Origin of the sequence: Paracoccus sp. C2R09, assembly GCF_018860625.1 — a bacterium.
In the GTDB taxonomy this organism is placed as follows: domain Bacteria; phylum Pseudomonadota; class Alphaproteobacteria; order Rhodobacterales; family Rhodobacteraceae; genus Paracoccus.
Map to the genome: position 1 here is coordinate 225,246 of NZ_JAHKQB010000010.1, position 55,993 is coordinate 281,238.

Below are 55,993 nucleotides of genomic sequence, written 5' to 3' on the forward strand. Positions count from 1 at the left end.
GCCCCCGTGGCCGAAGCCCCCGAGCCGGGCGACGCCCCCATGACCGAAGAGGAATCGGTGCTGGCCGCCGAGACCCGCGCGAAATGGGATGCCGAGCAGGCCGAGAAGCGCGCGGCCGAAGGCGAGCAAGCCCCCGCCGAGGTCGAGAACGAAACGTTCTACACCTTCCGTTGGGCCCCCAAGCCGCGCGGCAACCGTCGTCCCCAGGGCGATCGTCCGCAGGGTCAGGGCCAGGGTCGTCGCGGCCAGAAGGACGGCGCACCGCGCGGTGAACGCCGTGAAGGGCAGGGCGGCAAGCCCGCACGCAAGGGCAAGGGCGGCAAACCTGCATCGCAGGGTCCGAAGACCTATTCCTCGCGCCCCGAGAAGAAGGCCGATCCCGACAGCCCCTTCGCGATCCTCGCGCAGCTGAAGGACCAGAAGTAAGTTGGATGCGCAGCCCGGCCTTCGGCTGGACAAGTGGCTTTTCCACGCCCGCCTGTTCAAGACGCGCGGCCTTGCCGCCGGACGGATCGAGGGGGGCGGGCTGCGCATCAACGGACAACCCTGCCGCAAGCCCGGCAGGGCGGTGCGCCCGGGCGACGTGCTGACCCTGTCCGCATATGGCCGGGTCCGCACCCTGACCGTGCTGGCACTGGGCGATCGCCGCGGCCCCGCATCCGAGGCGCAGGGCCTCTATGCCGAACAGGACGACGCGTCTTTTGCCGCCAGCGGTCTTGCAAGCGGTCAGGCACAGGCGTAATCAGCGGCCCGGACCCAACGGAGCGTGACATGACCTACGTCGTGACTGACAACTGCATCATGTGCAAATACACCGACTGCGTGGAGGTGTGTCCCGTCGACTGCTTCTACGAGGGTGAGAACACGCTGGTGATCCATCCCGACGAATGTATCGATTGCGGCGTCTGCGAGCCCGAATGCCCCGCCGACGCGATCCGCCCGGATACCGAGCCGGACATGGAGAAATGGGTCGAGTTCAACCGCAAGTATTCCGAGCAATGGCCGGTCCTGACCCAGAAGAAGGACCCGATGCCGCAAGCCGCCGAGATGGATGGCGTCGAGGGCAAGCTCGAGAAATACTTCTCGGAAGCGCCAGGCGAGGGCGACTGATCCCCCGCCGCCTGTGACGGTCTTCGCCCTGCCGATCGCGGCAAGGGTGCGTTTGCGTTGTCGAGACCGCTTTTTTCGCCGTCATTTTTGTGTTATACATCTCCAATCGCGCATGTCCCACGGGGCCTTCTTTCCGGTGTCGACATGCCCAAGCTGCCATGCCCCCCGCCCTCTGCCGGGCCCGGGGCCAGAGACATGTAACAGGATGGACCGAAGGTGGCGGCAGCCCCCTTTGGTTTCTTGTGCCCTGCAGAAGGGTGCACTCAGAGGAAGCCATATGTCGAAATCGAAGAAGAACGAATTCCGCCCCGATGATTTTGTCGTTTATCCGGCGCATGGGGTCGGTCGGATCGTGTCGATCGAAGAACAGGAAGTTGCCGGCCTGCGGCTGGAGATGTTCGTCATCTCCTTCGACAAGGACAAGATGACCCTGCGCGTGCCGACCTCGCGCGCCACCGAGATCGGGATGCGCGGCCTTGCATCGCCGGACCTGATCGACCGCGCGCTGGAAACGCTGAAGGGCAAGGCCCGCGTCAAGCGTGCGATGTGGTCGCGCCGGGCGCAGGAATACGAACAGAAGATCAACTCGGGCGATCTGCTGTCCATCGCCGAGGTCGTGCGCGACCTGCATCGCAGCGACGATCAGCGCGAGCAGTCCTATTCCGAGCGTCAGCTGTACGAAGCCGCGCTGGATCGCCTGACCCGCGAAGTGGCGGCTGTCGGTGGCCTGGACGAAGGCGGCGCGCAGAAGCGGGTCGAGGAAGTGCTGCTGACCCGCGCGGCCTGATCACTGATCGGACGGCATGAAACGGGCGCCTTCGGGCGCCCTTTTTCATGGCCCGTGGGCGTTGTTCCGGTCGTGGACAACGCTTGCGCTGCGGCCTATAACCCGACGCGAAAACCCAATGCCAACAATCGAGGCGCACATGATCAAGGTATTCGGCCACACGGCCCCCGACACCGACTCGACCGGCTCGCCCATCATCTGGGCCTGGTACCTGAACGAGGTCCGCAAGACCCCCGCCGAGGCCGTCCTGCAGGGTGAGCCGAACACCGAAGCCGCTTGGATGCTGACCCGTTGGGACCTGCCCAAGCCCGGCATGATCACCGATGTGGCCGCCGGCGACAAATGCGTCATCGTGGACACCAACAACCCGGCCGAGCTGCCGGATTCGATCAACGATGCCGACATCCTGGAGATCATCGACCACCACATGCTGGTCGGCGGCATCAAGACCCGCAGCCCGATCAACATTACCATCCGTCCGCTGGCCTGCACCGCGACCATCATGCACGACCTGATGGGCGATGCCGTCGCCGGCGCCCCCGATTGGGTCAAGGGTGCGATGCTGACCTGCATCCTGTCCGACACGCTGGAGTTCCGCAGCCCGACCACCACCGATCACGACCGTGCCGTGGCCGAGAAGCTGGCAGCCGAGCTGGGCATCGACATTCCCGAATACGCGGCCGAGATGTTCGCCGCGAAATCCGATGTCAGCGCCTTCCCGGATGCCGCGCTGCTGAAGATGGACAGCAAGGAATACGAACTGGGCGGCAAGCAGCTGCGCGTCTCGGTCCTTGAAACCACCGCGCCGCAGGTTCTGCTGGACCGCAAGGACAGCCTGATCGCCTCGATGCCCGCGGTCGCGGCCGAGGATGGCGCGGACGAGGTCCTGCTGTTCATCATCGACATCCTGCGCGAGGAAGCGACGCTGCTGGTCCCGAACGAGTTCGTCAAGTCGGTGGCCGAGCGCAGCTTCGGCGTGACCGTCACGGGCGATACGGTCGTCCTGCCGGGCGTCATGAGCCGCAAGAAGCAGATCATCCCGGTCCTGGCCGTCTGATGACCCGCATCATCGCTTCGCTGGCCGAGATCTCGGCCGGCTACGATGCCCTGTTCTGCGATCTCTGGGGCTGCCTGCACAATGGCCAGCAGCCCTACGAGGCTGCGGTCGCGGCATTGCGTGAATATCGGCAGGCGGGCGGCAAGGTCTGCCTGATGACCAACGCGCCCCGTCCGAACCAGTATGTCATCGCGCAGCTGGACCGGATGGGCGTTCCGCGCGATGCGTGGGACATCGTCGTCAGTTCGGGCGATGCCGCGCAAGAGGCCATGTTCCGGGGCGAGGTCGGTCGCAAGCTTTGGCATATCGGCCTGCCCAAGGATGACGGCTTCTTCACCGATATCCCGGCAGGGTTCGAGGATGCGCCCGCGGTCACCCGCGTCGATCTGGCCGATGCCGAGGGCATCGTCGCCTCGGGCCCCTTCGACGAGGAGAACGAGACCCCCGAGCATTACGCCGACCGTTTCCGCGATGCGCTGGAACGCGGGCTGCCGATGCTTTGCGCGAACCCGGACATCATCGTGGACATGGGCGACAAGCGCATCTACTGCGCGGGTGCGCTGGCCCAGTATTACGAGGAACTGGGCGGCAAGGTCCTCTATTTCGGCAAGCCCCATGCGCCGATCTACGACCGCGCCCGCAGGCTGCTTGCGCTTGGCGACCAGGCACGTTTCCTGGCCGTGGGCGACGGCATCAACACCGATGTCGAGGGTGCCGAGGATCAGGGCATCGACAGCATCTTCGTGACGGGTGGCCTTGCCGCCGAAGAGTTCGGCGACGATGTCGAGAACCCGCGCGGCGACATGCTGGAAGATTGGCTGAAGCGAAAGGGCCGCGCGCCCAGCTTTGCTATCGGCCGCCTGCGCTGAACCGATATCCGGATGCCAAGTTCAGGCCCCGCAGCCATCCCGGCTGCGGGGCTTTTCCTTGCGCAACAATCTGGCGTCCGCTTTGCGCATCTTGATATAATATTGTTTCGCTGCTATGCAGAAAGACGATGCAATATTTCGGAAGGGTGGCAGAGATGCTGGACAACTTTCCCCGCGGCACCATCGTCATCGAGGACCTGGAGATCGGGATGACGCGGCATCTGCAAAAGCAGGTGACCGACGCGGATATCGAGATGTTCGCCACCATCTCGACCGACCGCAACCCGGTGCATCTGGACGAGGATTACGCCCGCGACACGATCTTCGAGGGGCGGATCGCGCATGGCATGCTGACCGCGGGGCTGATCTCGGCGGTGATCGGGGAACAGCTGCCGGGGCATGGGACGGTCTATCTGGGGCAGACGCTGAAATTCATGGCACCCGTGCGTCCCGGCGATCTTGTCCGCGCCGAGGTCAGCGTCAGCGCGATCGAGCATGCCAAACGGCGGGTGACGCTTGCAACCCGCTGTTTGGTGGGCGATACGGTCGTGCTGAAGGGTGAGGCGGTCGTCCTGGCCCCAAGCCGCAAGTTCGACTGACGGGGCGCGGCCCCGAAGGGGGCCCATTTGCATATCCACCGCGACTGGCACGCGATTGCAGCCGACGCGAAGGGCGCCTCGGTTGCGATGGGCAATTTCGATGGCGTCCATCTGGGGCATCGCGCCGTGATCGACACGGCCCGCGCGGCCACTGACGGCCCGCTTGGCGTCGTCACCTTCGAACCCCACCCGCGCGAGGTCTTCAAGCCCGACGGTCCGTCCTTCCGCCTGATGAATGCCGAAAGCCGCGCGAACCGTCTGGCCCGGCTGGCGGTCGATCACCTCTACGAACTGCCCTTCGGCCCGGAACTGGCAGGCCTGTCGCCCGAGGCATTTGCCCAGCAGGTTCTGGTGGATGGGCTGGGCGTGTCGCATGTCACGGTGGGGGCGGATTTCAAGTTCGGGGCCAAGCGCGCGGGCGATGCGGTCATGCTGATGCAGCTGGGTCAGCAGCTGGGCTTCGGCGTCACCGTGCAACCGCTGATCCAGTCGGGCGACGCGGTCTACAGCTCGACCGCGATCCGTCAGGCGCTGACCGAGGGTCGCACCCGAGAGGCCGAGCGGATGCTGGGCCACTGGCACCGCATCGACGGAGAAGTGATCCACGGCGAGAAGCGGGGCCGCCAGCTGGGCTGGCGCACGGCCAACATGGCCATGGAGGGGCTGCATCTGCCGCGGCTGGGCGTCTATGCCGTGCTGGTCGATATCCTGACCGGCCCGAACAAGGGCCCCGCGACCGGCGTCGCATCCATCGGGGTGCGTCCGATGTTCGGCAAGAACGCCCCCAATCTCGAGGTGCATCTGTTCGATTTCGACGGCGATCTCTATGGTCAGCACCTGTCCGTGGCGCTGGTCGAGTTCCTGCGCGACGAGATGGCCTTCGACGGCGTGGACATGCTGGTCCAGCAGATCGAGGCCGATGCGACCTGCGCGCGCGACATTCTGGCGGGGCGGTGATGCGACCGAATTTCTGGGAATTGCCGCTGAAGGACCTGACGCGCCCCGAATGGGAGGCGCTGTGCGATGGATGCGGCAAGTGCTGCCTGAACAAGATCGAGTTCGAGGATACGGACGAACTGGCCTTCACCCGCGTGGCGTGCAAGCTTCTGGACGGGCAGACTTGTCAGTGTTCCTCCTATCCCAACCGGCATGATTTCGTGCCGGATTGCGTGGTGCTGACCCCGGCCAAGCTTGACGAGATCTCGTGGTGGCTGCCCGGCACCTGCGCCTATCGCCTGCGGGCCGAGGGCAAGCCGCTGCACGATTGGCACCACCTGATCTCGGGCGATCGCGAGGCCGTCCACCGCGCGGGCGAGAGCGTGCGCGGCTGGACCGTGAACGAGCTTTCCGTGGACGAGGACGATTGGGAGGATCACATCATCGAGGATCTGACATGAATTTCGCCTCCGACAACGTCCGTTCGGCCCATCCTGCCGTCTTTCGCGCGATGGAGCGGGCGAATGCAGGCGCGGCAAGCCCCTATGGCGGCGATGACGTGACCGCCGAGGCGGTCGAGGCGATCCGCGACCTGTTCGAGGCCCCGGAGGCCGTGGTGCGCTTCGCAGCGACCGGCACGGCGGCGAACGCGCTGGTCTGCGCGCAGCTGTCGCCGTCCTTCGGGCGCATCTACTGTCATGCCGATGCGCATATCGAGACGAGCGAATGCGCTGCGCCCGAATTCTTCTCTCATGGTGCGAAGCTGGTCACGCTGCCCGGACCCGACGGCAAGCTGGACCCCGAGATCCTGCAGATCGCGTTGCAGCAGGGCGCGGCGGGTGGCCTGAACGAAGGTCGCAGCGCGATGGTGTCGATCACCAATGCGACGGAATGGGGCACGGTCTATGACCTGTCCGAGGTGCGGGCGCTGGCCGATGCGACCCATGCGATGGGGCTGCCCTTCCACATGGACGGGGCGCGTTTTGCCAATGCCGCGGCGCATCTGGGCGCCTCGCCTGCCGACCTGACCTGGCGCGCAGGTGTCGATGCGCTGTGCTTCGGGGGGACCAAGAACGGCGCGATGGCGGCCGAGGCGATGATCTTCTTCCAACCTTCGCTGGCTGGCGGGTTCGATTATCGCCGCAAGCAGTCGGGGCATGTCTTTTCCAAGAACCGTTTCCTGGCCGCGCAGATGCTGGCGCTTGCCACGGACGGGCTCTGGCGCGATCTGGCGGGGGCCGCCAACGCGAAGGCCCGGATCCTGGCGGATGCGGTGATCGCGGGTGGGGGGCGGCTGCTGACGCCCGTCCAGTCGAACGCCGTCTTTGCCGAGATTTCGGCGGCCACGCATGAACATGCAACGCGGGCAGGGGCCGAATATTACCCCTGGCCGGACAAGACCGCGGCGGGGGTCGATCCGATTTCCATCAGGCTGGTCTGCGCCTGGGACACGCCCGACGAGGATGTCGCGGCGCTGGCCGCGATCCTGCGCGGTTAGGCCCGCAACGCTTCGATCAGCATCTGCAGCGCATGTTCGACCGTGGCTGCGCGAACGCGGTGACGCCCTGTCGCGCCGAACTCGACCGTCTGGGTCCGGGTCCCGAAGGCCTGGGCGATGCCGAAGCAGACGCGCCCCTCGGGCTTGTGCTCGGACCCGCCGGGGCCTGCGATGCCGGTCACCGATACGGCGATCCCGGCTGCCGAATTGCGCAGCGCACCCTGTGCCATCTGGGCCGCGACCTCTTCGCTGACCGCGCCGAAATCGGCCAGCGTTTCCGCGCGGACGCCCAGCATCTGCATCTTGGCATCGTTGGAATAGGTGACGAAGCCCCGGTCGAAGGCGTCCGAACTGCCCGGCACCTCGGTCAGCGACCCGGAAATCAGACCGCCGGTGCAGCTTTCGGCGGTGGCGATCATCACCCCGCGATCACGGGCGGCCTGCAGCGCGTCCGAGGCAAGGCTCACATCAGCACCCCATGCGCGATCGCGGCGACGGCCATGGTGGCGATGGCGGCGAAGATCCCCGCCCAAAGATCGTCGATCATCACCCCCGCCGCGTCATGCCTGCGGTCCGCGCGTCCGACAAGCCATGGCTTCCAGATGTCGAACAGGCGGAAGAAGAAGAACGCCGCGACCCATCCCGGATAGGGGAAGCTGTCGGCGGGCAGGCCCGCATGCCAGAACCCGAACGAGGGCGCCATGAGCGCCAGCCACTGGCCGGCGACCTCGTCGATGACGATCTCGGATCGGTCGGGGTCGGTCATCCCAGCCGTGTGAACGCGAACGGCCCAGAACCCGGTGACGATCACCAGGCCCGTGGCCAGCGCCAGCAACGGGAAATGCCCGATCCGGTGCAGGATCAGGCCCAATGCGACGGCTACCGCCGATCCCCATGTGCCGGGGGCGGGTCGCAGAAGGCCCGCGCCGAACCAGATGCAGAGAAGCCGTGCCATGCGCTATTCCTTGATCAATGCGACGGTGGCGATGGATGCGATCCCCTCGCGCCGGCCGGTAAAGCCCAGGCGTTCCGAGGTGGTCGCCTTGACGCTGATGCGCGATGCATCGAGGTCCATGATCTGCGCAAGGCGGTCCTGCATCGCCTGCGCACGGGGGCCGACCTTCGGAGCCTCGCAGATCAGCGTGACATCGGCATTTCCGAAACGAAAGCCCATGCTGCGGGCCAGGTCGGCGGCATGGCGCAGGAAGATCGCGCTGTCGGCACCCTTCCATTGCGGGTCCGACGGCGGAAAATGCCGCCCGATATCGCCCTGCGACAGGGCACCATAGATCGCATCCGTCAGCGCGTGCATCCCGACATCGGCATCGGAATGCCCGACCAGTCCCGCATCATGGGGCAGCTGCACACCGCAAAGCGTGACGTGATCGCCCGGTCCGAATGCATGCACGTCATAGCCATTGCCGAGCCGGATATCCATTTCGCCCTCCATCAGGCGTTCGGCCCGCGCCAGATCGGCGAGCCATGTGATCTTCAGATTGTCTTCCGAGCCTTGGGTGATCGCAACCCCGTGCCCGGCCTTCAGCGCAAGTTCGACATCGTCGGCGGCGCCGTCCGGATGGGCGCGATGCGCCTGCAGGATCGCCTCCAGCGCGAAGCCCTGCGGGGTCTGCGCGCGGAACAGCCCGTCGCGGGGCGCGGTCGCGGTGACCATGCCGTCACGGCCCTGCCACAGTGCGTCCGATACCGGCAGCGCAGGGGCCGCGGCGACAGCGCCTGCCTGCAGCGCCTCGATCACGCCGGTGATGACCGTATCCGACACAAGCGGCCTTGCGCCGTCATGGATCAGCACATGGCTTGCCTGACCCTGCAACGCCTGAAGCCCCGCATGCACGCTGGCCGAGCGCGTCGCGCCGCCCGTGACGATCGTGACCGCACCGGCATAGCGTTCCATCGCATCGGCCATGTCGTCGGGATGGACAACCAGCACCACGCGATCGAAGCCCGCGAAGGCCGCGATCGCATGGTCGAGGACCGGACGTCCCGCCAGATCGCGCCACTGCTTGGGCGCACCGGCACCCATGCGGGTGCCGCGCCCGGCAGCGGTGATCAGCGCGGCAAAGCCCGCAGGGGCCCGCAGGCTCATGCGTGGTCCGGCACGTCGCCTGCGATGGCCGCGGCGAAAGCCCCGCGATAGGTGGCCGACAGATCCGCCAAGTCTGCCGCGTCCTCGCCCAGCTGCACGGCCTGGCCGCCGAAGCTGCCGACCTGCGCGACGGGCACGCCCGCATCCTTGGCCGCCGCCATCAGCGCCTGGGCCCCGGCCGCGTCGCAGGCCACCAGATAGCGCGCCTGATCTTCGCCAAACAGCTGGCCGATATCGCCATCCGTCAGGCGCAGGCCGATACCGGCAGCCTCGGCCATCTCGAACGCCGCCAGCGCAAGGCCGCCCTCGGACAGGTCGGTCGCGGCGCGCAGATGCCCGCGATTTGCGCGCAGGAATTCGCCATGCTTGCGCTCGGCCGCCAGATCGACATGCGGGGCATCCCCATCCTCGCGGCCGAAGGCCTCCCATGCCAGTGCGGATTGCGCCAGATGGCCGTCGGTGGTGCCGATGACCAGTGCCACGTCGCCATCCTCGGGCAGGCCCGCGATGATCTGGGACAGGTCCGCGATCAGGCCGACCGCGCCGATGGTGGGCGTGGGCAGAATGCCCTTGCCGTCGGTCTCGTTATAGAGCGAGACGTTGCCCGACACGATGGGGAAGTCCAGCGCGCGGCAGGCCTCGCCGATGCCCTTGATGGCGCCGACCAGCTGGCCCATGATCTCGGGCTTTTCGGGGTTGCCGAAGTTCAGGTTGTCGGTCGTGGCCAGCGGCAGGGCACCCACGGCGGAGAGGTTGCGATAGGCCTCGGCCACCGCCTGCTTGCCGCCCTCGTAGGGGTTCGCGCGGACATAGCGGGGCGTCACGTCGCTGGTGAAGGCGATGGCCTTCTGGGTGCCATGGACGCGGACGACCCCCGCACCCAGACCGGGCCGGCGGACGGTGTCGGCGCCGACCTGCGTGTCGTATTGTTCCCAGACCCATGCCTTGTGCGCATGGTTGGGGTTGCCGATCAGGGCGCGCAGCGCCTCGATGGGGGTAATGGCGGGCAGGGGCCCGGCAGGTGCCGCCGGGGGCGTTTCCACCCAGGGGCGGTCGTATTCCGGCGCGCTGGAAGACAGCTTGGACAGCGGCAGGTCCGCCATCACCTGATCGCGGTGGACGATCAGGAAGCGGTCCTCGGCGATGGTTTCTCCGACGATCGCGAAGTCCAGATCCCATTTCTCGAAGACGGCGCGGGCCTCGGCCTCCTTCTCGGGCTTGAGGACCATGAGCATGCGCTCCTGGCTCTCGGACAGCATCATCTCGTAGGCCGTCATCGCGGTTTCGCGCTGCGGCACGTTGTCGAGGATCAGCTTGATGCCCAGACCGCCCTTGTCACCCATTTCCACAGCCGAGCAGGTCAGCCCCGCCGCGCCCATGTCCTGGATCGAGATCACGCTGCCGGTCTGCATCAGTTCGAGGCAGGCCTCGAGCAGCTTCTTTTCGGTGAAGGGGTCGCCGACCTGGACGGTGGGGCGCTTCTCTTCGATGGTGTCATCGAATTCGGCGCTGGCCATCGTCGCGCCGCCGACGCCGTCGCGACCGGTCTTGGCGCCCAGATAGACGACGGGCATGCCGACGCCCGATGCTGCAGAATAAAAGATGCTGTCGGTATCCGCGAGGCCCGCCGCGAAGGCGTTGACCAGGCAGTTGCCGTTATAGCTGGGATGGAAGCGGACCTCGCCGCCCACGTTCGGCACGCCGAAGGCATTGCCATAGGCGCCGATCCCCTCGACCACGCCCTTGACCAGATGCGGGGTCTTCGGATGATCGGGCATCCCGAAGGACAGCGCGTCCATCGCGGCGATGGGGCGGGCGCCCATGGTGAAGACGTCGCGCAGGATGCCGCCCACGCCGGTCGCGGCGCCCTGGTGCGGCTCGATATAGCTGGGGTGGTTGTGGCTCTCCATCTTGAAGACCACGGCCTGACCGTCGCCGATATCGACGATGCCCGCGTTCTCGCCCGGGCCGCAGATGACCTGCGGGCCCTCGGTATGCAGCGTGCGCAGCCATTTCTTCGAGGACTTGTACGAGCAATGCTCGTTCCACATCGCGCTGAAGATCCCCAGCTCGGTAAAGCTGGGTTCGCGCCCGATGATCTGCAGGATGCTGTCATACTCCTCGGGCTTGAGCCCGTGCGCGGCGATCAGTTCGGGGGTGATCGTCGGTTCCTGCATGCCAAAAGCCCTTCCTGCGCATGAAATCACGCGCCTTTTAGGGCCTGTCGCGCCCCATGGGAAGGCACCGCCGTCCGCTGGACAAAAAAAAGCCGGGCACGAAGCCCGGCCTAAGTCCAACAGGGAGGTAGAAGGTGATGAGCCGTTAGGCCCGGTATCTCCTTCTAAGCCCGATCTATGTGCAGTGTGTGAACTTCGCAAGGCGGGATTTGCTGCATCTGCAACATATCACCCATGCAGTTGCCGAATAGCTGCAACCATAGGAAGAAACCCGCCGAAGATCAGGGGCTTTCGCGCATGGACTGCCGATATTTCGGGCAAGTGCATCAGGAATGCCCAGACTCGGATTGGTGCCGGCGATAGGCCTGGATCTCCTCGAGGACGAAATCGCGGAAGACGGCGACGCGCCGCGTCTGACGCAGTTCCTCGGGATAGGCGAGGAAGACCGGAACCTCGCCGGATTCGAGATCCGAGAAGATGCGCACCAGTTCGGGATGGTCGGCGGTCAGGTAATCGGGAAGGACGCCGATCCCCAGATTGGCCAGAACCGCCTGAAGCACGCCGAAATAGTTGTTCACGGTCAGGGTCGATCCGACATTCTGCGCCATCAGCGTCTCGACCAGTCGCGCCCCCGATGCGACCTGCGGCTGATCCGGCTTCTGGCAGATCAGCCGGTGCTTGGACAGCTCGTCCAGCGTTTCGGGCTTGCCATGCGCGGCGATATAGTCCGGCGTCGCATAGAGCCGCATGCTGATATTGAGAAGCCTGCGACGGATCAGGTCGGACTGGCTGGGCTCCTTCATGCGGATCGCCACGTCGGCCTCTCGCATCGGCAGGTCCAGCACGCGTTCCTCGAGCAGCAGGTCGATCCGCAGATCGGGGTATTTCTCGTACAGTTTCACCAGGCGCGGGGCCAGCCACAGCGTGCCGAAGCCCACCGGGGTCGTCACCTTCAATTCACCGAAGACGTTTTCCTCGCTGTCGCGAATGCGCGCGGATGCGCTTTCCAGCTTGCGCGCCATCGAGGATGTGGCCTGGAACAGCAATTCGCCCTGCTCGGTCAGGATCAGGCCGCGCGCATGTCGGTGGAACAGGGTCGTGCCCAATGCCTCCTCCAACGCCCGGATCTGACGGCTGACCGCGGATTGCGACAGATGCAGCGTATCGCCGGCATGGGTCAGGCTGCCGGCATCGGCCACAGCGTGAAAGATTCTGAGCTTGTCCCAGTCCATGGTTCCTGCCTTGTCATGTCAGCCATGCGTTCAGCGCAAAGCTAATGTCCAGCTGCGCGACGCACAACCCGGGGTCAAGCGAAGTTTTTTCTTCTTTGGTCAGTAAAACTGACCTATGATTACCACGGTGCAAGCCATCATGCGAGGGAGGAGAGCAGGATGAGCCAGCAGGAATTCAAACTTTCGGACCGTTTCGACCTGACGAAACGTCACGTGCTGCTGAACGGCACGCAGGCACTCGTGCGGCTGATGCTTATGCAATCGGCACGCGACGAAGCTGCGGGCCTGAAGACCGCGGGACTTGTGTCCGGCTATCGCGGATCGCCCCTGGGGGGTGTCGATCTGGCCATGATGCGAGAGGAGAAGCGTCTGGCCGAGGCGCGCATCAGGTTCCAGCCGGGCCTGAACGAGGATCTTGCCGCAACGGCGATCTGGGGCGCGCAACAGGCGGAGCTGCGGGGCGAGGGGCTCTATGACGGGGTCTTCGGCCTGTGGTACGGCAAGGGCCCCGGCGTGGACCGCACGGGCGACGTCATGAAGCACGCGAACATGGCCGGATCGTCGCGCCATGGCGGTGTCGTCATGGCGATGGGCGACGACCATACGGGCGAAAGCTCGACCGTGCTGCACCAGTCGGACTGGGCGATGATCGACGCCTACATGCCCGTGCTGTCGCCCGCGGGCGTGCAGGAGATCCTGGATTACGGGCTCTATGGCTTCGCGCTGTCGCGGTATGCGGGCGTGTGGACGGGCCTCAAGACGATGAAGGACACGGTCGAGGCCACGGCGGTGGTGGACGGCGATCCGCATCGGCTGAGCTTCGTGACGCCCGACCGCGCAATGCCCGAAGGCGGGTTGAACATCCGGTTGGGCGATACGCCCGTGCTGCAGGAAGCGCGGATGATCGACCACAAGCGTTGGGCGGCCGAGGCGTTCAGCCGTGCGAACCGCCTCGATCACCGTGTCTGGGGCAAGCCGGGCGCCAAGATCGGCTTCGTCGCGGCGGGCAAGAACTGGCTGGACCTTGTCCATGCACTGTCGCTGCTGGGCATCGACGAGGCCGAGGCCGAACGGCTGGGTCTGACCACCTACAAGGTCGGACAGACATGGCCGATGGACATGAAGTCGATCCAGGAATGGTCCGAGAACCTCGAACTGATCATCTGTGTCGAGGAGAAGCGCAAGCTGATCGAGGTGCAGCTGAAGGAGGCCATCTTCGACAATCGCCGCGGGCGCCGCGTCCACGGCTGGAAGCACGACCGCACGGGCGAGGAGCTGTTCCCGACCCGCTATGCCCTGGACCCGGTGATGATCGCCGAGAAGATCGGGAATATCCTGATCGAGGAGGGGCGCGGCACCGAGCATGTCCGCGCGGGCCTTGCGCGCCTGATCGAGGTGCGACGCGCCGACAACGCCCCCGAGGTCGCGACCCGCACGCCCTGGTTCTGTTCGGGTTGCCCTCATAACAGTTCGACCAAGCTGCCCGAGGGCAGCCGCGCCTATGCGGGCATCGGCTGTCATTACATGGTCCAGTGGATGGGCCGCGAGACCGAGGGCTTCACCCACATGGGCGGAGAGGGCGCGAACTGGATCGGCGAGGCGCCTTTCAGCAAGACAGCCCATGTATTTCAGAACCTTGGGGACGGAACCTATAACCATTCAGGGATCTTGGCGATCCGCGCGGCGCAGGCCGCGGGGACGAACATCACCTACAAGATCCTCTATAACGACGCGGTGGCCATGACGGGCGGGCAACCGAACGAAGGCGGGTTGTCGGCGCATCAGATCGCGGCCGAGCTGCAGGCGATGGGCGTGCATCCGGTCGTCGCCGTCCATGACGAGAAGGAGGAGATCGACCGAAGCCTCTTTCCGTCCGGCATGCGCTTCGAGGAACGCGCGGAACTGATGAACGTCCAGCGGGAACTGGAAAAGGTGAAGGGCGTCAGTGCCATCCTCTATATCCAGACCTGCGCGGCCGAAAAACGGCGCCGCCGCAAGAAGGGCGCCTTTCCCGATCCAGACCGCCGCGTCTGGATCAACCCGGAAGTCTGCGAAGGTTGCGGCGACTGCTCGGTGCAGTCGAACTGCGTTTCCGTGGTGCCGCTCGAAACCGAACTTGGCCGCAAGCGCCAGATCGACCAGTCCAGCTGCAACAAGGATTACAGCTGCGTCAACGGTTTCTGCCCCAGCTTCGTGACGGTCAGCGGCGGCAAGCTGCGCCGCCCCAAGGCCGAGGCGCTGGACCTGCCGGACCTGCCGGAACCGACGCTGCCCGCGATCAGCGGAACGCATAACATCGTCATCACGGGCGTTGGCGGCACCGGCGTCGTGACCATCGGCGCGGTGCTGGCTCAGGCGGCCCATATCGACGGCAAGGGTGCCGGCATGATGGAGATGGCGGGATTGGCCCAGAAGGGCGGCGCGGTGCATATCCATCTGCGGCTGGCTGACCGGCCCGGTGATATCAGCGCGATCCGCGTGGCCACGGGCGAGGCCGATTGCGTCATCGGCGGCGATCTGGTGGTGTCTGCCGGGTCCAAGACGCTCGGGCTGATGACGCAGGGGCGCACGGGGGCGGTGGTCAACGATCACGAGATCATCACGGGCGACTTCACGCGCTTCCGCGACTTCCAGATCCCCTCGGGCCGTCTGCGGGTCTCGCTTCAGGCGCGGCTGGGGGATCGGGTCGCCTTCTTCGATGCGAACGAGCTGGCCCTGCGCAAGCTGGGGGATTCGATCTACAGCAACATGCTGGTGCTGGGGGGCGCATGGCAGCAGGGTCTGATCCCGTTGACGCATGACGCGATCATGCAGGCGATCACGCTGAACGGCGCCAAGGTCGATGAGAACCGACGGGCCTTCGAGATCGGGCGTTGGGCCGTGGCCTTTCCCGACCAGATCCGCCCGCCCGCCACGGTGACCGAACTGCCGCCCGATCCGGTCGAATACCGCGCCGAACGTCTGGTCGGATACCAGGGCAGGCGGCTGGCAAAACGGTATCGCGCCATGCTGGCCAAGACCCCGGACGCATTGCAAGAAAGCGTCGCAAGAAGCTACTACAAGCTGTTGGCCTATAAGGATGAATACGAGGTTGCTCGTCTTCATCTGCAGACGGCCGACCGTGTCGCGGAGCAGTGGGAGGATGCGCCGCGCCTGACCTTCCACCTGGCGCCGCCGATGCTGCCCGGAACCGATGCCATCGGTCGCCCGAAAAAGCGCGAATTCGGTCCCTGGATCCTGCGCGCCTTCCGCGTGCTGGCTTCGCTCAGGGGGCTGCGGGGGACGCCGCTCGATCCCTTCGGCTATCAGGCCGAACGGCGCGAGGAACGCCGCGCGATCCGCGAATACGAGGCCGACATGGCCGAGATCTTCGCGGGCCTGACTGATACGACCCTGCCCATCGCCATCGAGCTGGCCGATCTGCCGCTGACGGTTCGCGGATACGGGCCGGTCAAGGCGCAGGCCGCAGCCGAGGCCGCGCAGAGGCGGCAGGAGCTGCTGGCGCAGTTCCGCGCGGGCGGCGCACCGATGCGTGATGCCGCCGAATAGGGCGAACCGTTTGCAAGTGCCGCGTGGCGTCCTATGAAGGGCGCCACGCGTAACGGGAGACATGCGATGGCGGTAGGGGTTTTCGATTCGGGGCTTGGTGGGCTGACGGTGCATCAGGCCATTGCCGCACGGCTGCCCGATCTGCCGCTGGTCTATCTGGGCGACAATGCGCATGCGCCCTATGGCGTCCGGACGGCCGACGACATCTTCGATCTGACATGCCGTGGCGTCGAGAGGTTGTGGGCCGAGGGCTGCGACCTGGTCATCCTTGCCTGCAACACCGCCAGCGCGGCCGCCTTGAAGCGGATGCAGGAAACCTGGCTGCCCGAGAACAAGCGCGTTCTGGGCGTCTTCGTCCCGATGATCGAGGCGCTGACCGAACGCCGGTGGGGCGACAATTCCCCGCCACGGGAGGTCGCCGTCAAGCATGTCGCGCTGTTCGCGACCCCGGCCACGGTCGCAAGCCGCGCCTTCCAGCGCGAACTGGCCTTCCGCGCGGTGGGTGTCGATGTCGAGGCGCAGCCCTGCGGCGGTGTCGTCGATGCGATCGAGATGGGCGACGAGATCCTGGCCGAGGCGATGGTCACCAGCCATGTCGAGGCCCTGATGCGCCGGATGCCGCACCCGCAGGCCGCGATCCTTGGATGCACGCATTATCCGCTGATGCAGGATGCGTTCCAGAATGCGCTCGGGCCCGACGTCCAGGTCTACAGCCAGGCGGGACTGGTCGCCGACAGCCTGGCCGACTATCTCGCGCGCAGGCCCGAATTCGTGGGCGAGGGGGTCCGGTCGCGGTACCTGACGACGGGCGATCCGGTTCGTGTGTCGGGCAAGGCCACGCAGTTCCTGCGCCGCCGTATCCAGTTCGAGGCCGCTTGAAGGGGGGCGGGATGAAGACGCTTCGCAAACAGCGCCGCATCCAGATCGTGGCGGCGGCTGCGGTGTCGCTGACCTTGGCTGCGGTCCTGATCGGATATGGCTTCAGCGACGGGATCAACCTCTATCGCTCGCCCAGCCAGGTGGTGGAAGCCGCACCCGATGCGGACGAGTTCTTCCAGCTTGGCGGGCTGGTCAAGGACGGCTCGATCCGCGACGGGGCGGGCGTGGCCTTCGATTTCGTGATCACCGATGGCGCGGCCGAAATCCCCGTGACCTATGTGGGCCGCGAGCCGCGCCCCGATCTGTTCAGCGAGGGGCAGGGAACCATCGCCAAGGGCTGGTTCCGCGATGGCCGTTTCGAGGCGCGAGAGATCCTGGCCAAGCATGACGAGACCTACATGCCGCGCGAGGTGATCGACACGTTGAAGCAGACGGGCGTCTATCAGGAGCCCGGCGCCTGATCCGCAACGAATGCATTGTTAAGGAACGGTTAACCGACATTTCGCAGCATTCCCGCCTTGTCGGAACAAGCGGGGAAGCATCATGCAGACTGTCGAACAGATCGCGCAGGCCATCGTCATGCGCGAGGGCGGATACGTGAACGACCCGGACGATCCGGGCGGCGCGACAAATCACGGCGTGACCATCGGGACGATGCGCAGCCTGGGGATGGACCTGACGAATGACGGCAAGGTCGATGCCGCCGATGTGCGTGCGCTGACCCGCGCCCAGGCCGAGCAGGTCTTCGTCGAACACTACTTCCGCAAGCCTCGGCTGGCCGAACTGCCCGAGGCGATCCAGCCGAGCGTCTTCGACATGTATGTCAACGCGGGCAGCAACGCGGTGAAGATCCTGCAGACGCTGATCACGCGGATGGGCTTTGCGGCGACCGCGGACGGTGTGATCGGGCCGAAGACCGTCGCGGCGGCCCAAGCTGCCGCGCAGGCGGCGCCCCAGCATATCGCGGATGCCTATGGGATCGCACGGCGGAATTACTATTACACGCTTGCGGATCAGCGCGCGGCCAGCCGCAAATATGCCCGGACCAATGCAGGCGGCAAGGGTGGCTGGATCACCCGCGCCGAAGAGTTCATATCCGCCCGCTATCACCTGAGCGACGCGGAACATCGTGCGAGGACTGCGGCATGGGCGTGATCGACCGCTTCATCGGGGTCGCCCCGACCGTCACCGCGCTTGGCAGTGCCGCCACGGGCATGGCCGAGGTCTTCACCCGCAACGCCACCCGCCGGATGGAGCTGGACGAACAGGCGTTCGCCCAGGCGATCCAGCAGCACGGGGCCGAATTCGCCGTTCCCCGTCAGGGATGGTTCGACGGCTTTGTGAACGGGCTGAACCGGATGCCGCGGCCGCTTCTGGCGCTTGGGACGATGGGGCTGTTCATCTATGCCATGGTCGAACCGGTGGGCTTCGGGCTGCGCATGCAGGGGCTGCAGATGGTCCCCGAGCCGCTCTGGTGGCTGATGGGCGCGATCGTCGGTTTCTATTTCGGCGCGCGAGAGGCCCATCATTTCCGCAACCGCAACTGGGCGGTGCCCGCAGCCGAGACGTCCGAACCGGCGACGCCCGTTCCCGTGACGCCCGTCCCCGTGACGCTGGCGGCCCCCGCCGATCAGTTCGCCGACAACGCCGCACTGCGCGACTGGGCGCGCAGTTTGGGCAAGTAACGATAAGGGGCGCGTCGCCGCAGGGTCTTTCGCCGGCGACGCGCCCCAATTATGGTCCCCGGGCGCATAAGGGGACGCTTGGATGACTGCAGAGCTTGGCCACCTGTCGCTGATCATGGCTTTCGTGGTCGCGATCTATCAGTGCAGCATGCCGATGCTGGGCGCGGCCAGGGGATGGACCGGGGTCGCAGACAGCGCCAGACCCGCAGCCATCGCGCAGCTTCTGTTGCTGGCCGTCAGCTTCGCCATGCTGACCATCGCCTTCGTCACCTCGGATTTCTCGCTCAAGCTCGTCTACGAGAACTCTCACAGCTCGAAGCCCATGCTCTACAAGATCAGCGGCGTCTGGGGCAATCACGAGGGGTCGATGCTGCTGTGGGTGCTGATCCTTGCGCTGTTCGGGGCAGCGGCTGCGATCTTCGGGCCGAACCTGCCACCGCGCCTGCGGGCCCGCGTGCTGTCGGTCCAGGGCGCGATCAGCGTGGCGTTCCTTGCATTCATCATCTTCACCTCGAACCCGTTCTGGCGATTGGCAAACCCGCCATTCGACGGTCGCGACCTGAACCCGCTGCTGCAGGACCCGGGTTTGGCGTTTCATCCTCCGTTCCTCTATCTCGGCTATGTCGGGCTTTCGATGGCGTTCAGCTTCGCGGTCGCCGCCCTGATCGAGGGGCGCGTCGATGCGGCATGGGCGCGATGGGTCAGGCCCTGGACGCTGGCCGCCTGGGTGTTCCTGACCATCGGCATCGCGCTCGGGTCCTGGTGGGCCTATTACGAGCTTGGCTGGGGCGGCTTCTGGTTCTGGGATCCGGTCGAGAATGCCAGCTTCATGCCCTGGCTGCTGGCCGCGGCGCTTCTGCATTCCGCCATCGTCGTCGAGAAGCGCGAGGCGCTGAAAAGCTGGACGATCCTGCTGGCGATCATGGCCTTCGGTTTCTCGCTGATCGGCACCTTCATCGTCCGCTCGGGTGTCATCACCTCGGTCCACAGCTTTGCCAGCGATCCGCAGCGGGGGGTGTTCATCCTCGGCATCCTGGTCCTGTTCATCGGGGGGGCGCTGACGCTGTTCGCGGCCCGCGCCTCGCAGATGAGCGCGAAGGGCATCTTCTCGCCCCTGTCGCGCGAAGGGGCGCTGGTCCTGAACAACGTGCTGCTGGCGGTGTCGGCCTTCGTGGTCTTCATCGGCACGGTATGGCCGCTGATCGCCGAACTGGTCTGGGGCAGGGTCCTGTCGGTCGGGCCGCCCTTCTTCGATCAGGCATTCACGCCCTTCATGATCCTGCTGGCCCTGGCGCTGCCCATCGGGGCGATCATGCCCTGGAAGCGTGCCAAGCTGCACCGTGCCCTGCGTCCCCTGCGCGGGGCCCTGCTGCTGACCGGGGCCATCGGGCTGCTGGTCTTCGCACTGTCCTCGGGGCATTCGGCGCTGGCGGTGATCGGGGCGGGCCTGGGGTCCTGGCTGGTGTTCGGGTCGGCCGCCGATCTGTGGCAGCGGACCGGCAGCTCGGGCGTCTCGCGCCTGTTTCGGCTGCCGCGCGCGGATTGGGGCAAGGCCATCGCGCATGCGGGTCTGGGCGTCACCTTCATCGCCGTGGCCTTGATCCAGGCATGGGAGGTCGAGGATATCCGAGTCGCGCAGATCGACGAGCCCTTCGCGCTTGGGCCGTACCAACTGACGCTGCGCGGGGTCGAGCAGCTGCGCGGGCCGAACTATCTCAGCCAGATGGCGCGGATCGACGTGGCGCGCGGCGGATCGACCGTGGCCGTGCTGCGCCCCGAAAAGCGCGTCTATCCGGTCCAAGGCATGCCCACGACCGAGGCCGCGATCGATTACGGTTTCTTCCGCGACCTCTATGTCGTGATCGGAAACGAACAACCCGAAGGGGGATGGGCGGTCAGGTCCTATATCAAGCCGTTTGCGAGCTGGATCTGGGGCGGGGCGATCCTGATGGCACTGGGCGGATTGATCAGCCTGTCCGACCGGCGCTACCGCGTCGCGGCCGCTGGCCGGAAGGCCGCGGCATGAGGCGGCTCGTCCTTGCGCTTGCGCTGATCGCGACGCCGGTCCTTGCGGTCCAGCCCGATGAGATGCTGAGCGATCCGGATCTCGAGGCGCGTGCGCGCGCGATCTCTCGCGATCTGCGTTGCCCGGTCTGCCAGGGCGAGAATATCGACGATTCGAATGCCGCGATCAGCCGCGACCTGCGGCTCTATGTCCGCGAAAGGCTGGTGGCGGGCGACAGCGACCGCGCGGTGGTCGACAACGTAATCGAACGTTTCGGCGAATTCGTCCTGTTCCAGCCCCGCGCGACGGGGGCGAACCTGATCCTGTGGCTTGCGGGACCGCTGATGGCGCTGATCGGGGCGTTCGCAGGGTGGCGGTTCCTGCGCGGACGCGACCAGGCCACCCCGATGCCCGACGATCTGAGCGCCGAGGAGAAGACCCGCCTGCGCGACATCATGGGGGACGACTGACGCGGGGTCGCGCTTTCGCATGCCTGCGATTGCCCACAATATCCAGGCAGCAGAAGGGGGATCACATGGAACTTCAGACAATCCTGGTCGAACAGCAGGACGCCGTGCTGCGCGTCTCGATGAACCGTCCGGACATGATGAACGCGCTGAACCGGCGCATGCGGCAAGAGCTGACCTATACCTTGACCAATCTGTCGGACGGCGTGCGCTGCGTCGTTCTGACGGGCGAGGGGCGCGGCTTCTGTTCGGGCCAGGATCTGACCGACGCATCCGCCGCGATCGATCTGGAACGCACCCTGCGCGACGAATACGAACCCATGCTGCGCGCCATCACCGATTGCGAGGTTCCCGTGATCGCGGCGGTGAACGGCGTGGCCGCAGGGGCGGGCGCGAATATCGCGCTGGTCTGCGATGTCGTGATCGCCACGCAATCGGCAAGCTTCATCCAGGCATTCACGAGGATCGGCCTGATCCCAGATGCGGGCGGCACCTGGTACATCCCGCGCGCCATCGGGGCCGCGCGTGCCATGGGCGCGATGCTGTTTGCGGAACCGGTGACGGCAAGCGAGGCCGCAGATTGGGGAATGATCTGGCAGGCCGTCGCGGACGAGGATTTCGCGGCTGTCGTCATGGCACGGGCCACGCAGCTTTCGCAGGGACCGACCAGCGCCTATCGTTCGATCCGCAAGGCGGTGGCGGCATCATTCGGCAACGACCTGCACCACCAGCTGCAACTGGAGGCCGAATTGCAGGGCAAGGCAGGTCAGAGCAGCGACTTCACCGAGGGCGTCGGCGCATTCCTGCAAAAGCGCAAGCCGAACTTCACCGGGCACTAGGCGATCTGGCGAAAGACCGGCGACGGGCCCCTGTTGTCGAAGAAGGGCACCGTTGCCGGGCTGGGGATCGGCGCATCGGCGGGCAGGTCGCGCACCAGCGCCGCCAGCTGCGCCAGCACGACCTCGGTGATGAAGGGCAGATCCAGGCGGCGGGCATCCGCCAGTGCCACCCAATGCAGATGAGAAAGCTCGTCGCAGGCGGTCCCGAAATCGTCGGGATCGCCATTCAGCCTGTCTGCATCGGCAAGGAAGAAATGCGCATCGAAACGGCGCGGGCGACCGGGCGGCGTGATCGCGCGGAAGAAATAGGTCAGGGCCGAAGCGTCGGGTGCAAGGCCCAGATCCCGAAACCCGGGAAGCGAGGCAGGGCAGGCGGACGGACGACCGATGATCTGCCCGGTCTCCTCGACCAGTTCGCGCAGGGCGGCGGCGGCGATGGCCGCGGGCTCCAGCCCCTCGGCGCGCAGCCGTCCCGCGCAGATGTCGGGCAGGGGCCCGCCAAGCGGCACATCGGCATCATCGGCATCGACCGCACCGCCGGGAAAGACGTATTTCGAAGGCATGAAGGCGGCCTTTGCGCCGCGCATCCCCATCAGCACCCGAGGCCCGTCCGCATCGCGCCGCAGCAGCAGCACCGTGGCTGCGGGGCGGATCGCGTCCATCACGTTCATTCGCCGAAGCCGTGCATGCGCCGCGCCCATTGCAGGCCCACGAAGCCACCCTTGAAGATCGGCAGCAGGATCAGCGACAGGACGATCGTGCCCAGCCCGAAGATCACCAGCATGGTGATCGCGTCCGGCCTCCACGCGACATATGACGCAAGCAGGATCGGCGCTGCCAGGTGAGAGACCAGCAGGATCGTCAGGTAGGCCGGCCCGTCATCGGCGCGCTGGTGGTGCAGTTCCTCGCCGCAGTTCGGGCAGGCATCCGCGACCTTGAGATAGCTGGTGAACAACCGTCCCTCGCCACATGCGGGGCAGCGAAGAAGGGCACCGCGCATCATCGCCTGTTTGGTGGGGCGTTCCTCGGATATGACGGCGCTGTCGGTCATGGGCTCACCTCGCTTGATCCAGCCCCCAAGCTAGGGGCAGAAGGTCCGCTTTACCAGCCCGTGCCTTTTCAGGCGGCGCGTTCGGGATGCGACGCGATGACACGGTTGCGCCCGGCCTTCTTGGCCGCAAGCAACGCTCGATCGGCGCGTTCCGCCGCCATTCCGACGATATCGCATGGCAGGTCGTCGGGGCCCGGTTGCGTATGGCTGACCCCGATCGAGGCACTGATGCTGACCCTGCGCGCGCCTGCGATCTCGACCGGGTGGGCATCGACCGCACGACGGATGCGTTCGGCGATACGACAGGCTTGGAACTGCGCGATGCCGGGCAGAACGACCAGGAACTCTTCGCCGCCGGTGCGGGCGACGAAACCCTGGCCGACCTCGATCTGGCCCAGGCGGCGGGCGACCTCGGCCAGAACGGCGTCGCCCGCTGCATGCCCAAGCTGGTCGTTGACCGACTTGAAGTAATCCAGATCGATGGCCAGCACGGCAAAGCCGACATCCTTGTCGGCCGCTTGGCTTGCGATCTCGTGCAGACGGGGAATCGCATAGCGCCGATTGTAGAGCCCGGTGAGCGGATCGCGGATCGACAGTTCCAGTTGCCGCTGCGTGTCAGCGCGCTTCTGGTCCTTGCGCGACTTGCGGGCCAGCAGGCCTTTCAGGGCGATGGCCGTGGCATCTGCATTGGCCCCGTCCGCGAAGGGATCGTTCAGGACCTCGCCCGCGCCCAGATCCAATGCGATGGCGTGAATGTCGCGCGACTGGTGGTCCGTGACGATGGCATAGGCCGCATCGCAGGAATGTGCCCGCGCGCGCAATTCGGACATCAGGCGCAAGCCCTCGTTCGGATGGCCCAGATTCGTATCGATCACATAGAGATCCGCCCCGCCCGTTCCAGTGCCCAGCAATGCCTCCTCGGGGGTGCTGACATCGAAGCGGCAGTCCATCCGCCTGCTCAGCTGACTGCGCCAGGCCATCGCGACGACCGGGCTGCCCGCGATCAGCGTGACCTTGCGCTGAGGCGCGCGCGCGAAGGGCTGCGGAGCTTCGGCCATGCCGTATGCCGCATGGGCGTCGGCCTGCGTATCGGCCAGCAGGCTGCGGATCTGCGCCAGAAGGACCCCGTCTTCGACCGACGGGTCCAGCGTCGCGATCGCACCGGCACGACGTGCGGCAAGGCGTTGGGTATCGCCGACCATCATCACGATATTGACCCCGGATGTAGGCGCGCGGGTCTTCAGCAGACGGCAGGCATCTTCGGCGGACATGTCGGTCAAGGGGCCGTTCAGGATCACCAGGCCGATCCGCCCGGATGCAAGCTCGGCCAGGATTTCGGTGGCGCTGCCCGCCATCGCGACGTCGTGGCATGCCGCAGCCAGCCGCACCTTCAACGTGATGCGCGCCGTGGGTGATCCGTCCGCCACAAGGATGCGTGCGCTCATCTCTCGATCCTGAAAATCTTAATCATCTTGCTTTTGTTCTGGCGCAAATTGTTTAAGAAACCCTTTCCGTTTCTGTCGTCATGGGCAACGGATTTGCAAGGGAGACCTCACAGATGGCCGTTTCACGAAATAGTGCGCAGGATCTTGCCACCGATCTGCTGCTTGCCTTGGCCGAGAGACCCGAGCAGCTGGCCGGTTTTCTGGGCACCAGCGGTCTTGAGCCTGCAGCCCTTCGCCAGATTGCAAGCCGCCCCGAAATCGCCGTCTTCCTGCTGGACTACATCGTCGAACAGGACGACCGCCTGTTGGAATTCGCATCCGCCATCGACCGCGATCCGCGCGACGTGATGACCGCCCGAACGCTTCTGTCGGGGCCGGGAAGCTATGGCTGGGAGGCCGACTGACTTTTCACTTTCTTAAACTTCATGCGCTAGGCCCGTTCTGCAAGCGAGGTGCGCATGGACATACTGATAAATCGAACGGTCGAGGAATTCATCCGCGCGACCTATGGCGAAGGGCTGATCGGAACGATCGTCGAGGAACTGGGCAGCGCCGACGACCAGCATCTCGAGGGCCGTGTCCACGGCATGCGGATGCTGGATCGCGCCGCCCGCAGGCTGTCCAAGCCCACGGTCGAGATGCTGGAAGATCTGGGCGCATGGATGACCCGGATCGAAGCCATTCGCCGCCTGCTGCGCTTTTCGGGGCGTGATTTCACCGATTTCCTCGATCGTCTGGATGAAATGCCGGGCCGGACGCATCTGGTGCTGCCGGGGCTGAACCTGCCCGCGATCCAGATTGAGCAGGCGGGGCAATCGCGTTTCCTGACGATGACGCCGCCCGATCCCGCCTGGCGCCATCTGATGATCGGGATGGTTCGCGGAATGGCCGACGATTACGGGGCGCTGTGCCTGATTGCGACCGAATGCGGCGTGATCCGCGTGGATATCTGGGACACCAGCTTCGCGGAAGGGCGCGACTTCACCCTCGGCGGTCCGGATGCGGGGGTGGTCCAATGAACAGCCCCGCCATCCTGCCCCCACGTTCGCTGAACGATCTGTTGCCGATGCACCTTGTGGTCGCCGCCGATGGTGCGGTGATCTCGATCGGGCCGACCTTGCGGAAGATCGCGCCCGATCTCGGGCATGGGCTCCATGCCTTCCACCCCGCGAGGGGGGATCGCGCACGCCCGGTCCTCGACCTTATCCGTGCGGCCATGACCACCCGTGAAAGGCTGTTCCTGCGCGTCGAGGGTGCGGACGATCTGGTCCTGCGCGGGCACGCGGTGCAGCTGGGGGATGGGGCGATCCTTCTGAACCTGGGGGTCGGCAGCGATCTGCAGGCCGCCATCCGGCACGGCAGCTTGACCGATGACGATTTCGCCCCGCCCGAACTGGCGATGGAATTCCTGTTCCTGCAGGAGGCCAATCGCGGCGTGCTGCGCGAACTTGCGCGCTTCAATTCGCAGCTTGCCCGTTCCCGCGAGGTGGCGATCCAGCAGGCGCAGACGGATCCGTTGACGGGCCTGAGCAATCGTCGAGGGTTGGAGCTGGCATTGCAGGGCGCCCTGAGACGCCCGCAAGAGGTTGGCATGACCCCCGAGGAATGCGCCTTCGCGCTGGTTCATCTGGATCTGGACCATTTCAAGCAGGTGAACGACCGGCTCGGCCACAAGACCGGGGACGAGCTGTTGCGCCATGTCGGCGTGGTGCTGCGCGGGATCGTGCGCAAGGTCGATATCGCCGCGCGGATCGGCGGGGACGAATTCGTGCTGATCCTGCGGCGCATGACGAACCGCGGCGATATCGATCGCATCGCGAACAGGCTGATCGGATCGATCCGCGCGCTGTCGCCGCCCGAACTGGGGGATCTGCGGGTCTCGGCCAGCCTGGGCGTGGTGATCTGGCGGCCCGGCGATACCGAGGACATGGTCGATCTGCTGCACCAGACCGACAAGGCACTTTATGCCTCGAAGAGAGAGGGGCGGGGGCGGGCCACGATCCGCTGAGGGTCGCGGCCCCGATGCTCAGCGGGTGCGCAAAAGCCCCATGATGTCCTTGGTCCGATTGAGGATCGGGCGTGCGATGGCCTCGGCCCGGTCGGCCCCGTCGGCCAGAACGCGGTCGATCTCGGCCGGGTCGGCCATGTAATCCGACATCGCCTTGGTGATCGGCGCCATGGACGCGACGGCCACCTCGGCCAGCGCGGGCTTGAAGGTGCCGAAGCCCTGGCCCTCGTACCGGGCAAGCACCTGATCCACGCTTTCGTCCGACAGGGCGGCATAGATGTTCACCAGATTACGGGCCTCGGGGCGGTCCTTCAGCCCCTCGGCCGAACCGGGCAGCGGGTCCGCATCGGTCCGGGCCTTGCGGATCTTCTGGGCGATCGTGTCCGCGTCGTCGGTCAGGTTGATGCGGCTGGCATCCGAGGGGTCGGATTTCGACATCTTCTTCGATCCGTCGCGCAGGGACATGACGCGGGTCGCGACCCCTTCGATCAACGGCTGCGTGATGGGGAAATGTTCGACCCCGTAATCATGGTTGAACTTGGCCGCGATGTCGCGGGTCAGTTCCAGGTGCTGCTTCTGATCCTCGCCCACGGGCACGGCGGTCGCCTGATAGGTCAGGATGTCGGCGGCCATCAGCGCCGGATAGGCCAGAAGCCCAAGCGAGGCGTTCTCGCTGTTCTTGCCGGCCTTGTCCTTGAACTGCGTCATCCGGTACATCCAGCCGACGCGCGCCACCGTGTTGAACAGCCACGCCATTTCGGCATGCGCGCTGACCTGGCTCTGATTGAACAGCACCGATTTCGCGGGATCGACGCCTGCGGCCATGAAGGCGGCGGCAGCCTCGCGGATGCGGGTCTTCAGCTGCTCCGGGTCCTGCCAGACGGTGATGGCGTGCAGGTCCACCACGCAATAGATCGTCTCGGCCTCGCCGCCCTGAAGGGCCGCGAAACGCTTCAACGCGCCGAGATAGTTCCCGAGCGTCAGCCCGCCCGAGGGCTGGATCCCCGAGAAGATGCGCGGGCGGAAGGTGCTGTTTTGGGGTTCGGACATGACCGGCCTGCCTTGGAATTTCCTGGCCGCTGGCTTAGCCGTTGCCCGGCCACTCCGCAACCTTCAAGGAAATCAGATGCGCCCCGGACTGACCGAATCCCCGCTGAACCCGTTGCCGCCGGTGATCTGGCTGCTTGCATTGCCCGTGATCGCGTCCGAGGCGATCTTCGCCTTGGGCGGGGTCGGCCTGATCGGTGGCGCCGAGGGCGTGGGCCTTCGCCTTGGCGCCATCAACATGACCGCATTGCCGCCCGAACTGATCCAGCGCGCGCCGCTGTTCTTGAACCAGCACCCGACCGAGTTCTATCGCCTGTTCAGCTTCAGCTTCGTCCACACGTCGCTGACCCATGCGCTGTTCGTCGCGGTCTTCACGCTGGCGCTCGGGAATCTGGTCGCGCAGAATTTCCGCCCCTGGGCGGTGGTCGCGCTGTTTCTGGGTTCGGCCATCGGCGGGGCGGTGATCTATTCGGTGCTGCTTGCGGCCCTCGGGTTGCAGAACGCGCCCGTAATCGGTGGCTATCCCGCGGTCTATGGCCTTGTCGGCGCGTTCACCTTTCTGCTGTGGACGCGGCTGGCCGCAGCCAATGCGAACCGGATGCGGGCCTTTTCGCTGATCGGGATGCTGCTGGTCTTCCAGCTGGCCTTCGGGCTGGTCTTCGGGGGCGCGGGCCTCGGCTGGATCGCCGAGGTCGCGGGCTTTGCCACCGGGTTCCTTCTCAGCTTCGGGCTGGTGGATGGCGGCATGGCCCGCGCCCTGCGGCAGATCCGGCAGCGTTAACCCCGCCGGACCGCGGCCTTCAGCTCCGAGGGGCGATACCCCGCGATCGCGTAGGCCAGCGCGAAATAGATCGCGGCACCACCGAAGACCAGGATCGCAAGGGACGCCCCGCGCCCCAGCGATCCTGCCTCCAGCCAGTCGCGCATGAACCAGAGCGCCAGCGCCATGAGCGTGGATGCGGCCAGCAGGCGCGGGAAGGCGCGGCGCAGCTTCGCATCCGCACGCGCTGCCTGACCCATCGCGCGGGTGCCCCACCACAGCTGCGCGACCATGACCCAGGCCGCGATCGTCGTGCCCAAGGCCGCCGCAAGGAAGCCCAGGAAGGGCATCAGCCCGAAGGCCACGGCCGCATTCACCACCATGGAAAACAGCGCGAAGCGGAAGGGCGTGCGCGTATCCTCGCGCGCGAAATACAGCGGTTGCAGGATCTTCTGCAGCACGAAGGCCGGCAGCCCAAGGGCATAGACCACCAGCGCCGCCGCCGTCTGCTGCGTGTCGAAGGCGCTGAAGGCGCCGCGCTCGAACAGGGTCGCGACCATCGGCTGCGCGATCACGGCGATCGCGAAGGCCGAGGGCAGGGTCAGGAACAGCCCGAACTCGGTCGCGCGGGAAAATGCCTGCTGGCCGCCCTCGTGATCGCCCGCGCGCAGCCTGCGCGCCAGTTCCGGCAGCAGCACCACCGCGACCGCAGCCCCCACGACGCCAAGCGGCAGCTGATACAGCCGGTCGGAATAGGACAGCCAGCCGATCGCGCCTTCGAAGCGCGACCCGACCTGACGGCCGATCAGCAGGTTGATCTGCACCACACCCCCCGCAAAGGCCGCAGGCAGGGCGACGGCGACCAGGTGGCGCATTTCGGGCGTCATGCGCGGGCGGCGGGGGTGGAAGGTCCAGCCGTGGCGATGCGCGTCCCACCAGACCAGCCCCAGCTGCGCGATGCCCGTGACGGGCGTGGCCCATGCCAGCGTCAGCCCCAGATCCCAGCCCTGCCAGCGGCCCAGATACATCGCCACGATGAACAGCAGGTTCAGCAGCACGGGCGCAGCTGCCGCTGCGGTGAACCGCCCGTTCGCGTTCAGCACCCCCGAAATCATCGAGGCCATGGAGATCAGCAGGATATAGGGGAAGGTGATCCGCCCGTATTCCACCGCCAGATCGAAGCGTTCATCGCCCTGAAAGCCAGACGCCATCAGCCAGACAAGCCCTGGCATCAGGATCATCGCCACCGCGGAAAGGATCAGCACCACCGCGAACAGCCCCGAGAATGCGTGCTGCGCGAAACGCTGCGCGTCCTCCGGGTTCTCCAGCTTCTTGGAGAACATGGGGATGAAAGCGGTGTTGAACGCGCCCTCGGCGAAGAAGCGGCGGAACATGTTGGGCAGCGACAGTGCGATCAGGAAGGCCTCGGCCATGGCACCCGTGCCCAGCCATGCGGCCATCAGGATGTCGCGCACGAAACCCGATGCGCGCGAGATCAGCGTCCAGATTCCCACCGCAAGGAATCCGCGCACAAGTCCGGTCTTCATGTATTCGGTGCCTCTGCCCGTTTCACGCCGTCGATGATCGCGGCGCGCAGTCTCTTTTCCAGTGCCTCGCGCTTCGAGGCGGCATGCAGCTTCAGCCCGAACATGTCCTTGACGTAGAAGCTGTCCACCACCTGCGCGCCATAGGTCGCGATGACCGCGCTGACGATCTGGATGTGATTGGCCGCCAGCGTCCGCGTCAGGTCGTAGAGCAGGCCCGGGCGGTCGCGGGTATCCACCTCGATGATGGTGTAGATGTCGCTGCCTTCGTTGTCGAAGGTGATATGGGTCGGGAACTTGAATTCCCGGTTGCGCTTCTTGGGCTTGTCGCGGCTGGCAAAGGCCTCGCGGGCCACGATCTCGCCTGCAAGGGTGCGCAGGATGGTCTGGCGCAGCTTGGGCAGGCGATCCTCGGCGAAGGGGTGACCGTCGGCATCCTGGATCCAAAACACCGCCGTCGCATAGCCGTCGCGCGTGGTATAGGTTCGCGCATCGACGACATTCGCCCCGGTCAGGGTCAGCGCCCCCGCCAACCGCGAGAAGATCCCCGGATGGTCGGCCAGCACGAAGGCCGTGCGCGTGGCGTCGCGGTCGGCATCGGCCTGCAGGTCGATGCGGATCTCGTCGGGGCCCACATTGCGCAGCAGTTCGGCAAAGACGGCATGCGTCTGTGTCGGAAGCCCCGGCCAATAGGCGTCGTAATGACGCGCCGCCTCGGCCCGGATGGCGCGCGCGTCCCAGCCCTTGGTCTGCAGCGCCTGCTTCAATGCGCGCTTGGCCTCGGCCTGACGCTTGTCGCGGTTCAGTTCCTCCAGCCCGTTCTCCAGCGCGGCGGCGGTCTCGCGGTGCAGCGTGCGCAGAAGCGCGGCCTTCCAGTTGTTCCAGGTGCCCGGACCCACGCCGCGGATGTCGCAGACCGTCAGGACAAGCAGCATGTCCAGCCGTCTGCGCGTCTTCACCGCCTTGGCGAAATCACGCAGCGTGCGCGGATCGGCGATGTCGCGCTTCTGCGCCACGTCGGACATCAGCAGATGGTTGCGAACCAGCCATTCGACGGTCTCGATATCGTCTTGCGCAAAGCCGAAACGCGCTGCCACGCGTCGCGCGATCCGTGCGCCCAGGATCGAGTGATCCTCGTTCCGGCCCTTGCCGATGTCATGCAGCAGGGTCGCCAGATACAGCACGCGCCGGTTCACGCCCGCTCCGATGATCTCGGATGACAGGGGCAGGTCCTCGGTCTGTTCGCCGCGTTCGATCTGTGCCAGCGCGGCCACGCATTGGATCGAGTGTTCGTCCACGGTATAGTGGTGATAGACGTTGAACTGCATCATCGCCACGACAGGTTCGAATTCGGGGATGAAGGCCGCAAGCACCCCCAGTTCGTTCATGCGGCGCAGCGCGCGTTCGGGGCTGCCGTGTTTCAGCAGCATGTCCATGAAGATGCCGATCGCCTCGGGGCTGGATTGCACCTTGTCGTCGATCAGGTCCAGGTTCGCGGCGACAAGGCGCATCGCGTCGGGATGGACCAGCGTTCCGGTGCGCAGCGCCTCGGCGAACAGACGCAGCATGTTCAGGGGATCGGACAGAAACTCCGCCTCGGACGAGAACGAGATCCGGCCCTGAACCTCGGCGAAGCCGTGGCGCAGCTTCTTACGGCGGCGGAAGATGCGGCCGAAGATCGGCGCGGTCCGCACATGCTGCGCCTCGAGCGCGGTCAGGAACACGCGTGTCAGTTCGCCCACGCGGGTCGCATGGCGGAAGTAATCCTGCATAAAATATTCGACACCCCGGCGCGCGGCGGTATCGGCATAGCCCATGCGGCGTGCCACCTCGACCTGCATGTCGAAGGACAGTACGTCCACCGGCCGCCCTGAGATCAGGTGCAGGTGGCAGCGCACGGCCCAGAGGAAATCCTCAGCCTGCCAGAAGGCCAGATGTTCGTCGCGGGCGAACACCCCGAGGTCCACCAGTTCGACCGCGCGATCCACCCGGTGGATGTATTTCGCGATCCAGTAGAGGGTCTGGAGATCGCGCAGACCGCCCTTGCCCTCCTTGACGTTCGGTTCCAGCACATAGCGCTGGCCGCCCTGCCGGGCATGGCGGGCGGCGCGTTCGTCCAGTTTCGCCTCGATGAATTCGGGGACGGTGCGGTCGAACAGTTCGGCCCACAGCCTGTGGCGCAGCTCCTCGGCCAAGGGGGCGTGGCCGGTGACCAGGCGATGTTCCACCAGCGAGGTGCGGATCGTCATGTCGCCTTCGCCAAGCCGCAGGCAGTCGTCCACGCTGCGGATCGAATGGCCGATCTTCAGCTTCAGGTCCCACATCATGTAGAGCATGGATTCGACCACGCTTTCGGCCCAAGCGGTGATCTTCCAGGGCGTCAGGAACAGCAGGTCCACATCGGATGAGGGTGCCATCTCGGCGCGGCCATAGCCGCCGACGGCCAGCACGGCCAGCTTCTCGCCCTCGGACGGGGTGTGCAGCGGATGCAGCTTCGTGGTGGCGACATGGTGGACGGCGCTGACGACGATATCGGTCAGCTCGGCCGTGGCGCGCACGGTTTCGCGGGCGGCGCGGGGATGGGACAGGAACCCCGCCTCGACCAGGGCCATGCCGTCCGTGCGGATCCGCGACAGCAGGGCCACGGTTCGGGCGCGGATCTCCTTGGGTTCGGTCAGCGCGCTCAGCTCTGCATCCAGCAGGCCGAGGACATGTGCGGGGTCGAACAGCTCGGACGCCCCGGTCGGAACCGGGGCGTCATCTGCGTCTGGATTGGCGGTCATGGTGGCGAAGGGGCCCTGTTGTTACGAACCGAAGCCGCGCGCGCTCTGCGGGGCGGGGTCCAGGATGACCAGCTGGCCGTTGCGGATGGTCGCGACCGAGAGGCCGCGCTGGATGGTGCGGTCGCCCTTGAGGCGGAAGATCCCGCCCACGCCCGCAAAGCCCGAACGCTGCGTCAGCGCGGTCGAGGTCAGCGCATTGCGACGCCCGCTGCGGGCAAGCGAGGCGATGGCCGCGACGCCGTCATAGGACAGCGATGCCAGCGGATGGGGCTGTTCGCCATAGGCCTGGGAATACCGCGCTTCGAACTGGCGCTGCAGACCCTGATCGGGAATGGCGAACCAACCCTCGGCCAGCTGGCCTTCGGACAGGCGGCTTGCGGGCTGGTCCCAACGGGTCAGGCCCATCATCTGCGTGACGGGCGAACGCACGCCCGCATCGGCCAGCTGCTGGGTCAGATAGGGCAGGACGGCCTGGTGGTTCGCGGTCAGGAAGACCGAATCCACATTGCCTGATTTCGCGGCCTCGGCCACGCGGGGCACGACGGCATCGATGCCCGTCACCGAAACGGGATGGTTGATCCGGCCCGCCATGCGCGCGCCGTTGCGGGCGATGGCGGTCTGGATCGCGGCGCCGCCCAGCTGGCCCGCGACGTCATCCTCGGCCACGACCAGGACGTTGCGCTTGCCCTGCTTCACGCCGTAACCGACCAGGCGGTCGGCGATGTTCTCGAAGCTGTTGCCCAGGATGAAGACGTTGCCGCCCGCGACCTGCGTGTTGTTGGAAAATGTCAGCACGTTGACATTGCGCGGGGCCATCGCGTTGCCCACCGCATTCGCGCCTTCCGCAAAGAGCGGCCCGAGGATGATCTGCGCACCCGCATCGACCGCGGCATTGGCCTGCGTCACCGCGGCCTCGGTCGAGGCGCCGGTATCGTAGATGCGCAGGTCGATGGTCGCGCCCTGCGCGTCCCCCGCCGCCATCTTGGCCGAATTCTTCAGGCTGCGCGCCAGCCATTCCAGATCGGCCGACCCGGTCCCCGCAGGGGCCAGCAGCGCGACGCGCACCGGCTGCGACGGGTCGATCAGCTGCCCGGTCTCGGGACCGGATGCCTGTTCGGTGCCAAGGCCCGGCTCGCATGCCGCAAGCACCAGGGTGGCGACCACGGCACCGGCGCGGGTCAGGGCACGGCGCAGGCCGCCATGGGCGGGCTGCCTTGTGGCTGATGCGAACATGTGAAACTTCCCCCGTTGAACTATTGGTTTTGCAAGTTGTCGGTCGCAGACTATGTCCGGCGCAGGCCGTTGGCAACGGCGCGGACCGCCCCCCGGCCAAGTCGAAGGAAAGATGTCATGGAACGCCCAAGCCCCCAGCCCGAAGCCGCCCGCCCGATCGCCGCCCGGATCGAGGCCGCGCGCATCGATCCGGGCCTGCATCTGGTGGCCACGCCCATCGGGGCCGCCCGCGACATCACCCTGCGTGCGCTGGATGTGCTGAACAGCGCCGACATCCTTGCGGCCGAGGATACGCGCGTGCTGCGCCACCTGATGGAGATCCACGGCATCCCGCTGCGGGGTCGGCGGCTGATCGCCTATCACGACCATAACGGCGCGCGTGCCCGTCCGGCGCTGATCGGCGCCCTGACGGAAGGGGCCAGCGTCGCCTATTGCTCGGATGCGGGGACGCCGCTGGTCGCGGACCCCGGATACCGCCTGGCGCTGGATGCGGCCGAGGCGGGCGCGCGCGTCCATGCGCTGCCCGGCCCGTCGGCGGCACTGGCCGCGCTCAGCCTGTCGGGGTTGCCGTCCGATCGCTTCCTGTTCCTTGGCTTCCCGCCGCCGACAGAGGCCGCGCGTCGGACCTGGCTGCGCAACTGGCTGGCGACTGATGCCACGTTGATCCTGTACGAAAGCCCGCGTCGCGTGGCGCGCACCCTGGCCGAGCTGGCCCTGCAGGACCCGGACCGCGCCATCGTCATCGCGCGCGAACTGACCAAGAAGTTCGAGGAGGTCATTCGCGGCACCGCCTCGGAGCTGTCGGAAGATCCGCGCATGGGGACCCTCAAGGGCGAGGTGGTAATGCTCATCGACCGCCCCGGCGAGGTCGAGATCAACGAGGAGACCCTGGACGACGCGCTGCGGGATCGCATGTCGCGCATGTCCGTCAAGGATGCCGCGAAAGAGGTCGCCGACATCCTGGGCATGCCCAAACGCGACGTCTATCAGCGCGCGCTGACCCTGTCGCGCGGCGCATGATGCGGTCCGCGCGGGGGACGACCGCGAACCTGTCGGGCGCGATGGCCGAGGATGCCGTCCTGCGGGAATATCGCGGGCAGGGGGCCGAACTCATGGACCGTCGCTGGCGGGGGCGCGGAGGAGAGATCGACCTGATCCTTCGCGCGGGCCCGGCGCTGATCTTCGTCGAGGTGAAATCCGCACCCACGCATGATGCCGCGGCGGAACGCATCCGCCCCGCGCAGGCCCGCCGCATCATGGCCGCGGCCGAGGAATACCTGGCCGCAACCGGCAGGCCCCTCGCGACCGAGATGCGCTTCGACGCGGCGCTGGTCGACGGCACCGGGCGCGTGCGTATCGTGCCGGATGCATTTTCCGGTTTCTGACCCGGCAATCTTGCATCCGTCACCGGCCCGCGCCACATGTGACCCCGAATGATCAGGAGCGCAGCATGAGCCTTTACGTCGCCTTGCAGATGGACCCGGTCGAGGCCGTCTCGATCGATGCCGACAGCACCTTCCGCATCGGCCTCGAGGCCGAGGCCCGCGGGCACCGTCTGTTCCAGTACACCGCCGACCAGCTGCGCTACGACCAGGGGCGCATCATCGCGCGCGGTCGTCCCGTCACGCTGCGCCGCAAGCAGGGCGATCACGTGACCTTCGGCGAATGGGCCGAGGTGGACGTGACCGAATTCGACGTGGTCTGGCTGCGGCAGGATCCGCCCTTCGACATGGCCTATGTGACCTCGACGCATCTGCTGGACCGGGTGCATCCGGGCACGCTGGTCGTGAACGACCCCTTCTGGGTGCGCAACTGCCCCGAGAAGCTGATGGTCCTCGACTTTCCCGACCTGACGCCCCCCACCATGATCGCCCGTGATCCCGCGGCCTTCCGGGCCTTCCGCGAGCGTCACGGCGAGATCATCGTGAAGCCGCTCTATGGCAATGGCGGTGCGGGGGTGTTCCACCTGAAGCCCGGCGATCCGAACCTGTCGTCGCTGCTCGAGACGTTTGCAGGCATCAACCGCGAACCCATGATCGCGCAGAAATACCTCGACAAGGTGACCGAGGGCGACAAGCGGATCATCCTGGTCGATGGCGAACCCGTCGGCGCGATCAATCGCGTGCCCCAGCAGGGCGAAGCGCGGTCCAACATGCATGTCGGCGGCCGCGCCGAGAAGATCGGACTGACCGAGCGCGAATACGAGATCTGCAAGATCATCGGCCCGACCCTGCGTGAAAAGGGGCTGATCTTCACCGGCATCGACGTGATCGACGGCTGGCTGACCGAGATCAACGTCACATCGCCCACGGGCATCCAGGAACTGGAACGCTTCGACGGGATCAACGCCGCCGAGGCGATCTGGGAAGCGATCGAGCGCCGGCTGGCCGAACGCTGAGCTTCAGGCGACGAAGGGCAGGCGATAGCTGATCGCCTCGGCCAGGTGGGCGGTCCGGACGGCGTCCGAGCCGTCCAGATCGGCGATGGTCCGCGCCGTTCGCAGGATGCGGTGATACCCGCGCGCCGTCAGGCCCAGCCGGTCGGCCGCCTTGCGGATCAGGGCCTGCCCCTCGGCATCGGGTTTCGCGACCTGTTCGAGCATGCTGCCCGTGGCCTCGGCATTGACCGAGATTCCCGGTTCGGCCATGTACCGCTCGGTCTGGATGGCGCGGGCACGGGCCACGCGATCCGCGATCACGGCCGAGGCTTCGCCATCGGGCGGGCCGTCCAGATCCTCGATCCGCGTTGCCGGAACCTCGATCCGCAGATCGAAGCGGTCCATCAGCGGGCCCGAGATGCGCGAGAGATAATCCTGCCCGCAGGTCGCCGCACGCGGACAGGCCCGCGCGGCATCCGCAAGATGGCCGCAGCGGCACGGATTGGCCGCGGCCACCAGCAGAAAGCGACAGGGATAGCTGACGTGACGGGCGGCGCGGGCGACCATGACCTCGCCCGTTTCAATTGGTTGGCGCAGGCTTTCCAGCACCTGCCGGGGATATTCGGGCAATTCGTCCATGAACAGGACGCCGTGATGGGCAAGGCTGATCTGACCGGGCCGGGCCGCGCGCCCACCGCCCACGATGGCCGCGGGGGACGCGGTGTGATGCGGTTCCTGAAAGGGCGGCTGCCGCGAGATGCCGCCCGCGGGCAGGATCCCCGCCACCGAATGGATCATGGATGTCGCCAGTGCCTCGGACGGGGTCAGCGGCGGCATGAGGCCCGGCAGGCGCGAGGCCAGCATGGATTTGCCCGCGCCGGGCGGGCCGACCATCAGCAGATGATGGCGCCCCGCCGCCGCGATCTCCAGCGCGCGCTTGGCGCGTTCCTGGCCGCGAACTTCGGACAGGCAGCCCCGCAGCGGGGCTTCTCGCAGCATTCCGGGCGATGCGGGCGACAGCGGCTTGCGGTCGGTCAGGTGATCCACCACCGTTCGCAGCGTCGTCGCGCCGAAGACCGGGACCGAGCGGATCCAGGCGGCCTCGGGGCCGCAGGGGGCAGGGCAGATCAGGCTGCGTTCGTCCTCGGACGCGGCGACGGCTGCGGGCAGGGCGCCCGCGACGGGCACGAGGCGGCCGTCCAGCGACAACTCGCCCAGGGAAACGCAGCGCGCGACATCCTCGGGCGGGACGATCTGCAGCGCCGCCAGCACCGCCAGCGCGATGGGCAGGTCGAAATGCGACCCCTCCTTCGGCAGATCGGCGGGCGACAGGTTCACCGTCAGACGCTTGCTGGGCAGGGCGATGGACATGGCGCCGAAGGCTGCGCGCACGCGTTCCTTGGCCTCGGACACGGCCTTGTCGGGCAGCCCCACGATCGAGAATCCGGGCAGGCCGGCCGCGACCGCGCATTGAACCTCGACCAGGCGGGCCTCGACCCCTTCGAAGGCGACGGTATAGGAGGTGGCGATCATGTTCATTCCCCGGACGATGGGAATGGTTAACGCGGGAAGGATTAACCGGCGGTTAACAGGCGCGTAGCTTGCGGTGCGGGGGCCGGGTCGTTATCTCTGCCGGATCACGGGAATGGGTGCCATGCAACCGAAGCGCATACTTCTGATCGTGGGCGGGGGGATCTCGGCCTACAAGATCCCGCAGCTGATCCGGCTGATGCGGGCCGAAGGCCTGTCGGTGACGCCCGTCCTGACGCAGGCCGGGGCGCAGTTCACCACGCCGATGACCCTGTCGGTGCTGGCGGGCGAGCCTGTGCATGACGCCCTGTGGGATATCGGCACCGAGGCCGAGATCGGGCATATCCAGCTGTCGCGCAACGCCGATCTGGTCGTGGTGGCACCGGCCACCGCGGACATGATGGCCAAGATGGCGCAGGGGATCGCCAACGATCTGGCCACGACGCTGCTGCTGGCCACCGACAAGCGCGTGCTGATCGCACCCGCGATGAATGTGCGGATGTGGGACCACCCCGCGACGCAGCGCAACCGCCGGACGCTGGCGGGTGACGGCATTCTGACGGTCGGGCCCGACAGCGGCGACATGGCCTGCGGCGAATACGGCCCCGGCCGCATGGCGGAACCCGAGGCGATCGTGGCGGCCATTCGCGATGCGCTGGCCCCGCGCCCGCAACCGCTGGCGGGGCGGCATATCGTCGTGACCTCGGGGCCGACGCATGAACCGATCGACCCGGTCAGGTACATCGCGAACCGGTCGTCCGGCGCGCAGGGAACGGCGATTGCCGCCGCGCTGCGCGATCTGGGCGCGAAGGTCAGCTTCGTGACCGGACCCGCGACCGTTCCCCCGCCTGCGGGCGTCGAGGTGGTCCGGGTCGAGACCGCCCGCCAGATGCGCGACGCCGTGCAGGCGGCGCTGCCCGCCGATGCGGCTGTCATGGCGGCAGCCGTCGCGGATTGGCACGTCACGAATGCAAGCGGGCTGAAGATGAAGAAGGACGGCAGCGGCAACCCGCCCGCGCTGCACATGGCCGAAAATCCCGACATCCTGCGCTGGCTGTCGAACGATGCGGCCCGACCCCGCCTTGTGGTGGGGTTTGCCGCCGAGACCCATGACGTGATCGCCCATGCCACGGCCAAGCGGCAGCGCAAGGGCTGCGACTGGATCGTCGCCAACGATGTCAGCCCCGCGACGGGCATCATGGGCGGAACCGAAAACGCCGTGACGCTGATCACCGACACGGGGGTCGAGGATTGGCCCCGCATGGACAAGGACAGAGTCGCGGCACGGCTTGCGGCCCGAATTGCGGAGGCGCTGGAATGATGCGCAGTTACCTCGACTGGAATGCGACGACCCCGATCCGGCCCGAAGTGAAGGCCGCGATGATCGAGGCGCTGGACATCTCGGGCAACCCGTCCTCGGTCCATACCGAGGGGCGTGCCGCGAAGATGGCACTGGAGGGTGCGCGACAGCGGCTGGCAAGTGCGCTCGGGGCGGATGGGGCGGATGTCGTCTTCACCTCGGGGACGACCGAGGCCGCGTCGATGGTGCTGGGCGGCGGGGGCTTTCATTGCGCGCCCGTGGAACACAGCGCGATCAAGGTCTGGTGCGAACAGGACCTGGCAGTGGATGGCGACGGCATCGTCACCGTGATCGACCCCGCCCGGACCAGCCTGCAGCTTGCCAACAACGAGACCGGCGTGATGCAGGCATTGCCCCAGGGGCTGCACAACAGCGACCTGACGCAGGCCTTCGGCAAGGTGCCGATGGCGTTCAACTGGATGGGCATCACGGCGGGCTTCGTCAGTGCCCACAAGCTGGGCGGCCCCAAGGGCATCGGCGCGCTGATCCTGAAGAAGGGCACCGAGATGCCCGCCCTGATCCGCGGCGGCGGGCAGGAACAGGGTCGCCGCGCCGGGACCGAGAACCTGGTCGGGATCATGGGCCTGGCCGCCGCAGCCGAGGCCGCGCAGAAGGATCTGGACGCCGGTCTCTGGGATCAGGTCGCCGCCCGCCGCGACCTGCTGGAGGGGCGGATCCGCGACATCGCGCCCGAGGCGGTGATCGCGGGAAAGAACGCGCGACGCTTGCCTAACACGTCCTGCATTCTTACATCCGGTTGGAAGGGTGAGACGCAGGTCATGCAGATGGATCTTGCGGGCTTTGCCATCTCGGCAGGGTCCGCCTGTTCTTCGGGCAAGGTCCGGGCCAGCGGCGCATTGCAGGCGATGGGTTTTGACGATCAGCAGGCCCAATCGGCGATCAGGGTTTCGATAAGCCCCGCTTTGGATGACGATCAGATCAACCGATTTGCGGACGCTTGGGAAAAGGCATATAGGCGCTGGCGCAGCCGACATGCGTGACGGAACGGGCGGGCAGGGGCCCGCCATCGAGGAAGGAAAGAGAATGACGGAAGCCACCGATCTGGACGTGCGCGAAGGCGTCGACCGCGAGACGGTCGAAACTGTCCGCAACATGGGCAGCTACAAGTATGGCTGGGACACCGAGATCGAGATGGACTATGCCCCCAAGGGGCTGAACGAGGATATCGTCCGTCTGATCTCGGAAAAGAACGGCGAACCGGAATGGATGACCGACTGGCGGCTGGAAGCCTACCGCCGCTGGCTGACCATGACCGAACCCAAATGGGCGATGCTGAACTATCCCGAGATCGATTTTCAGGATCAGTACTACTATGCCCGCCCCAAGAGCATGGAAGAAAAGCCCAAGTCGCTGGACGAGGTCGATCCCAAGCTGCTGGCGACCTATGAAAAGCTGGGCATCCCGCTGAAGGAACAGATGATCCTTGCAGGCGTCGAGGGCGCGGACGAGGCACCGGCCGAGGGCCGCAAGGTTGCCGTGGATGCCGTCTTCGACAGTGTCAGCGTGGGCACCACCTTCAAGGACGAGCTGGCCAAGGCCGGCGTCATCTTCTGTTCGATCAGCGAGGCCATCCGCGAGCATCCCGAGCTGGTGAAGAAATACCTGGGCAGCGTCGTTCCGCAGTCCGACAACTTCTTCGCCACGCTGAACAGCGCCGTCTTCTCGGACGGGTCGTTCGTCTATGTCCCGCCGGGCGTCCGCTGCCCGATGGAACTGTCGACCTATTTCCGCATCAACGCCGAGAATACCGGCCAGTTCGAGCGCACGCTGATCATCGCCGACAAGGGCAGCTATGTCAGCTACCTTGAAGGGTGCACCGCGCCGCAGCGCGACACCAACCAGCTGCATGCAGCCGTGGTCGAGATCGTCGTGCTCGAGGATGCCGAGGTGAAATACTCGACCGTCCAGAACTGGTTCCCGGGCGACGAGAACGGCAAGGGCGGCATCTACAACTTCGTCACCAAGCGCGCCGATTGCCGCGAGGCACGCGCCAAGGTGATGTGGACGCAGGTCGAGACCGGTTCGGCCATCACCTGGAAATACCCGTCCTGCATCCTGCGCGGCGATGAATCGCAGGGCGAGTTCTACTCGATCGCGATCGCCAACAACTGGCAGCAGGCCGATACCGGCACCAAGATGATCCATCTGGGCAAGAACACGCGCTCGCGCATCGTGTCCAAGGGCATATCGGCCGGTCAGGCGCAGAACACCTATCGCGGTCTGGTGACCATGCACCCCAAGGCCACGAACAGCCGCAACTACACGCAGTGCGACAGCCTGCTGATCGGCGACAAGTGCGGCGCCCATACCGTGCCCTATATCGAGGTCAAGAACACCTCGAGCCGGGTCGAGCACGAGGCGACGACCAGCAAGGTCGACGACGACCAGCTGTTCTACTGCCGGTCGCGCGGCATGGACGAGGAAGAGGCCGTCGCGCTGGTCGTGAACGGGTTCTGCCGCGAGGTCCTGCAGGCGCTGCCGATGGAGTTCGCCATGGAAGCGCAGTCGCTGGTCGCGATCTCGCTTGAAGGTTCGGTGGGCTGAGGCCCCCACGCAAATTCGATGATGGTGCCGCGGGACGGCACCGCCGCCACCATCCGATGAGGAAGATATGCTGAAGATTGAAAACCTGCACGTGAAGCTGGAAGAAGAGGACAAGCAGATCCTGAAGGGTCTGAGCCTCGAGGTTCCCGCGGGCGAGGTCCATGCCATCATGGGCCCGAACGGTTCGGGCAAGTCCACCCTGTCCTATGTGCTGTCGGGCCGCGACGGCTACGAAGTGACCGATGGCGACGCGACGCTGGACGGCGAGAGCCTGCTGGACATGGAAGCCGAGGAACGCGCCGCCGCCGGCCTGTTCCTGGCGTTCCAGTACCCGGTCGAGATCCCGGGCGTGGGCAACATGACCTTCCTGCGCACCGCGGTGAATTCGCAGCGCAAGGCGCGCGGCGAAGAGGAACTGTCCTCGGCCGAGTTCCTGAAGATCGTCCGCGAGCGCGCCAAGGAGCTGCAGATCAGCCCCGAGATGCTGAAGCGCCCCGTGAACGTCGGCTTCTCGGGCGGTGAAAAGAAGCGCAACGAGATCCTGCAGATGGCCATGCTGGAGCCCCGCATGTGCATCATGGACGAGACCGATTCCGGTCTGGACGTGGACGCCATGCGCCTGGTGTCGGAAGGCGTGAACGCGCTGCGTTCGCCCGACCGCAGCTTCCTCGTGATCACGCACTATCAGCGCCTGCTGAACCACATCAAGCCGGACGTGGTGCACATCATGTCGAACGGCCGCATCATCAAGTCGGGCGGTCCCGAGCTGGCGCTGGAAGTCGAAGAGAACGGCTATGGCGACCTGCTGGCGGAGGCCGATTGATGACTGAAGCAGCCGTGAAATCCAAGGACGAGGTGACGCCGCAGGTTTCCGGCGCACCGAAGGCCGAGAACGCGCTGGAGGCCCGCCTTGCCGCGCTTCCGATGCCCAAGGGCGGCTGGTCGGCCGATGCCCGGTCCGAGGCGCTGGCGCGTCTGCGCGACATGGGCCTGCCGGGTCCGCGCGACGAATACTGGCGCTTTACCGACCCGCGTCCCTTCAACGCCCCCGAGGCGAAGCCGCTGCCGATCGCCGATGGCGCATCGCCGCTGTTCACCTCGCGCGACAAGCTGACGCTGGTCTTCGTGGATGGCGTATTCGACGCAGCCGCGTCCGATGATCTGACGCTGGAAGGGGTCGAGATCTCGACCCTGAAGGGCACGCATGACGATGCCGATCACTGGGCCAAGGGCATCTTCGGCGCGCTGGAAGCCGCGGGGCAGAAGCCTGCCGCACGTCCCTTCGCCGCGCTGAACACCGTCGCTGCGCAGGACGGCCTGCTGATCCGCGTGACGGGCACGCCCTCGAAGCCGATCCACGTTCTGCATCGCCGTGCAAGCGATGTGGCCGACGTGGTCTGGCACCACGTGATCCGCGTCGAGGAAGGCGCCGAGGCGACGTTCCTGGAAACCGGCACCGTCGGTGCGCGGTCGAATGGCGTGATCGAGGCGGACCTGGCCAAGGGCGGTCGTCTGCACATGATCGCCGCCAAGCGCGCGGCCGATCCCAAAGTCGGCATCTCGCATGTCTTCGCCCGCGTGGACGAAGGTGCCGCACTCAAGAGCTTCGTGCTGTCGGTCAACGGCAACGTGATGCGGAACGAGGCCGTGGTGGACATGGTCGGCGACGATGCGGTCTGCCATGTCGCGGCCGCCGTGCTGGGCGACCAGAATATCGGTCCGTGCCACCATGACGACACCGTTTTCATCACCCATGGCGCCCTGCGCGGCGAAAGCCGCCAGGTCTTCAAGAAGGTGCTGAAGAACGGCGCCACCGGCGTCTTCCAGGGCAAGATCCTGGTCAAGCCCGGCGCGCAGAAGACCGACGGTTACCAGATCAGCCAGGCGCTGCTTCTGGACGAGCGCAGCCAGTTCCTGGCCAAGCCCGAGCTGGAGATCTATGCCGACGACGTGGCCTGTTCGCACGGTTCGACCACGGGCGCCATCGACGAGGATGCGCTGTTCTATCTCCGCTCTCGCGGGGTTCCGCGCGAACGGGCGATCGTCTTCCTGGTCCTGTCCTTCCTGGCCGACGCGCTGGAAGAGGTCGAGGACGAGGGCATCCGCGACGAGATCAACGAACGGCTTGACGCGTGGCTGACGGAACGTCCGCAGATCTGAGCGAGGCGCGCGGCGGGATGCTCCGTCGCGTGCTGGCAAGCTGGTGGGCCCCGCGCCGGGTGGTGCGGGGCCTTTCCCACATTCCCGAACGCACGCTGCTGGCGGTGGTCATGCTGGCCGGGTTGATCCAGCTGGTCGCCCAGGCCCCCGGGCATGCACGGGCCGCGCAGCTGGACCCCTCCATTCCGCTGGATGCGCGGATGGGGGGTGCGCTGATGGGTTCCCTTTTCATGCTGCCGCTTCTGGCATATCTGGTTGCTGGGCTGACCGGTCTTCTGCTGCTGCCGACACGTTGGCGGATCGATCCGCGCCACGCACGGCTGGCCCTGTTCTGGGCGTTGCTGGCAGTTGCGCCGGCATCGCTGCTGGCGGGGCTGACCGCGGGCTTCGTGGGACCGGGACCGGCCCTGACACTGACGCGCGCCGTGGCCGGTGCGGGTTTCATTCTGATCTGGGGCGCCGGTTTCGTGGCGCTGACGAGGCGCAAATGACCTTCGACGACTTCAAGCACCTTGTCGGAACGACCTTCCGCAATCCCGATGCCGCCGCCCGTCAGCTGATCGGGCTGAACCTGCCGATGCAGGCCCGCTGGATGGCGCTGATGCTGGCGGTCAGCGTATCGGCGCTGATGGCCTTCATGGTGTCGTCGCTGTTCCCTGCGCCCGAAGGGGCCGAGGCACCCATGCTGTCCTTTGTCCGACAGCCGCTGATGCTGGCTGCGATGCAGTTCGGGGCCATCGTGCTTGGGGCCGGGCTGATGACCGGGGTGGGGCGGATCTTCGGCGGGACCGGCAATTTCGCGGATGCGCTGATCCTGACCGTCTGGATCGAGATCCTGCTGCTGATCGTCCAGGCCGCGCAGGTCTTTCTGTCGCTGGCCCTGCCTGGCCTTGCAGGCGTCCTGGGGATGCTCAGCGTCGCGCTGTTCCTTTGGCTGACCGTGCAATTCGCCAAGTCGCTGCACGGCTTCACCAGCGCGCCCAAGGTGCTTCTGGTGATGTTCGCCACCCTTCTTGCCATGGGGTTCGTCCTGTCCTTTCTGGCCGCCGCGCTCGGCCTCATGCCGGAGATGCCGCAATGAGCTTTGACATCGACGCCGTCCGTTCCGATTTCCCGATCCTGTCGCGTCAGGTGAACGGAAAGCCGCTGGTCTATCTGGACAGCGGTGCCAGTGCGCAGAAGCCGCAGGTCGTGATCGACGCGATCACCCGCGCCTATGAGGGCGAATACGCCAATGTGCATCGCGGGCTGCACTTCTTGTCCAACCTTGCGACCGACAATTACGAACGGGTTCGCGGCACCATCGCCCGCTTCCTGAATGCCCCGTGCGAGGATGAGGTGATCTTTACCAGCGGCTCGACCGAGGGGATCAACCTTGTCAGCTATGCCTGGGCCGCGCCGCGCCTACAGGCGGGCGACGAGATCGTCCTGTCAGTGATGGAGCATCACGCCAATATCGTGCCTTGGCATTTCCTGCGTGAACGCCAGGGCGTCGTCCTGAAATGGGTCGAACCCGAGCCCGATGGCAGCTTGCCGCCCGAAAAGGTGCTGGAGGCTGTGGGTCCCCGGACCAAGCTGATCGCGGTCACCCATATGTCGAACGTCACGGGCACCGTGGTCGATGTCGCGGCCATCGCGCGTGGGACGGATGTTCCGGTGATGGTCGATGGCAGTCAGGCGGCCGTCCATATGCCGGTGGATGTCGCGGCGCTCGGCTGCGACTTCTACTGCATCACGGGACACAAGCTCTATGGGCCTTCGGGTTCGGGCGCGATCTGGATCAAGGCGGATCGGCAGGCCGAGATGCGGCCCTTCCTGGGGGGCGGCGACATGATCCGCACCGTGGGACGCGACGAGGTGACCTATGCCGATCCTCCGCTGCGGTTCGAGGCGGGCACGCCGGGCATCGTCAACCAGATCGGGCTGGGCGCGGCGCTGGAATACCTGATGGGGCTTGGCATGCAGAATGTCGCGCAACACGAACGCGGTCTGCGCGACTATGCCCGCGACCGTTTGCGCGAGCTGAACTGGCTGCAGATCCAGGGGGACGCGGCGGACAAGGGCGCGATCTTTTCGATGACGATGGAAGGGGCGCATGCGCATGACATCTCGACCATCCTCGACAAGAAGGGAATCGCCGTGCGTGCGGGCAGCCATTGCGCCATGCCGCTGATGGAGTTCTTCGGCGTGAATGCCACCGCGCGGGCCAGTTTCGCGATGTACAATACGCAGGCGGAAGTGGACGCTTTGGTCGAAGGATTGACCTTCTGCCGAGAGCTTTTCGCCTGAATCTTGCAAAGATTCGGCAAAGGGCCGAAGAAAGCACGTTCCATCTTGCCCGGTTGGGGTGATCTCTGCATCCCTTGCTTCAGAACGGCAAGGAGACAGAGATGGCCGAGGTTCTGGTATTGGGTGCAGGCATGGTCGGCGTCACGACGGCGCTGGCATTGCAGGAACGTGGTCACGACGTGACCATCGTCGAACGCGGCACCCCGGGCCGCGAGACCAGCTATGGCAATGCCGGGCTGATCCAGACCGAGGCGGTCGAGCCCTATGCCATGCCGCTGGCCCCCGGCGCGCTGCTGCAGATCGCGATGGGTCGCGGCTATGACGTCAAATGGACGCCGTCCGGTCTGCTGAGCCAGGTCGGCGCGGTCTGGACCTATGCCCGCAATTCGCTGCCCGCGGCCCATCGCCGCGCGTCGCAGACCTGGGGCAAGCTGATCCGCCAGTCGACCGAACGCCACGCACCGCTGGTCGAGGCCGCGGGCGCCGACAACATCATCCGGCGCAACGGCTATATCGAACTGCACCGCACCCCGCAGAAGCTCGAGAAGGGCCGCAAGGCGGTCGAGCGGTTCCGCAACGATTTCGGTGTCGAATCCAAGCTGCTGACCGGTGCCGAACTGCGCGCCATCGAGCCCTCGATAAAGGTCGAGGTCGAGGGTGCAACCCATTGGTCCGACGCATGGAATTGCGCGGATCCCGGCGCGCTGGTCGCGGCCTATGCGGCGCTGTTCCAGAGGCGCGGCGGGCGGGTCGTGAATGCCGATGCGGGCGATCTGCATCGCAAGGGCGCCGCCTGGGTCGTCGACGATGTCGAGGCGGAACACGCCGTCATCGCGCTTGGGCCTTGGTCGCCCGCCATCACCGAACGCTTCGGGATGCGCATCGCGATGGTCTACAAGCGCGGCTATCACCGTCATTACCACATGGAGCTTCCGCCCCGTCACCCGATCGCGGATTTCGGCAATTCGGTCGTGCTGTCGCCCATGCGGCGCGGGTTGCGCATCGCGACCGCCGCCGAACTGACCCCGCATCCGCGCATTTCGCCCCCGCAGCTGCGCCACGGGGAAAAGGCCGCGCAGGAGCTGTTCGATATCGGCGCCCCGGTCGAGGCCGAACCCTGGACCGGCCGCAGGCCCTGCATGCCCGACATGCTGCCGCTGGTCGGGCGCGTTCCCGATCAGCCGAACCTGTGGGCGCATTTCGGGCATGGTCACCAGGGCTTCACCCTGGGGCCGGTGACGGCCGAGATCCTGGCGGACGAGCTTTCGGGCGGACAGGGCTGGGATGCCTTGCAACCATCGCGGCTGAAGCGCGGTTGATTTAGGCCCCTGCCACGCACATCTTGGGGGCCAGTCCGAACGGAACGGGAACCTCATGGGTCACAACAATACAAGCGCGCCTGTCCAGCGCTTTCCCGAAGTCACGCGCCCCAAGCTCGAGGGGGGCAAGCGCTTCGTGATGAAATCCGACTTCTCGCCGGCAGGCGACCAGCCGACAGCCATCAAGGAGCTGTCGGCCGGCGTCGTCTCGGGCGAACGGGACCAGGTCCTGCTGGGCGCGACCGGCACCGGCAAGACCTATACCATGGCCAAGATCATCGAAGAGACTCAGCGCCCCGCGATCATCCTTGCGCCGAACAAGACGCTGGCGGCCCAGCTCTACGGTGAATTCAAGGGCTTCTTCCCCGACAACGCGGTCGAGTATTTCGTCAGCTACTACGACTACTATCAGCCCGAGGCCTATGTCGCCCGCAGCGATACCTATATTGAGAAGGAATCCCAGATCAACGAGGCCATCGACCGGATGCGCCACAGTGCGACGCGGGCGCTTCTGGAACGCGACGACGTGATCATCGTGGCATCTGTCAGCTGCATCTATGGCATCGGTTCGGTCGAGACCTATTCGGCGATGACCCAGGACATGGTCGTCGGCGAGAGCTATGACCAGCGCGAATTCCTGAGCCAGCTGGTGGCGCAGCAGTACAAGCGTCTGGATACCAGCTTCCAGCGCGGCAGCTTCCGCGTGCGGGGCGACCTGGTCGAGGTCTGGCCCGCCCACCTCGAGGATCGGGCCTGGCGGTTCGATTTCTTCGGCAACGAGCTGGAGGCGATCACCGAATTCGATCCGCTGACCGGTGCCAAGGCCGACAGCTTCAAGCAGATCCGCATCTATGCCAACAGCCACTATGTCACGCCGCGCCCGACGATGCAGCAGGCGGTCAAGGGCATCAAGAAAGAGCTGCACGACCGGCTGAAGGTCCTGCAGGAGGAAGGCAAGCTGCTGGAAGCGCAGCGGCTGGAGCAGCGGACCAATTTCGACATCGAGATGCTGGAGGCCACGGGCGTCTGCAACGGCATCGAGAATTACAGCCGCTATCTGACGGGACGCGCCCCGGGCGAACCGCCCCCCACCTTGTTCGAGTTCATTCCCGACAATGCCATCGTCTTTGCCGACGAAAGCCATGTCAGCGTGCCGCAAATCGGCGGAATGTATCGAGGCGACTTCCGGCGCAAGTTCACGCTGGCCGAACACGGCTTCCGTCTGCCCAGCTGCATGGACAACCGCCCGCTGAAGTTCGAGGAATGGGACGCCATGCGCCCCCAATCCGTCTTCGTCAGTGCGACCCCCGCCCAATGGGAGATGGACCAGACGGGCGGCGTCTTCACCGAACAGATCATCCGTCCGACCGGCCTTCTGGACCCCATGATCGAGATCCGCCCGGTCGAGACGCAGGTGGACGATCTGCTGGACGAGGTGCGCCGGGTGACCGCTGCCGGATACCGCACGCTTTGCACCACGCTGACCAAGCGCATGGCCGAGGATCTGACCGAATACATGCACGAGCAGGGCATCAAGGTCCGCTACATGCACAGCGATATCGACACGATCGAACGGATCGAGATCCTGCGCGACCTGCGTCTGGGGGCCTTCGACGTGCTGATCGGCATCAACCTGCTGCGCGAGGGGCTGGACATCCCCGAATGCGGGCTGGTTGCGATCCTGGATGCCGACAAGGAGGGCTTCCTGCGTTCGGAAACCTCGTTGGTGCAGACTATCGGGCGCGCTGCGCGGAATGCCGACGGGCGCGTCATCATGTATGCCGACCGCGTGACGGGCAGCATGGAACGGGCCATGGCCGAGACCGAACGCCGCCGCGAGAAGCAGATCGCCTATAACGAGGAACACGGCATCACGCCGCAGACCGTGCGCAAGAATGTCGAGGATGTCCTGGCGGGGCTGTGGCAGGGCGATACAGATCAATCGCGCGTCACGGCCAAGGTCGAGGGTGCCAAGATCGGCGCGAACCTGCAGGCCCATCTGGACGCGATGCGGGATCAGATGCGCAAGGCCGCCGAGAACCTCGAATTCGAGGAAGCCGCTCGCCTGCGCGACGAGGTCAAGCGTCTGGAGGCGGTGGATCTGGCCGTCTCCGATGATCCGCTGGCGCGTCAATCAGCCATCGAGCAGGCATCCGAGCAGGCGACCCGCAGTGCGGGACGCTCATCCGCCGGGCGCGCGGGGCAACGCGGCGGGAACAAACGCTCGAAGCGTCGGGCCTAACCGCAGCTGACGCGGCCGATCCAGCCCTTCGGATCCGTATGCAGGGTCAGGCGGGCAGGGTCGGTCGCAAGCGGCACAGGCTTGCCCAGTTCCGTCAGGCGGACCCGCAGCGACGGGGGAAAGTTCACCTCGCCCCAGTTCATGCCGATGACGCGGGCATGGTGCGCCGGATTGCAGACGCGGTCGGCGACGGTATAGCTGGGACCGCCTGCGCAGGCGGACAAAATGGTGGCGGCAGCCAGCAGGGCAAGTGGGATCTTCATCGGGGAACCTCGTGCTTGTCAGGTGACGAACGCCGCGTCGGCGGGGTCGTTCCCATCATAACCCTTTTTCCGGCAATGTAAAAAAGGGGCGCCGAAGCGCCCCGTCGGGTCATTCCGCAGCGGCAAGGACCGCGCAGGCCATCCGTCCGCCGGCATCCCCCGAGGGCTGCGATTCCAGATCATCCTGGCCCGAATGCAACATGAAGGCGGTACCGTCGCCATCGACGATCTGTTCGGCACCAAGATCGGGCAGGAAGTATTCGACCATCACTTCGCCCGAATCGGGCACATGGATGTTCGGCATGTCACCCAGATGCGGACCGTTTTCGGCATGCACGCCGTGATCGCGGCCTTCGCCTGCCAGATGCCCGCCCGCGCTTTGGAACTCGGGGCCTTCGCACAGGCCGGTTTCATGCAAATGCGCGCCATAGATGCCGGCCGGAACGTCGGTCAGGTCGATCTTCACGTGCAGCATTCCCGACGGCGTGGGAATCGCGGTGATGGTGCCGTGGGGCGTACCGTCGGCGCCCGCGATATCGGCAGTCATGGCGTCGGCCATCATGTCGGGATTGGCCTGATCACCGTGACCTTCGTGGTTCTCGGCCATGGCGGGTAGGGCGGCGATCAGGGTGGCGAATGCGGTTGCGGTGATGCGCAGCATGGGATGTTTCCTTTGTTATCGGCTGCAGGTCAACGAAATCGCCACGCATGCGTTCCTGCATCATGGCGGGTCTTGAAGGGTGCCGCATTTGCAGCGATACAGGAGCCCGAGTTCGGTCGAGGAATAAGCCCATGCGTGTCCGTATCTATCAACCTTCCCGCAATGCGATGACCTCGGGGATGGCCCGCACCCGTGGGTGGTTCCTGGAATACCCCCATGCCGACGCACGAGAGATCGATCCCCTGATGGGCTGGACCAGCAGCGACGACACGCAATCCCAGGTCCGCCTGCGTTTCGATACCCGCAAGCAGGCCGAGGATTACGCCAAGGAGCGCGGCCTCGATTACATCGTGCAGGAGCCGCACAAGCGCGGCACCAATATCCGCCCCCGCGGTTACGGCGAAAACTTCGCAACCGACCGCCGCGCCCCCTGGACGCATTGATCCCTTTGTTACTCCGTGCATAGTTAGTGCCATCCGGGGGTATCTTAAGCCGGCTCCGAGCAAAGGTTTTGTAAGTCATTGATTTTAAGACTTCCTGCTTTAGTCGCTTAGCGGCCGGCCGGAGCACCTCATCACAGTTGCCCCGTTTTCGAGAGATCCAGATCGCATTCATTGATGAGCTTCTGACTCTGCTCGTCCCGGAGTTGCTGTCGCCGTGTCGAAGGTCGTCCAGCGCGCTTCCACGGGCATTCCCCGGCTCAGTATGCGGAAAGTATGTGCGAGACAGAGCGCGGGCTCGTGATCCGATGACAAGCTTAGATATTATGTGATGACAATGGGCGGCAAGCCGACCTTCGCTGCGCTTCGAATGAACGGATGCGACACGCCAGAAGCGGCCGTCCGAAAAGTCGGGCCCGTTACTGTGCGGAGATCACTCGGGTGGCTTAAATTTTCTTCTGGCGACTTGAGACATCGTCGAGCCAGACCGTGAGTGCGTCAAGTTCCTTCTCGATACGGTCAGGCGTTGGAGTGACGGGGTTCATCGCATCCGAAATCTTGTGAAGCAGTATAGAGCATTCCCCATAGTGCTGACGCATGGTCTTGGCGTGCTGCTCGGTGATTGCTGAGAGTTTGGCGAAGCCCTTCGTATCCACTTTGCTGGAGAAGGTGCGGAGCACAGGCGCGATCGAATCCTCTACAGCGGCTTCCCACGTTTGGCGGAGGCTGTCGGTGAGTCCGCGAGCGGTCATTAGCCAGTCCGTGCCATCCGGATCGTTGTCATACTGGACCCTTGCTTTCGCAAGGTGGTTGCGCATTGTCTTTAGGCGCGAGCGGGCATCCTGCGCCTTCTCGGGCGGCTCGTTCCTGCAAAAGCCCGGCGTGTCCTGCCGCTTCTGAATATGGCGGACCGCCACCTCTGTCTTCAGCGCCGGATCGTCCCCGTGAACGCAGGCGTTGCGCAGAAGGAACAGAAAGGGAAGGTCGTGGGTGAAGACTATCACCTGACGTTTGCGCCCTTCCTCGGCCAGTCTTTTGGCGATGGATTCACGGTGGAGATGGTCCAGAGACGAGACGGGATCGTCGAAAATGATGCCGGACTCGCTATCGTTTGTAGCGAGCTCGGCGAGGAACCCGGCAAGCGCGACGCAGCGGTATTCGCCTTCGCTGAGGATCGATCCAGCATTCTCTGACTTCTTGTGCATCAGGCTGACCTTGAACCGGGAGATCCCACTTTGCGAACCTGCCTGTTCGAGCTCAATCGACAGTCCCGCGAGATCGAGGTGATTGATTTCTTGGGCGAAGCGCCCGCGTAGCCGCTCGGTGATCAGCGCTCTCGACAGCTCGGTGTTCTTCGCAGTGATCGTGTTCTGCTTAGTGTCTTTCAAGGCCGCGTTAAGCGCGCCGACATCCTTTGCGCGTTCGATTTCTGCAAGCACGTCGTCTTTCACCCCGGTGAGCCACTGCCGGTCTTGCAGCCCAGCTAGCTCGGCTCTCAGCGCCTTTCGTTCCGGGGCTTCCTCATCGGCAAGCAGCGCGTCGGCGCGCGTATCGAGGGCATCAATCACGGCATCGAGACCGAGATCGTCGAGGGTGGGCAATGACAGAGCGACGTCGGCGCCCGCCCGGAGCACTGCGCGAAGCCGCCACAAGATCCGGACTGTGAACAACGTGTATGCGGCCGCGACTTCTTGATTGCCGAATTCTTCTGCGAGGAACCTGCGGTCTTCCAGACGCGTCCTGCGACTGAGCCAAGCCTTGCGCAAAGTCTCGACGAAGGCTGAGAGCGCGCGCCGAGCGGCTTCTTCATCCTGTTGGGTGCGATCCTGAACGAACGCCTCGAACCGGTGCAGGCGGCTTCCCGCCTGTTCGCTGAGTTCCTGTTGGCAAAGGACGCAGCGGGCTTCCTCGCCGGTGACCGGGAAAGCTGTCTCCGGATAGGCATCGGCGGTGGAATAAGCGCGCGCTGCCTCCCAGAGTGTCCGCCAAGTTTCCGATCCGACGCCCTCCAGCGGCTCGTTTTTGAAGAGCGCGGCAGAGGCAAGCCTGGCCGCCTCCGTTTTGGCCCTGAGATCAGAAGAGAGCGTTGCCAGCTGCCCGGCGCTTTCGGTAGAGGCCGCGGCCTTTAAGGTATGAAGCCTGGTTCGGATGGTCTCGAGCCGGGTCTTCTGCGCCCGGAGCCGCCGCGCCGTGGCCTTGGGGTCGTGGGCGAAATCCGAAGTCAATTCAGCGAGACGCGCCGCCTCTTCGTCGCTCAACGCGGCCAAGGTTTCAACGGCTTCCGGCTTCGTATCCTTCCCGAGCATGGCCATCATCTGCCCAACGGCAGTGTTTGGCGAACATGAGGGATCTGAAACGCTTCGCGGTGTCTGCGCTTTGATCACCGCGATCTCGCCGTCAATCGTCTCCTTGACCGACTTGCAAGCGGCGACAAGCCGCTCGAGCACTTTCATCGGAAACGGCGTGTAGGCGAGATCGTTGGTTTCCTCTACGTGAACGTTGGCGGTGCGGGAGTCGAAGACGCTGATTTCGGAAAAAAGCGCATCGACTGGCTGGCCGCTCTTCCAGGTCGCCTTCTGCGTCTGCGCCCCGGCTTGGTATTCAAGCTCTGCGAATTGGGGCCCTTTGGCCTGTTCATAGATGTTCGGAAGGAGCGTCTCCTCCTTGCCCCTTGCGTTCCTGGCCCGGCAGGAACGCTTCAGGAGGCGAACGTAGCCGGATTTACCAGCGCCATTGTCGCCGTAGATGATCGTGATCCCTTTCGGGATGAAGGAAAGGGTTTGCTTCTCGGCGAGGGCGTTGACGTTCTGGACATTGCGAATGCTCTTCAGCGCCACTGTTGGCGCACCTGTTTTCTGAGCCGAGATGTGCTCTTCCCTTAGAGGATAAGATGGGTTCGATTTGTCCTTGCATAGGTCGGCGAGAGTTGCAATGTCAGCGTCCGTCAGCTCGCCGTTTTGAAGTAGGCGCCTAAGTGCGTCGCGCTGCCAAGCAGGACGTTCTTTCGACCAATCAAGAATTGAGCGCAATGCATCCGCTTCAGTTTGAATTTTTTCTTTTGTCATCGGCAATAAATTCGGTTTTTGAAGTTGATCAGGTTTGATACTGCGCCCAACGCTTGCCAGTAGACCAAGTGAGGAACTTTGAGGCAACGTGGGGACGCTTGATCCCGTAGTGAAAGAAAGTGTGCGTTATGCCAATTGCGGCAAGCTCAGAGAGTTTGCACTGAAACCGCCATTTGTGGGGTGCTTCGTGAAGGTCCCGATAGGGCCGACTGTGCCCCTTGCCCGCGCTAAGCGTCAAGGTCAGCTATGGGCCGAAAGCGCGGGTCTTGGGCTCCCACGACCAAGCGGCGTCGCCAATGGCGGCAGATTGATGTGGTAGGTCAAGAGCCCTCCGCGGTCATTTGCATAAATGGCATGACGCTAAATTGCCGTAGCGCAGCCAACCAAGCAAAGCTTTCACTATATGGGTCCTGGGCAATGCCGGAACACGGCATAAAGGGGTGAATAGCCCCGTGTATCTCGGACGCCTTCTTCGCTAGTTTTGAAGCAGGAAGGCCATGATGAGCAGCAGCAAGTTCAGCGATGAGTTCAAGCGGGACGCGGCCGCGCAGATCACCGAGCGGGGTTCCCCGGTCACAGGAAATCGCCGCCGTGCGCCGACGGATTGGCTATCGGCGCATCGGGCTGCTGCTGGAGCGCAGAGGCATGCTGATGAACCCGAAGAAGCTGTATCGGCTCTATCCTGAGGAAGGGTCGTCAGTTAGGCGCAGGCGCGGTGGCAAACGGGCCAGTGGAACGCGCACGCCAATGCCCTTGGCCCTAGAGCCGAACCAGCGCTGGTCGCTGGACTTCGCGGCGGACACGTTCGGGGCGAGTCGCGCAAGTTCCGGATCCTTGCGGTGATCGACGATTGCCGCCAAGAGAACCTGTGTCTGGTCGCCGACATGAGCCTCCCTGGCGCGTGGGTGGCCCGGGAACTGGATGCGCTTGTCAGGGTCTACGGCAAGCCGGCTTGTATCTCCATGTCCCCGAAATAGAGCTTCATCCGCTCGCCTTGCCTCCGGGAAGGCGGCGCGACGATTTGTGTGAAGTGGATACGCCTCCCAGCTGTGCGAACCCAAGTGTGTCCGCGATGGAGAGAGCGAGGCCGAGGTAGCTCTTACCCTTGCCGTTCTCAAGCTCGCCGATGGCGCGACGATTGGCCCCCACCAGCATCGCCAGCTTGTCTTGGGTGTAGCCGAGCTCAAGACGGCGATCCCTGATCCGCCGGCCGAACGCCGCGGCGAGGCGCAGTTCAGACGCCGTCATCTGTCTCATAATCTGTGTCTTTCGCTTCGGGGGCGAATATGTGGAGGGCGCTTGGATAAGCAACCTTCAGCGCGAACAATGTGATACGTTGTCGTAACAGTCAACCGTGCTGCCGTGAGAAGTTACGTTGTCATCGCATCACTGAATAACCGCGCCAATCGTTCGCAGAGCTGCCGCACGCGCGCCGAAACTGATGCAGATCGCACGAGGGGCAGCAATCCGAAAGCTGCACCGCAGCATGAAGATAGTCTAAGAAATATCCGCTTTAGGCCGAATTGGCCAAAACGCTCCCTTAGGGTGCGGGAGGGCGGGTAGGGCCACTGGCACAAGTTACTTAAAGTCCTTCGTCTTCACACGGATCGTATCGAGATGCAGGTCGCGGGTGAACATGTCGCGCGGCCTTGGGTGGCGTGGATCGGAAGTGGTGCTGCCGTGATGAAACTCGTCATCTCGGCCGTGCGGTAAAGGGAATGCCGCACGATTTCCGACACTGGCAAGCGCCGCCGAAAGGTCGGTCATGTGTTCAACGACAAAATGCACGACGTCGCCCTCGCGCTGTATGCGACCGCGGGCCCCAATCATGCCGGCCGAGAGAATGGTTCGGCGATTGGCCTCGAAGATCTTTGGCCAGACAACGAGATTGGCGATGCCGGTCTCGTCCTCCAAGGTGATGAACATCGTGCCCTTGGCCGAGCCGGGCCGCTGGCGGACCAGCATAAGCCCTGCCACTTCGGCGCGATGACGGTGCGGCAGATTCATCGCTTCCGCGCAGGTCATGATACGGCGCTTCGCCAGATCGCTACGCAGGAA

54 protein-coding genes and 1 pseudogene (1 of these 55 running past the window's edge) are annotated in these 55,993 nt (G+C 65.5%); 37 read left to right on the top strand and 18 right to left on the bottom strand.

Annotation, left to right across the window (positions count from 1 at the left end):
* The 10 genes from KO490_RS03620 to KO490_RS03665 form a co-directional block, all read left to right on the top strand.
* A protein-coding gene (locus KO490_RS03620) for a helicase-related protein (protein ID WP_216018098.1) crosses the window boundary here: on the top strand, positions 1-426 show its 3' end. 2,379 nt of this gene lie to the left of the window's left edge; the window shows 426 of its 2,805 coding nt (coding positions 2,380-2,805); its start codon lies beyond the left edge, outside the window; its stop codon occupies positions 424-426.
* Between the two features lies 1 nt (position 427).
* Positions 428-742, top strand: a complete 315-nt coding sequence (locus KO490_RS03625; RefSeq protein WP_216018040.1) for an RNA-binding S4 domain-containing protein — start codon at positions 428-430, stop codon at positions 740-742.
* Positions 743-771: 29 nt separating this feature from the next.
* Positions 772-1,110, top strand: a complete 339-nt coding sequence (gene fdxA / locus KO490_RS03630; RefSeq protein WP_216018041.1) for a ferredoxin FdxA — start codon at positions 772-774, stop codon at positions 1,108-1,110.
* 277 nt (positions 1,111-1,387) lie between these two features.
* Positions 1,388-1,897: a CarD family transcriptional regulator gene (locus KO490_RS03635; RefSeq protein WP_216018042.1), complete on the top strand. Its 510-nt coding sequence runs from the start codon at positions 1,388-1,390 to the stop codon at positions 1,895-1,897.
* 139 nt (positions 1,898-2,036) lie between these two features.
* The gene (locus KO490_RS03640) at positions 2,037-2,954 is read left to right on the top strand and encodes a manganese-dependent inorganic pyrophosphatase (RefSeq protein ID WP_216018043.1); all 918 of its coding nucleotides are present in this window, start codon (positions 2,037-2,039) and stop codon (positions 2,952-2,954) included.
* Positions 2,954-3,823, top strand: a complete 870-nt coding sequence (locus KO490_RS03645) for a TIGR01459 family HAD-type hydrolase (protein WP_216018044.1) — start codon at positions 2,954-2,956, stop codon at positions 3,821-3,823. Before KO490_RS03640 ends, KO490_RS03645 begins: the two co-directional genes overlap by 1 nt.
* Positions 3,824-3,978: 155 nt before the next feature.
* Positions 3,979-4,422, top strand: coding sequence for a MaoC family dehydratase (locus KO490_RS03650; protein ID WP_216018045.1), 444 nt, complete (start codon positions 3,979-3,981; stop codon positions 4,420-4,422).
* Between the two features lie 27 nt (positions 4,423-4,449).
* Positions 4,450-5,379 carry a bifunctional riboflavin kinase/FAD synthetase gene (locus KO490_RS03655; RefSeq protein ID WP_216018046.1) on the top strand — a complete coding sequence of 310 codons (930 nt, stop codon included), beginning with the start codon at positions 4,450-4,452 and terminating at the stop codon, positions 5,377-5,379.
* Positions 5,379-5,819, top strand: coding sequence for a YcgN family cysteine cluster protein (locus tag KO490_RS03660; RefSeq protein WP_216018047.1), 441 nt, complete (start codon positions 5,379-5,381; stop codon positions 5,817-5,819). Before KO490_RS03655 ends, KO490_RS03660 begins: the two co-directional genes overlap by 1 nt.
* Positions 5,816-6,856, top strand: coding sequence for a low specificity L-threonine aldolase (locus KO490_RS03665; protein WP_216018048.1), 1,041 nt, complete (start codon positions 5,816-5,818; stop codon positions 6,854-6,856). The genes KO490_RS03660 and KO490_RS03665 overlap by 4 nt, the downstream gene beginning before the upstream one ends.
* On the opposite strand, the gene KO490_RS03670 is transcribed toward KO490_RS03665, so the two are convergent.
* The 5 genes from KO490_RS03670 to KO490_RS03690 all read right to left on the bottom strand — a co-directional run bounded on the left by KO490_RS03670 (position 6,853) and on the right by KO490_RS03690 (position 12,369).
* Complete coding sequence (locus KO490_RS03670; protein WP_216018049.1) at positions 6,853-7,323, bottom strand: CinA family protein; 471 nt, start codon at positions 7,321-7,323, stop codon at positions 6,853-6,855. The genes KO490_RS03665 and KO490_RS03670 overlap by 4 nt on opposite strands.
* Positions 7,320-7,811 carry a phosphatidylglycerophosphatase A gene (locus KO490_RS03675; RefSeq protein ID WP_216018050.1) on the bottom strand — a complete coding sequence of 164 codons (492 nt, stop codon included), beginning with the start codon at positions 7,809-7,811 and terminating at the stop codon, positions 7,320-7,322. The genes KO490_RS03670 and KO490_RS03675 overlap by 4 nt, the downstream gene beginning before the upstream one ends.
* 3 nt (positions 7,812-7,814) lie before the next feature.
* Positions 7,815-8,960: a bifunctional 2-C-methyl-D-erythritol 4-phosphate cytidylyltransferase/2-C-methyl-D-erythritol 2,4-cyclodiphosphate synthase gene (locus KO490_RS03680; protein WP_216018051.1), complete on the bottom strand. Its 1,146-nt coding sequence runs from the start codon at positions 8,958-8,960 to the stop codon at positions 7,815-7,817.
* Entirely contained in the window at positions 8,957-11,137 is a 2,181-nt protein-coding gene (gene purL / locus KO490_RS03685) for a phosphoribosylformylglycinamidine synthase subunit PurL (RefSeq protein ID WP_216018052.1), read from the bottom strand. The genes KO490_RS03680 and purL overlap by 4 nt, the downstream gene beginning before the upstream one ends.
* Before the next feature lie 326 nt (positions 11,138-11,463).
* Positions 11,464-12,369, bottom strand: a complete 906-nt coding sequence (locus tag KO490_RS03690; RefSeq protein ID WP_216018053.1) for a LysR family transcriptional regulator — start codon at positions 12,367-12,369, stop codon at positions 11,464-11,466.
* Positions 12,370-12,528: 159 nt separating this feature from the next.
* Here KO490_RS03690 and KO490_RS03695 point away from each other — a divergent pair, with 159 nt between their 5' ends.
* The 8 genes from KO490_RS03695 to KO490_RS03730 all read left to right on the top strand — a co-directional run bounded on the left by KO490_RS03695 (position 12,529) and on the right by KO490_RS03730 (position 21,793).
* Complete coding sequence (locus tag KO490_RS03695; RefSeq protein WP_216018054.1) at positions 12,529-15,918, top strand: indolepyruvate ferredoxin oxidoreductase family protein; 3,390 nt, start codon at positions 12,529-12,531, stop codon at positions 15,916-15,918.
* A gap of 66 nt (positions 15,919-15,984) precedes the next feature.
* Positions 15,985-16,797, top strand: coding sequence for a glutamate racemase (locus KO490_RS03700; protein ID WP_216018055.1), 813 nt, complete (start codon positions 15,985-15,987; stop codon positions 16,795-16,797).
* An 11-nt stretch (positions 16,798-16,808) separates the two neighbouring features.
* Entirely contained in the window at positions 16,809-17,258 is a 450-nt protein-coding gene (gene ccmE / locus KO490_RS03705; RefSeq protein WP_216018056.1) for a cytochrome c maturation protein CcmE, read from the top strand.
* Positions 17,259-17,340: 82 nt separating this feature from the next.
* Positions 17,341-17,952, top strand: a complete 612-nt coding sequence (locus KO490_RS03710; RefSeq protein WP_216018057.1) for a holin-associated N-acetylmuramidase — start codon at positions 17,341-17,343, stop codon at positions 17,950-17,952.
* Positions 17,943-18,482, top strand: a complete 540-nt coding sequence (locus KO490_RS03715) for a holin family protein (protein ID WP_216018058.1) — start codon at positions 17,943-17,945, stop codon at positions 18,480-18,482. The genes KO490_RS03710 and KO490_RS03715 overlap by 10 nt, the downstream gene beginning before the upstream one ends.
* A gap of 82 nt (positions 18,483-18,564) precedes the next feature.
* Positions 18,565-20,508: a heme lyase CcmF/NrfE family subunit gene (locus KO490_RS03720; RefSeq protein WP_216018059.1), complete on the top strand. Its 1,944-nt coding sequence runs from the start codon at positions 18,565-18,567 to the stop codon at positions 20,506-20,508.
* Positions 20,505-20,957, top strand: a complete 453-nt coding sequence (locus KO490_RS03725) for a cytochrome c-type biogenesis protein (protein ID WP_216018060.1) — start codon at positions 20,505-20,507, stop codon at positions 20,955-20,957. The genes KO490_RS03720 and KO490_RS03725 overlap by 4 nt, the downstream gene beginning before the upstream one ends.
* Before the next feature lie 65 nt (positions 20,958-21,022).
* Positions 21,023-21,793 carry an enoyl-CoA hydratase-related protein gene (locus KO490_RS03730; RefSeq protein WP_216018061.1) on the top strand — a complete coding sequence of 257 codons (771 nt, stop codon included), beginning with the start codon at positions 21,023-21,025 and terminating at the stop codon, positions 21,791-21,793.
* Here KO490_RS03730 and KO490_RS03735 read toward each other — a convergent pair.
* The 3 genes from KO490_RS03735 to KO490_RS03745 form a co-directional block, all read right to left on the bottom strand.
* Positions 21,790-22,455 carry an NUDIX hydrolase gene (locus KO490_RS03735; protein WP_252726992.1) on the bottom strand — a complete coding sequence of 222 codons (666 nt, stop codon included), beginning with the start codon at positions 22,453-22,455 and terminating at the stop codon, positions 21,790-21,792. The two genes, KO490_RS03730 and KO490_RS03735, sit on opposite strands and share 4 nt — an antisense overlap.
* Before the next feature lie 5 nt (positions 22,456-22,460).
* On the bottom strand, positions 22,461-22,844 hold the full coding sequence (locus KO490_RS03740) for a DUF983 domain-containing protein (RefSeq protein ID WP_216018063.1): 384 nt from the start codon (positions 22,842-22,844) through the stop codon (positions 22,461-22,463).
* 68 nt (positions 22,845-22,912) lie between these two features.
* Positions 22,913-24,289 carry a diguanylate cyclase gene (locus tag KO490_RS03745; RefSeq protein ID WP_216018064.1) on the bottom strand — a complete coding sequence of 459 codons (1,377 nt, stop codon included), beginning with the start codon at positions 24,287-24,289 and terminating at the stop codon, positions 22,913-22,915.
* 113 nt (positions 24,290-24,402) lie between these two features.
* Here KO490_RS03745 and KO490_RS03750 point away from each other — a divergent pair, with 113 nt between their 5' ends.
* The 3 genes from KO490_RS03750 to KO490_RS03760 are packed head-to-tail and all read left to right on the top strand — an operon-like array spanning position 24,403 to position 26,297.
* A complete protein-coding gene (locus KO490_RS03750) occupies positions 24,403-24,693 on the top strand; it encodes a DUF3572 family protein (protein ID WP_216018065.1) in 291 nt (96 codons plus the stop codon).
* Between the two features lie 54 nt (positions 24,694-24,747).
* Positions 24,748-25,308 carry a heme NO-binding domain-containing protein gene (locus KO490_RS03755; RefSeq protein WP_216018066.1) on the top strand — a complete coding sequence of 187 codons (561 nt, stop codon included), beginning with the start codon at positions 24,748-24,750 and terminating at the stop codon, positions 25,306-25,308.
* Positions 25,305-26,297: a GGDEF domain-containing protein gene (locus KO490_RS03760; protein ID WP_216018067.1), complete on the top strand. Its 993-nt coding sequence runs from the start codon at positions 25,305-25,307 to the stop codon at positions 26,295-26,297. Before KO490_RS03755 ends, KO490_RS03760 begins: the two co-directional genes overlap by 4 nt.
* An 18-nt stretch (positions 26,298-26,315) precedes the next feature.
* Here the strand turns inward: KO490_RS03760 and trpS are convergent, their stop codons facing one another.
* The gene (gene trpS, locus KO490_RS03765) at positions 26,316-27,347 is read right to left on the bottom strand and encodes a tryptophan--tRNA ligase (RefSeq protein ID WP_216018068.1); all 1,032 of its coding nucleotides are present in this window, start codon (positions 27,345-27,347) and stop codon (positions 26,316-26,318) included.
* Between the two features lie 76 nt (positions 27,348-27,423).
* Here trpS and KO490_RS03770 point away from each other — a divergent pair, with 76 nt between their 5' ends.
* Positions 27,424-28,125 (top strand): rhomboid family intramembrane serine protease, encoded by a 702-nt coding sequence (locus KO490_RS03770; protein ID WP_216018069.1) that lies wholly within the window; start codon positions 27,424-27,426, stop codon positions 28,123-28,125.
* Here KO490_RS03770 and murJ read toward each other — a convergent pair.
* Genes murJ through KO490_RS03785 form a run of 3 tightly spaced genes read right to left on the bottom strand, consistent with a single transcriptional unit; the run spans position 28,122 to position 33,664 of the window.
* Positions 28,122-29,651 carry a murein biosynthesis integral membrane protein MurJ gene (murJ, locus tag KO490_RS03775; protein ID WP_216018070.1) on the bottom strand — a complete coding sequence of 510 codons (1,530 nt, stop codon included), beginning with the start codon at positions 29,649-29,651 and terminating at the stop codon, positions 28,122-28,124. The genes KO490_RS03770 and murJ overlap by 4 nt on opposite strands.
* Positions 29,648-32,431: a [protein-PII] uridylyltransferase gene (locus tag KO490_RS03780; RefSeq protein WP_216018071.1), complete on the bottom strand. Its 2,784-nt coding sequence runs from the start codon at positions 32,429-32,431 to the stop codon at positions 29,648-29,650. Before KO490_RS03780 ends, murJ begins: the two co-directional genes overlap by 4 nt.
* 21 nt (positions 32,432-32,452) lie before the next feature.
* Entirely contained in the window at positions 32,453-33,664 is a 1,212-nt protein-coding gene (locus tag KO490_RS03785) for a penicillin-binding protein activator (protein WP_216018072.1), read from the bottom strand.
* Positions 33,665-33,781: 117 nt separating this feature from the next.
* On the opposite strand from KO490_RS03785, the gene rsmI reads away from it, so the two are divergent.
* From rsmI to gshB, 3 genes are all read left to right on the top strand, one after another.
* Positions 33,782-34,684, top strand: coding sequence for a 16S rRNA (cytidine(1402)-2'-O)-methyltransferase (gene rsmI / locus KO490_RS03790; protein ID WP_216018073.1), 903 nt, complete (start codon positions 33,782-33,784; stop codon positions 34,682-34,684).
* Positions 34,681-35,049, top strand: a complete 369-nt coding sequence (locus tag KO490_RS03795; protein ID WP_216018074.1) for a YraN family protein — start codon at positions 34,681-34,683, stop codon at positions 35,047-35,049. The genes rsmI and KO490_RS03795 overlap by 4 nt, the downstream gene beginning before the upstream one ends.
* Positions 35,050-35,114: 65 nt before the next feature.
* Entirely contained in the window at positions 35,115-36,062 is a 948-nt protein-coding gene (gene gshB, locus KO490_RS03800) for a glutathione synthase (protein ID WP_216018075.1), read from the top strand.
* Positions 36,063-36,065: 3 nt separating this feature from the next.
* On the opposite strand, the gene KO490_RS03805 is transcribed toward gshB, so the two are convergent.
* The gene (locus KO490_RS03805; protein ID WP_216018076.1) at positions 36,066-37,574 is read right to left on the bottom strand and encodes a YifB family Mg chelatase-like AAA ATPase; all 1,509 of its coding nucleotides are present in this window, start codon (positions 37,572-37,574) and stop codon (positions 36,066-36,068) included.
* A 121-nt stretch (positions 37,575-37,695) separates the two neighbouring features.
* On the opposite strand from KO490_RS03805, the gene coaBC reads away from it, so the two are divergent.
* The 10 genes from coaBC to uvrB all read left to right on the top strand — a co-directional run bounded on the left by coaBC (position 37,696) and on the right by uvrB (position 49,506).
* Positions 37,696-38,892, top strand: a complete 1,197-nt coding sequence (gene coaBC, locus KO490_RS03810) for a bifunctional phosphopantothenoylcysteine decarboxylase/phosphopantothenate--cysteine ligase CoaBC (RefSeq protein WP_216018077.1) — start codon at positions 37,696-37,698, stop codon at positions 38,890-38,892.
* Positions 38,889-39,932: a cysteine desulfurase family protein gene (locus tag KO490_RS03815; RefSeq protein ID WP_216018078.1), complete on the top strand. Its 1,044-nt coding sequence runs from the start codon at positions 38,889-38,891 to the stop codon at positions 39,930-39,932. The genes coaBC and KO490_RS03815 overlap by 4 nt, the downstream gene beginning before the upstream one ends.
* Before the next feature lie 43 nt (positions 39,933-39,975).
* Entirely contained in the window at positions 39,976-41,496 is a 1,521-nt protein-coding gene (gene sufB, locus KO490_RS03820; RefSeq protein ID WP_216018079.1) for a Fe-S cluster assembly protein SufB, read from the top strand.
* Positions 41,497-41,563: 67 nt separating this feature from the next.
* On the top strand, positions 41,564-42,319 hold the full coding sequence (gene sufC / locus KO490_RS03825; protein ID WP_216018080.1) for a Fe-S cluster assembly ATPase SufC: 756 nt from the start codon (positions 41,564-41,566) through the stop codon (positions 42,317-42,319).
* Entirely contained in the window at positions 42,319-43,656 is a 1,338-nt protein-coding gene (locus KO490_RS03830) for a SufD family Fe-S cluster assembly protein (protein WP_216018081.1), read from the top strand. Before sufC ends, KO490_RS03830 begins: the two co-directional genes overlap by 1 nt.
* Positions 43,629-44,147: a hypothetical protein gene (locus tag KO490_RS03835; protein WP_303463013.1), complete on the top strand. Its 519-nt coding sequence runs from the start codon at positions 43,629-43,631 to the stop codon at positions 44,145-44,147. Before KO490_RS03830 ends, KO490_RS03835 begins: the two co-directional genes overlap by 28 nt.
* Positions 44,144-44,737, top strand: a complete 594-nt coding sequence (locus KO490_RS03840; RefSeq protein WP_216018082.1) for a Yip1 family protein — start codon at positions 44,144-44,146, stop codon at positions 44,735-44,737. The genes KO490_RS03835 and KO490_RS03840 overlap by 4 nt, the downstream gene beginning before the upstream one ends.
* Positions 44,734-45,945 (top strand): cysteine desulfurase, encoded by a 1,212-nt coding sequence (locus tag KO490_RS03845; protein ID WP_216018083.1) that lies wholly within the window; start codon positions 44,734-44,736, stop codon positions 45,943-45,945. Before KO490_RS03840 ends, KO490_RS03845 begins: the two co-directional genes overlap by 4 nt.
* Before the next feature lie 101 nt (positions 45,946-46,046).
* Positions 46,047-47,264, top strand: coding sequence for an FAD-binding oxidoreductase (locus tag KO490_RS03850; protein WP_216018084.1), 1,218 nt, complete (start codon positions 46,047-46,049; stop codon positions 47,262-47,264).
* A gap of 55 nt (positions 47,265-47,319) precedes the next feature.
* Entirely contained in the window at positions 47,320-49,506 is a 2,187-nt protein-coding gene (gene uvrB, locus KO490_RS03855) for an excinuclease ABC subunit UvrB (RefSeq protein ID WP_216018085.1), read from the top strand.
* On the opposite strand, the gene KO490_RS03860 is transcribed toward uvrB, so the two are convergent.
* Both KO490_RS03860 and KO490_RS03865 read right to left on the bottom strand, forming a co-directional pair.
* The gene (locus KO490_RS03860; RefSeq protein WP_216018086.1) at positions 49,503-49,769 is read right to left on the bottom strand and encodes a hypothetical protein; all 267 of its coding nucleotides are present in this window, start codon (positions 49,767-49,769) and stop codon (positions 49,503-49,505) included. The genes uvrB and KO490_RS03860 overlap by 4 nt on opposite strands.
* 109 nt (positions 49,770-49,878) lie before the next feature.
* Positions 49,879-50,430, bottom strand: a complete 552-nt coding sequence (locus KO490_RS03865; protein WP_252726993.1) for a superoxide dismutase family protein — start codon at positions 50,428-50,430, stop codon at positions 49,879-49,881.
* A 131-nt stretch (positions 50,431-50,561) separates the two neighbouring features.
* Here KO490_RS03865 and KO490_RS03870 point away from each other — a divergent pair, with 131 nt between their 5' ends.
* Complete coding sequence (locus tag KO490_RS03870; RefSeq protein WP_216018087.1) at positions 50,562-50,873, top strand: ETC complex I subunit; 312 nt, start codon at positions 50,562-50,564, stop codon at positions 50,871-50,873.
* Between the two features lie 443 nt (positions 50,874-51,316).
* Here KO490_RS03870 and KO490_RS03875 read toward each other — a convergent pair whose 3' ends face one another.
* A complete protein-coding gene (locus KO490_RS03875) occupies positions 51,317-53,935 on the bottom strand; it encodes an AAA family ATPase (protein WP_216018088.1) in 2,619 nt (872 codons plus the stop codon).
* Positions 53,936-54,517: 582 nt separating this feature from the next.
* Between KO490_RS03875 and KO490_RS03880 the strand changes: the two are divergent.
* Positions 54,518-54,894: pseudogene (locus KO490_RS03880) on the top strand (IS3 family transposase); the annotation flags it as partial.
* A 22-nt stretch (positions 54,895-54,916) separates the two neighbouring features.
* On the opposite strand, the gene KO490_RS03885 reads toward KO490_RS03880, so the two are convergent.
* Positions 54,917-55,192, bottom strand: a complete 276-nt coding sequence (locus KO490_RS03885) for a helix-turn-helix transcriptional regulator (RefSeq protein ID WP_216018089.1) — start codon at positions 55,190-55,192, stop codon at positions 54,917-54,919.
* 321 nt (positions 55,193-55,513) lie between these two features.
* Positions 55,514-55,993 (bottom strand): OB-fold nucleic acid binding domain-containing protein (locus KO490_RS03890; protein ID WP_252726994.1); only part of this gene is annotated, 480 nt, incomplete at its 5' end.

Bases quoted from the DNA above. Each gene is read 5' to 3' on its own strand.
- fdxA (WP_216018041.1), top strand. From the start codon at position 772: ATGACCTACGTCGTGACTGACAACTGCATCATGTGCAAATACACCGAC.
- KO490_RS03635 (WP_216018042.1), top strand. From the start codon at position 1,388: ATGTCGAAATCGAAGAAGAACGAATTCCGCCCCGATGATTTTGTCGTT.
- KO490_RS03640 (WP_216018043.1), top strand. From the start codon at position 2,037: ATGATCAAGGTATTCGGCCACACGGCCCCCGACACCGACTCGACCGGC.
- KO490_RS03645 (WP_216018044.1), top strand. From the start codon at position 2,954: ATGACCCGCATCATCGCTTCGCTGGCCGAGATCTCGGCCGGCTACGAT.
- KO490_RS03650 (WP_216018045.1), top strand. From the start codon at position 3,979: ATGCTGGACAACTTTCCCCGCGGCACCATCGTCATCGAGGACCTGGAG.
- KO490_RS03660 (WP_216018047.1), top strand. From the start codon at position 5,379: ATGCGACCGAATTTCTGGGAATTGCCGCTGAAGGACCTGACGCGCCCC.
- KO490_RS03665 (WP_216018048.1), top strand. From the start codon at position 5,816: ATGAATTTCGCCTCCGACAACGTCCGTTCGGCCCATCCTGCCGTCTTT.
- KO490_RS03675 (WP_216018050.1), bottom strand. From the start codon at position 7,811: ATGGCACGGCTTCTCTGCATCTGGTTCGGCGCGGGCCTTCTGCGACCC.
- KO490_RS03680 (WP_216018051.1), bottom strand. From the start codon at position 8,960: ATGAGCCTGCGGGCCCCTGCGGGCTTTGCCGCGCTGATCACCGCTGCC.
- purL (WP_216018052.1), bottom strand. From the start codon at position 11,137: ATGCAGGAACCGACGATCACCCCCGAACTGATCGCCGCGCACGGGCTC.
- KO490_RS03690 (WP_216018053.1), bottom strand. From the start codon at position 12,369: ATGGACTGGGACAAGCTCAGAATCTTTCACGCTGTGGCCGATGCCGGC.
- KO490_RS03695 (WP_216018054.1), top strand. From the start codon at position 12,529: ATGAGCCAGCAGGAATTCAAACTTTCGGACCGTTTCGACCTGACGAAA.
- KO490_RS03700 (WP_216018055.1), top strand. From the start codon at position 15,985: ATGGCGGTAGGGGTTTTCGATTCGGGGCTTGGTGGGCTGACGGTGCAT.
- ccmE (WP_216018056.1), top strand. From the start codon at position 16,809: ATGAAGACGCTTCGCAAACAGCGCCGCATCCAGATCGTGGCGGCGGCT.
- KO490_RS03710 (WP_216018057.1), top strand. From the start codon at position 17,341: ATGCAGACTGTCGAACAGATCGCGCAGGCCATCGTCATGCGCGAGGGC.
- KO490_RS03715 (WP_216018058.1), top strand. From the start codon at position 17,943: ATGGGCGTGATCGACCGCTTCATCGGGGTCGCCCCGACCGTCACCGCG.
- KO490_RS03720 (WP_216018059.1), top strand. From the start codon at position 18,565: ATGACTGCAGAGCTTGGCCACCTGTCGCTGATCATGGCTTTCGTGGTC.
- KO490_RS03725 (WP_216018060.1), top strand. From the start codon at position 20,505: ATGAGGCGGCTCGTCCTTGCGCTTGCGCTGATCGCGACGCCGGTCCTT.
- KO490_RS03730 (WP_216018061.1), top strand. From the start codon at position 21,023: ATGGAACTTCAGACAATCCTGGTCGAACAGCAGGACGCCGTGCTGCGC.
- KO490_RS03735 (WP_252726992.1), bottom strand. From the start codon at position 22,455: ATGGACGCGATCCGCCCCGCAGCCACGGTGCTGCTGCTGCGGCGCGAT.
- KO490_RS03740 (WP_216018063.1), bottom strand. From the start codon at position 22,844: ATGACCGACAGCGCCGTCATATCCGAGGAACGCCCCACCAAACAGGCG.
- KO490_RS03745 (WP_216018064.1), bottom strand. From the start codon at position 24,289: ATGAGCGCACGCATCCTTGTGGCGGACGGATCACCCACGGCGCGCATC.
- KO490_RS03750 (WP_216018065.1), top strand. From the start codon at position 24,403: ATGGCCGTTTCACGAAATAGTGCGCAGGATCTTGCCACCGATCTGCTG.
- KO490_RS03755 (WP_216018066.1), top strand. From the start codon at position 24,748: ATGGACATACTGATAAATCGAACGGTCGAGGAATTCATCCGCGCGACC.
- KO490_RS03760 (WP_216018067.1), top strand. From the start codon at position 25,305: ATGAACAGCCCCGCCATCCTGCCCCCACGTTCGCTGAACGATCTGTTG.
- trpS (WP_216018068.1), bottom strand. From the start codon at position 27,347: ATGTCCGAACCCCAAAACAGCACCTTCCGCCCGCGCATCTTCTCGGGG.
- KO490_RS03770 (WP_216018069.1), top strand. From the start codon at position 27,424: ATGCGCCCCGGACTGACCGAATCCCCGCTGAACCCGTTGCCGCCGGTG.
- murJ (WP_216018070.1), bottom strand. From the start codon at position 29,651: ATGAAGACCGGACTTGTGCGCGGATTCCTTGCGGTGGGAATCTGGACG.
- KO490_RS03780 (WP_216018071.1), bottom strand. From the start codon at position 32,431: ATGACCGCCAATCCAGACGCAGATGACGCCCCGGTTCCGACCGGGGCG.
- KO490_RS03785 (WP_216018072.1), bottom strand. From the start codon at position 33,664: ATGTTCGCATCAGCCACAAGGCAGCCCGCCCATGGCGGCCTGCGCCGT.
- rsmI (WP_216018073.1), top strand. From the start codon at position 33,782: ATGGAACGCCCAAGCCCCCAGCCCGAAGCCGCCCGCCCGATCGCCGCC.
- KO490_RS03795 (WP_216018074.1), top strand. From the start codon at position 34,681: ATGATGCGGTCCGCGCGGGGGACGACCGCGAACCTGTCGGGCGCGATG.
- gshB (WP_216018075.1), top strand. From the start codon at position 35,115: ATGAGCCTTTACGTCGCCTTGCAGATGGACCCGGTCGAGGCCGTCTCG.
- KO490_RS03805 (WP_216018076.1), bottom strand. From the start codon at position 37,574: ATGATCGCCACCTCCTATACCGTCGCCTTCGAAGGGGTCGAGGCCCGC.
- coaBC (WP_216018077.1), top strand. From the start codon at position 37,696: ATGCAACCGAAGCGCATACTTCTGATCGTGGGCGGGGGGATCTCGGCC.
- KO490_RS03815 (WP_216018078.1), top strand. From the start codon at position 38,889: ATGATGCGCAGTTACCTCGACTGGAATGCGACGACCCCGATCCGGCCC.
- sufB (WP_216018079.1), top strand. From the start codon at position 39,976: ATGACGGAAGCCACCGATCTGGACGTGCGCGAAGGCGTCGACCGCGAG.
- sufC (WP_216018080.1), top strand. From the start codon at position 41,564: ATGCTGAAGATTGAAAACCTGCACGTGAAGCTGGAAGAAGAGGACAAG.
- KO490_RS03830 (WP_216018081.1), top strand. From the start codon at position 42,319: ATGACTGAAGCAGCCGTGAAATCCAAGGACGAGGTGACGCCGCAGGTT.
- KO490_RS03840 (WP_216018082.1), top strand. From the start codon at position 44,144: ATGACCTTCGACGACTTCAAGCACCTTGTCGGAACGACCTTCCGCAAT.
- KO490_RS03845 (WP_216018083.1), top strand. From the start codon at position 44,734: ATGAGCTTTGACATCGACGCCGTCCGTTCCGATTTCCCGATCCTGTCG.
- KO490_RS03850 (WP_216018084.1), top strand. From the start codon at position 46,047: ATGGCCGAGGTTCTGGTATTGGGTGCAGGCATGGTCGGCGTCACGACG.
- uvrB (WP_216018085.1), top strand. From the start codon at position 47,320: ATGGGTCACAACAATACAAGCGCGCCTGTCCAGCGCTTTCCCGAAGTC.
- KO490_RS03860 (WP_216018086.1), bottom strand. From the start codon at position 49,769: ATGAAGATCCCACTTGCCCTGCTGGCTGCCGCCACCATTTTGTCCGCC.
- KO490_RS03865 (WP_252726993.1), bottom strand. From the start codon at position 50,430: ATGCTGCGCATCACCGCAACCGCATTCGCCACCCTGATCGCCGCCCTA.
- KO490_RS03870 (WP_216018087.1), top strand. From the start codon at position 50,562: ATGCGTGTCCGTATCTATCAACCTTCCCGCAATGCGATGACCTCGGGG.
- KO490_RS03875 (WP_216018088.1), bottom strand. From the start codon at position 53,935: ATGACAAAAGAAAAAATTCAAACTGAAGCGGATGCATTGCGCTCAATT.
- KO490_RS03885 (WP_216018089.1), bottom strand. From the start codon at position 55,192: ATGAGACAGATGACGGCGTCTGAACTGCGCCTCGCCGCGGCGTTCGGC.